At 33.3% G+C, this 57,671-nt stretch carries 46 protein-coding genes and 2 tRNA genes (2 of these 48 only partly in view); 14 read left to right on the forward strand and 34 right to left on the reverse strand.

The window, feature by feature from the left end:
- The 13 genes from FLAK523_RS07440 to FLAK523_RS07500 all read right to left on the reverse strand — a co-directional run.
- Nucleotides 1-450, reverse strand: partial view of a response regulator gene (locus FLAK523_RS07440; RefSeq protein ID WP_248907952.1) — the start only. The gene continues 1,716 nt to the left of window position 1, outside the view; only the first 450 of its 2,166 coding nucleotides appear in the window; it begins with the start codon at nucleotides 448-450; the stop codon falls past the left edge of the window.
- Nucleotides 451-458: 8 nt separating this feature from the next.
- Entirely contained in the window at nucleotides 459-1,451 is a 993-nt protein-coding gene (gene gap, locus FLAK523_RS07445; RefSeq protein ID WP_248907954.1) for a type I glyceraldehyde-3-phosphate dehydrogenase, read from the reverse strand.
- A 78-nt stretch (nucleotides 1,452-1,529) separates the two neighbouring features.
- A complete protein-coding gene (gene lipA, locus FLAK523_RS07450; protein WP_248907956.1) occupies nucleotides 1,530-2,399 on the reverse strand; it encodes a lipoyl synthase in 870 nt (289 codons plus the stop codon).
- A 427-nt stretch (nucleotides 2,400-2,826) separates the two neighbouring features.
- Complete coding sequence (locus FLAK523_RS07455) at nucleotides 2,827-3,645, reverse strand: energy transducer TonB (RefSeq protein ID WP_248907958.1); 819 nt, start codon at nucleotides 3,643-3,645, stop codon at nucleotides 2,827-2,829.
- Nucleotides 3,646-3,880: 235 nt separating this feature from the next.
- Nucleotides 3,881-4,432 carry an RNA polymerase sigma factor gene (locus FLAK523_RS07460; protein ID WP_248907961.1) on the reverse strand — a complete coding sequence of 184 codons (552 nt, stop codon included), beginning with the start codon at nucleotides 4,430-4,432 and terminating at the stop codon, nucleotides 3,881-3,883.
- A complete protein-coding gene (locus tag FLAK523_RS07465; RefSeq protein WP_248907963.1) occupies nucleotides 4,423-5,529 on the reverse strand; it encodes a glycosyltransferase in 1,107 nt (368 codons plus the stop codon). Before FLAK523_RS07465 ends, FLAK523_RS07460 begins: the two co-directional genes overlap by 10 nt.
- An 85-nt stretch (nucleotides 5,530-5,614) precedes the next feature.
- Entirely contained in the window at nucleotides 5,615-6,229 is a 615-nt protein-coding gene (locus tag FLAK523_RS07470) for an FMN-binding negative transcriptional regulator (protein WP_248907965.1), read from the reverse strand.
- 78 nt (nucleotides 6,230-6,307) lie between these two features.
- Complete coding sequence (gene murB, locus FLAK523_RS07475) at nucleotides 6,308-7,321, reverse strand: UDP-N-acetylmuramate dehydrogenase (protein ID WP_248907966.1); 1,014 nt, start codon at nucleotides 7,319-7,321, stop codon at nucleotides 6,308-6,310.
- Nucleotides 7,322-7,368: 47 nt separating this feature from the next.
- Nucleotides 7,369-9,216, reverse strand: coding sequence for an asparagine synthase (glutamine-hydrolyzing) (asnB, locus tag FLAK523_RS07480; protein ID WP_248907969.1), 1,848 nt, complete (start codon nucleotides 9,214-9,216; stop codon nucleotides 7,369-7,371).
- 2 nt (nucleotides 9,217-9,218) lie between these two features.
- Complete coding sequence (locus FLAK523_RS07485) at nucleotides 9,219-10,286, reverse strand: glycosyltransferase (protein WP_248907971.1); 1,068 nt, start codon at nucleotides 10,284-10,286, stop codon at nucleotides 9,219-9,221.
- Between the two features lie 9 nt (nucleotides 10,287-10,295).
- Nucleotides 10,296-10,973, reverse strand: a complete 678-nt coding sequence (locus tag FLAK523_RS07490; RefSeq protein WP_248907973.1) for a DUF2461 domain-containing protein — start codon at nucleotides 10,971-10,973, stop codon at nucleotides 10,296-10,298.
- A 7-nt stretch (nucleotides 10,974-10,980) separates the two neighbouring features.
- Nucleotides 10,981-11,679 carry a thioredoxin domain-containing protein gene (locus FLAK523_RS07495; RefSeq protein WP_248907976.1) on the reverse strand — a complete coding sequence of 233 codons (699 nt, stop codon included), beginning with the start codon at nucleotides 11,677-11,679 and terminating at the stop codon, nucleotides 10,981-10,983.
- 68 nt (nucleotides 11,680-11,747) lie between these two features.
- Nucleotides 11,748-12,827, reverse strand: a complete 1,080-nt coding sequence (locus tag FLAK523_RS07500; protein WP_248907978.1) for a DNA replication/repair protein RecF — start codon at nucleotides 12,825-12,827, stop codon at nucleotides 11,748-11,750.
- A 243-nt stretch (nucleotides 12,828-13,070) separates the two neighbouring features.
- On the opposite strand from FLAK523_RS07500, the gene FLAK523_RS07505 reads away from it, so the two are divergent.
- The 6 genes from FLAK523_RS07505 to FLAK523_RS07530 all read left to right on the forward strand — a co-directional run bounded on the left by FLAK523_RS07505 (nucleotide 13,071) and on the right by FLAK523_RS07530 (nucleotide 19,522).
- Nucleotides 13,071-13,844 (forward strand): tol-pal system YbgF family protein, encoded by a 774-nt coding sequence (locus FLAK523_RS07505; RefSeq protein ID WP_248907980.1) that lies wholly within the window; start codon nucleotides 13,071-13,073, stop codon nucleotides 13,842-13,844.
- A gap of 36 nt (nucleotides 13,845-13,880) precedes the next feature.
- The gene (gene ribH / locus FLAK523_RS07510; RefSeq protein WP_248907981.1) at nucleotides 13,881-14,453 is read left to right on the forward strand and encodes a 6,7-dimethyl-8-ribityllumazine synthase; all 573 of its coding nucleotides are present in this window, start codon (nucleotides 13,881-13,883) and stop codon (nucleotides 14,451-14,453) included.
- Nucleotides 14,454-14,647: 194 nt separating this feature from the next.
- Nucleotides 14,648-16,522: a DNA mismatch repair endonuclease MutL gene (mutL, locus tag FLAK523_RS07515; protein ID WP_248907984.1), complete on the forward strand. Its 1,875-nt coding sequence runs from the start codon at nucleotides 14,648-14,650 to the stop codon at nucleotides 16,520-16,522.
- Nucleotides 16,519-17,265, forward strand: coding sequence for a rhomboid family intramembrane serine protease (locus tag FLAK523_RS07520; RefSeq protein WP_248907986.1), 747 nt, complete (start codon nucleotides 16,519-16,521; stop codon nucleotides 17,263-17,265). Before mutL ends, FLAK523_RS07520 begins: the two co-directional genes overlap by 4 nt.
- 271 nt (nucleotides 17,266-17,536) lie before the next feature.
- Entirely contained in the window at nucleotides 17,537-18,400 is an 864-nt protein-coding gene (locus tag FLAK523_RS07525) for a rhomboid family intramembrane serine protease (protein WP_248907988.1), read from the forward strand.
- A gap of 75 nt (nucleotides 18,401-18,475) precedes the next feature.
- Nucleotides 18,476-19,522 carry an endonuclease/exonuclease/phosphatase family protein gene (locus tag FLAK523_RS07530; protein ID WP_248907990.1) on the forward strand — a complete coding sequence of 349 codons (1,047 nt, stop codon included), beginning with the start codon at nucleotides 18,476-18,478 and terminating at the stop codon, nucleotides 19,520-19,522.
- Nucleotides 19,523-19,528: 6 nt separating this feature from the next.
- Here FLAK523_RS07530 and FLAK523_RS07535 read toward each other — a convergent pair whose 3' ends face one another.
- The 9 genes from FLAK523_RS07535 to FLAK523_RS07575 form a co-directional block, all read right to left on the reverse strand.
- Nucleotides 19,529-20,152: a WbqC family protein gene (locus FLAK523_RS07535; protein WP_248907992.1), complete on the reverse strand. Its 624-nt coding sequence runs from the start codon at nucleotides 20,150-20,152 to the stop codon at nucleotides 19,529-19,531.
- A 71-nt stretch (nucleotides 20,153-20,223) separates the two neighbouring features.
- Complete coding sequence (gene lepB, locus FLAK523_RS07540) at nucleotides 20,224-21,795, reverse strand: signal peptidase I (protein ID WP_248907994.1); 1,572 nt, start codon at nucleotides 21,793-21,795, stop codon at nucleotides 20,224-20,226.
- Between the two features lie 72 nt (nucleotides 21,796-21,867).
- The gene (gene dapB, locus FLAK523_RS07545; protein ID WP_248907996.1) at nucleotides 21,868-22,569 is read right to left on the reverse strand and encodes a 4-hydroxy-tetrahydrodipicolinate reductase; all 702 of its coding nucleotides are present in this window, start codon (nucleotides 22,567-22,569) and stop codon (nucleotides 21,868-21,870) included.
- A gap of 4 nt (nucleotides 22,570-22,573) precedes the next feature.
- On the reverse strand, nucleotides 22,574-22,774 hold the full coding sequence (locus FLAK523_RS07550) for a hypothetical protein (RefSeq protein ID WP_248907998.1): 201 nt from the start codon (nucleotides 22,772-22,774) through the stop codon (nucleotides 22,574-22,576).
- Nucleotides 22,775-22,802: 28 nt separating this feature from the next.
- On the reverse strand, nucleotides 22,803-23,363 hold the full coding sequence (locus FLAK523_RS07555) for a DUF5683 domain-containing protein (protein WP_248908000.1): 561 nt from the start codon (nucleotides 23,361-23,363) through the stop codon (nucleotides 22,803-22,805).
- Entirely contained in the window at nucleotides 23,363-24,262 is a 900-nt protein-coding gene (locus tag FLAK523_RS07560; protein ID WP_248908002.1) for a ParB/RepB/Spo0J family partition protein, read from the reverse strand. The genes FLAK523_RS07555 and FLAK523_RS07560 overlap by 1 nt, the downstream gene beginning before the upstream one ends.
- 4 nt (nucleotides 24,263-24,266) lie before the next feature.
- Nucleotides 24,267-25,034, reverse strand: coding sequence for a ParA family protein (locus FLAK523_RS07565; RefSeq protein WP_248908004.1), 768 nt, complete (start codon nucleotides 25,032-25,034; stop codon nucleotides 24,267-24,269).
- Nucleotides 25,035-25,503: 469 nt separating this feature from the next.
- Nucleotides 25,504-25,746, reverse strand: coding sequence for a GIY-YIG nuclease family protein (locus FLAK523_RS07570; protein WP_248908006.1), 243 nt, complete (start codon nucleotides 25,744-25,746; stop codon nucleotides 25,504-25,506).
- Between the two features lie 205 nt (nucleotides 25,747-25,951).
- A tRNA-Pro gene (locus FLAK523_RS07575) sits at nucleotides 25,952-26,026 on the reverse strand.
- A gap of 262 nt (nucleotides 26,027-26,288) precedes the next feature.
- Between FLAK523_RS07575 and trxB the strand changes: the two genes are divergently transcribed.
- On the forward strand, nucleotides 26,289-27,236 hold the full coding sequence (trxB, locus tag FLAK523_RS07580) for a thioredoxin-disulfide reductase (RefSeq protein ID WP_248908070.1): 948 nt from the start codon (nucleotides 26,289-26,291) through the stop codon (nucleotides 27,234-27,236).
- 78 nt (nucleotides 27,237-27,314) lie between these two features.
- Here the strand turns inward: trxB and FLAK523_RS07585 are convergent, their stop codons facing one another.
- From FLAK523_RS07585 to FLAK523_RS07605, 5 genes are all read right to left on the reverse strand, one after another.
- The gene (locus tag FLAK523_RS07585) at nucleotides 27,315-28,142 is read right to left on the reverse strand and encodes a DUF2807 domain-containing protein (RefSeq protein ID WP_248908008.1); all 828 of its coding nucleotides are present in this window, start codon (nucleotides 28,140-28,142) and stop codon (nucleotides 27,315-27,317) included.
- 80 nt (nucleotides 28,143-28,222) lie between these two features.
- Nucleotides 28,223-28,963, reverse strand: a complete 741-nt coding sequence (locus FLAK523_RS07590; protein WP_248908010.1) for a head GIN domain-containing protein — start codon at nucleotides 28,961-28,963, stop codon at nucleotides 28,223-28,225.
- A 2-nt stretch (nucleotides 28,964-28,965) separates the two neighbouring features.
- Nucleotides 28,966-30,699, reverse strand: coding sequence for a PspC domain-containing protein (locus FLAK523_RS07595; protein ID WP_248908011.1), 1,734 nt, complete (start codon nucleotides 30,697-30,699; stop codon nucleotides 28,966-28,968).
- A 2-nt stretch (nucleotides 30,700-30,701) separates the two neighbouring features.
- Nucleotides 30,702-31,034: a PadR family transcriptional regulator gene (locus FLAK523_RS07600; protein ID WP_091205948.1), complete on the reverse strand. Its 333-nt coding sequence runs from the start codon at nucleotides 31,032-31,034 to the stop codon at nucleotides 30,702-30,704.
- A gap of 55 nt (nucleotides 31,035-31,089) precedes the next feature.
- A complete protein-coding gene (locus tag FLAK523_RS07605) occupies nucleotides 31,090-31,545 on the reverse strand; it encodes a DUF4870 domain-containing protein (RefSeq protein WP_248908012.1) in 456 nt (151 codons plus the stop codon).
- Nucleotides 31,546-31,753: 208 nt separating this feature from the next.
- On the opposite strand from FLAK523_RS07605, the gene FLAK523_RS07610 reads away from it, so the two are divergent.
- Nucleotides 31,754-32,206 carry a DUF4442 domain-containing protein gene (locus FLAK523_RS07610; protein WP_248908013.1) on the forward strand — a complete coding sequence of 151 codons (453 nt, stop codon included), beginning with the start codon at nucleotides 31,754-31,756 and terminating at the stop codon, nucleotides 32,204-32,206.
- 78 nt (nucleotides 32,207-32,284) lie between these two features.
- Here the strand turns inward: FLAK523_RS07610 and FLAK523_RS07615 are convergent, their stop codons facing one another.
- On the reverse strand, nucleotides 32,285-39,934 hold the full coding sequence (locus FLAK523_RS07615; RefSeq protein WP_248908014.1) for a LamG-like jellyroll fold domain-containing protein: 7,650 nt from the start codon (nucleotides 39,932-39,934) through the stop codon (nucleotides 32,285-32,287).
- A 1,442-nt stretch (nucleotides 39,935-41,376) separates the two neighbouring features.
- A complete protein-coding gene (locus FLAK523_RS07620; protein WP_248908015.1) occupies nucleotides 41,377-45,903 on the reverse strand; it encodes a LamG-like jellyroll fold domain-containing protein in 4,527 nt (1,508 codons plus the stop codon).
- A gap of 1,061 nt (nucleotides 45,904-46,964) precedes the next feature.
- Here FLAK523_RS07620 and FLAK523_RS07625 point away from each other — a divergent pair.
- From FLAK523_RS07625 to FLAK523_RS07640, 4 genes are read left to right on the forward strand one after another with little or no spacing between them, the layout of a single operon-like run.
- Entirely contained in the window at nucleotides 46,965-48,194 is a 1,230-nt protein-coding gene (locus FLAK523_RS07625; RefSeq protein ID WP_248908023.1) for an exonuclease SbcCD subunit D, read from the forward strand.
- Nucleotides 48,195-48,207: 13 nt separating this feature from the next.
- Entirely contained in the window at nucleotides 48,208-51,252 is a 3,045-nt protein-coding gene (locus FLAK523_RS07630; RefSeq protein WP_248908024.1) for an AAA family ATPase, read from the forward strand.
- Nucleotides 51,253-51,268: 16 nt separating this feature from the next.
- Nucleotides 51,269-51,934 carry a hypothetical protein gene (locus FLAK523_RS07635; protein ID WP_248908025.1) on the forward strand — a complete coding sequence of 222 codons (666 nt, stop codon included), beginning with the start codon at nucleotides 51,269-51,271 and terminating at the stop codon, nucleotides 51,932-51,934.
- A 38-nt stretch (nucleotides 51,935-51,972) separates the two neighbouring features.
- The gene (locus FLAK523_RS07640; protein WP_248908026.1) at nucleotides 51,973-53,280 is read left to right on the forward strand and encodes a DNA cytosine methyltransferase; all 1,308 of its coding nucleotides are present in this window, start codon (nucleotides 51,973-51,975) and stop codon (nucleotides 53,278-53,280) included.
- Nucleotides 53,281-53,739: 459 nt separating this feature from the next.
- On the opposite strand, the gene FLAK523_RS07645 is transcribed toward FLAK523_RS07640, so the two are convergent.
- A tRNA-Met gene (locus FLAK523_RS07645) sits at nucleotides 53,740-53,813 on the reverse strand.
- A 153-nt stretch (nucleotides 53,814-53,966) separates the two neighbouring features.
- Here FLAK523_RS07645 and FLAK523_RS07650 point away from each other — a divergent pair.
- Both FLAK523_RS07650 and FLAK523_RS07655 read left to right on the forward strand, forming a co-directional pair.
- On the forward strand, nucleotides 53,967-54,359 hold the full coding sequence (locus tag FLAK523_RS07650; RefSeq protein ID WP_248908027.1) for an START-like domain-containing protein: 393 nt from the start codon (nucleotides 53,967-53,969) through the stop codon (nucleotides 54,357-54,359).
- Nucleotides 54,360-54,414: 55 nt separating this feature from the next.
- The gene (locus tag FLAK523_RS07655) at nucleotides 54,415-55,254 is read left to right on the forward strand and encodes an aminotransferase class IV (protein WP_248908028.1); all 840 of its coding nucleotides are present in this window, start codon (nucleotides 54,415-54,417) and stop codon (nucleotides 55,252-55,254) included.
- Here FLAK523_RS07655 and FLAK523_RS07660 read toward each other — a convergent pair.
- The 4 genes from FLAK523_RS07660 to FLAK523_RS07675 form a co-directional block, all read right to left on the reverse strand.
- Nucleotides 55,251-55,811 (reverse strand): YqgE/AlgH family protein, encoded by a 561-nt coding sequence (locus FLAK523_RS07660; protein WP_248908030.1) that lies wholly within the window; start codon nucleotides 55,809-55,811, stop codon nucleotides 55,251-55,253. The two genes, FLAK523_RS07655 and FLAK523_RS07660, sit on opposite strands and share 4 nt — an antisense overlap.
- 126 nt (nucleotides 55,812-55,937) lie before the next feature.
- Nucleotides 55,938-56,210, reverse strand: a complete 273-nt coding sequence (locus tag FLAK523_RS07665) for an HU family DNA-binding protein (protein ID WP_073017033.1) — start codon at nucleotides 56,208-56,210, stop codon at nucleotides 55,938-55,940.
- Between the two features lie 178 nt (nucleotides 56,211-56,388).
- Nucleotides 56,389-57,336: a methionyl-tRNA formyltransferase gene (gene fmt / locus FLAK523_RS07670; RefSeq protein ID WP_248908032.1), complete on the reverse strand. Its 948-nt coding sequence runs from the start codon at nucleotides 57,334-57,336 to the stop codon at nucleotides 56,389-56,391.
- Nucleotides 57,336-57,671, reverse strand: partial view of an ATP-dependent DNA helicase RecQ gene (locus FLAK523_RS07675; protein WP_248908034.1) — the 3' portion only. The gene runs 1,560 nt beyond the window's last position; the window shows 336 of its 1,896 coding nt (coding positions 1,561-1,896); its start codon lies off the right edge, out of view — the gene reads right to left on this strand; its stop codon occupies nucleotides 57,336-57,338. Before FLAK523_RS07675 ends, fmt begins: the two co-directional genes overlap by 1 nt.

Below are 57,671 nucleotides of genomic sequence, written 5' to 3' on the forward strand. Positions count from 1 at the left end.
AAGATTCAGTTGGTCATAAACATCCTCAGTATTCAATGAGTTAGAAATCGATAGGGCTTTGTCTATGCAAATATCAGCTGAGTTGAAATTTTCATTTACAATATAAGCCATACTTAAATAGTAGTAGGCCTGAGCATACGTTGTATTAATCTTTGTTTTTTTAAATAACAAGACGCTCTCCGACAAAGTTTCTATGGCATCATTTGTTTTTTTTAAATCAAAATAAATTTTCCCCAGTTTGAAAGTATTGAATGCTTGTGCTTCAATATTCTTTTTTGCTTCAGCGTAATTGATGGCTTTCTGCGTATAAAAAAGGACATTTCTATAGTTGTTTACCTTAATGTTATAATTTGATAAACTGTTGTAATACACAATACTATCCGTTATCTGTTTCGATTGAGAATACAGAAGCGAATTAAAAAACACGATAAGAATGAAAATATTTTTCATTTTATTGATTATTTTTTTGTCAACAGTATTAAATCGATTATTCTTGAAGAATACCCCGTTTCGTTATCATACCATCCTACAACCTTTACCATTTTATCTATTACCGAGGTAAGTTGAGCGTCAAATACACAGGAATTTTTATTCCCAATTATATCTACAGACACGATTGGATCTTCTGTATAGTCTAAAATTCCTTTTAGATTTGTTTGTGCTGCATTTGCGAAAGCTGCATTTATTTCTTCTATTGTTACAGTACGTTTCACGTTAAAGGTAATATCAGTCAATGAGCCATTAGGCACAGGAACTCGTATTCCACAACCACCAATTTTCCCTTCAAATTCCGGAAAAATTTTTGTCAATGCTTTTGCAGCTCCAGTTGTTGTGGGTACAATAGATTGACTTGCTCCACGTGCTCTGCGTAAATCTTTATGCGGTTGATCATGTAAACTTTGGTCAGTGGTATACGAGTGTATCGTTGTAATGTATGCTTGTTCAATACCACAAAGTTCTTTAATCACTTTAATCATGGGAGCTGCGTTATTTGTGGTGCAGCTTGCATTAGAGATTATTGTTTCGGTTCCATCAAGAATATCTTGGTTTACACCTAAAACAACTGTTTTTATTTCGTCAACATCGGATGGAGCAGAAAGAATTACCTTTTTGGCTCCAGCCAAAATATGAGCATTCAATTCTTCAAAAGTCTTGTGTTTACCTGTGGATTCAATTACATAATCTATGTTTATGCTTTTCCAATCAAGGTTTGAAATATCTTTTTCATGGAAAAATAAATACGATTTACCGTCTATCAGAATTCCCTTTTCATCTGTACTAACAGTGAAAGGTAAAACTCCGTGAATACTATCGTATTTCATTAAATGAGCCATTGTTTTTTTATCAGCAATGTCATTAATAGCAACAACTTCTATACTAGGATGGTTTAAAAGCAAGCGAAATAAATTTCTACCTATTCTTCCAAAGCCATTTATGGCAACTCTTATCATAAATCTTAAAGTCTAAAGTCTAAAGTCTTATAAGTAAAATATTCACGTCTTTCGACTTTCTTACTTTACGACTTTCGACTATAATATGTGTTTCTGTGCTTTATAAGATGAACGAACTAATGGTCCGCTTTCTACATGACGGAAACCTAATTCCAGACCGTATTTCTCATATATTGCAAATTGATCTGGTGTGATGAATTCCTTTACCGGTAAATGTTTTTTACTAGGCTGTAAATATTGGCCTATAGTAACAACATCTACATTAGCATCACGAAGGTCTCTCATCGTTTGAAAAACTTCGTCTTCTTTTTCACCTAGACCTAACATAATTCCTGATTTGGTTCTGTTAATCCCTTTTTCTTTCAGGTATCTCAATACTTCAAGACTTCTGTCGTATTTTGCTTGAATACGTACTTCACGAGTCAATCTGCGTACAGTTTCCACATTATGAGACACCACTTCAGGATTAGCCTCCACAATACGATCTATGTTTCTTTCGATACCCTGAAAATCAGGAATCAAAGTTTCTAAAGTGGTATTGGGATTCATTCTACGAATGGCTTTTACCGTTTCTATCCAAATAATAGAGCCACCATCTTTTAAATCATCTCTGTCCACACTAGTAATCACAGCATGTTTGATATTCATGATTTTAATAGAGCGCGCTACTTTTTCAGGTTCGTCCCAGTCCACCGTTTCAGGTCTACCGGTTTTTACACCACAAAAACCGCATGAACGAGTACAAGTATTTCCTAAAATCATAAAAGTAGCTGTTCCTTCGCCCCAGCATTCACCCATATTAGGGCAACTTCCAGAGGTGCAAATCGTGTTTAAGCTATATTTGTCTACTAAGCCTCGAAGCTCAGTGTATTTTTGTCCTATCGGGAGTTTTACCTTCAGCCATTTTGGCTTTCCAACAGGTAAAGTATTTTCTACAACAGTTTCCATATATTAATTTTCAAAGGACAAAGATAAGGAATGTTGATTTAAAATTGAGTGTTTGCGATACTAAGCTTCGTGATTGCTATTGTTGTAAGTTTTTATTGAATTTTGAGCTATTCCAGCTATCCGTTTCAACCTTTTATATTGAAAATGGTTTTTTCTAAGACATAAAAGGAGCTTCCTTTGGTCGCTCTTTTCCATCTAGAAAAAATACTTTTCAATACACAAGGGTTTTCACTGCTATCTGGGCTAGGGAATTGGCTAAACAATAATGAGTGGTAGCTATTTAATTAAGTTTAAATTTCCTGAAAACATTAAATAGAAAAGCAGAACCGGAACGTTCTGCTTTTCTGTTTATAATTATTTATTCACTTTAGTTTTTTTAAAAAAAATATCTAATCTGTTTATAAAGACATTTTATGCTGAATTTAATTTAATTCATCTGAACTGTAATGGGTAAACTATAAGAAGTCCTTACAGGTTTTGCGTTTAATATCCCTGGAGTCCATTTGGTTTTTAAAGATTTCAATACTCTCATCGCTTCTTTTCCCAGACCGTAACCAGGATCGTTTTTTACTTGAATATCAGTCATACTTCCGTCTTTTTCAATAACAAAAGACACAAAAATCCGAATGCTTCTTTCTCCTTCTATTTCTGGTGTTTCAAAATTTCTGCCTATGTACGTATAGAACTTACCCATGCCACCAGGGAATTCAGGCAGTTTGTCCAGTATTGTACTGGAAATTATTGCATTTCCATTATCAGGGACTATTGCACTACCGTTTCCTGTTCCTTCTGAAGCAGTGGGGTTTATACCAGTTATTCCTGTACCCTCATTAGTAACTGTTTTTGTTGCGGTAATCTCGCTGTTTTTTGCAATATCTGGGGTTGCATCTACAGCTTTTACGATTATTGGATTTACTAGTTGGTCTTTTGGGTTGGCTTCTACAGTTTTTTGTTGGATTGCTTTAGGGAGAACAGTTTTTTCTTTTATTACAGGTAATATGTTACTGACTTGAATGATTTTATCAAGGATTTCAGTTGTTTCAACCTGACTAACATTTTCTGAATTAAAATATTGCAATACCCTTGGTATGCTCAATAATGAAGCACATAAAAACAACCCCATAAAAAGTGCAAACAGGGATGTCTTAGTGTTTTCTTGGCGTAATTGATACGCTCCATATTCTTTGTTTCTGTTCTCGAAAACTAGATTAATCCAGCTGTTTTCGTAAAGGCTTAGTTTAGACATGATTCAGGGATTTAAAGGTTAGGTAGCGTTCAAATCATAAGCATCAGTTGTTTCTAATTACAACGTAAATAACAAGAAATTTAGTATAGGAGATTAGTGTTTTTTTTAATTAAAAATAAAGATAAAAAGTGACAGCTATAATCGTATTATATTAGCTTAGAAAAGGAGATGTAAAATTGTTGTCTATATGCTTAAATATTAATAAGATAGCGTATAAGAAGAAATGAAAATAAAATTACCTTTTGTCTCGAATAATTTCAGCCAATAATTTTTTGGCACGTAGTAGTTTAACTTTAACGTTGCTTAAAGGCTCGTCAATCGCATTAGCGATTTCCTGATAACTCATTTCCTGGAAATAACGCAACTGAATGACTTCTTGGTAATGGGGTTTTAATTCTTTGATGTATTGTAATAACTGGGACAGGTTTTGTTCCGTGATCAATTCATCTTCTGCTGACGGAGTGGTGTCAGCAATATTATATGCTTTCTGGTCTTCTTTATCCGTGATTTCCACAAAAAGACTTGATTTCTTTTTTCGCAATAAATCAATATGCACATTTTTGGCAATACTAATCAACCAGGTGTTAAACTGGAATTCCGGATTGTAAGTGGCGATTTTATCAAAGGCTTTAGAGAATGTTTCTATAGTAATATCCTCTGCATTGGCTTCGTTCTCGGTGCGTTTCAGCATAAAGCCATAAACCTCATTCCAATATAAATTCAATAGAAAGGTAAAAGCAGTTTGATCGCCTCTTTTTGCTTTTTCTATTTGTGTATTTATTTCCAATTTACCGGTTTTGAGAATAGATTAGATATAAAGATATTAATTTGTGTGAATATAAGTACCATTTCTACAATAGGAAACCAGTATTTTATATCTTTTTCTTTCAATTTCCCTGCTGAAAATCCTACGACAGTCCAAGCGAAAATATATCTTGTTGCTATTAAACTCAATACTAATATCCACTGGTATTGAAAAGATAATAAAACAACGGAAAAAATTATAAATAATAACTGTGAACTATAAAATGTCCCTAATTGAAATTGGTCTAATTTTTTGTAGTGGTTTGCAGTTGCGACATGTCTTCTTTTTTGAATTAACCAGTCTTTGTATGAAGTTTTAGGTTTAGAATAGGTAAAGCTTTCTGGAGTAAATGCTATAGTGGTGTTTTTTGCTTTCGCCGCCTCATTGATAAATAAATCATCATCTCCTGAACGAACTTGAATGTGGTTTATAAAACCATTTACATTAAAAAATTCGTCTTTTTTATAAGTCAAATTTCTACCTACACCCATATAAGGATGCCCTATTTTTGCCCATGAAAAGTACTGGATCGCAGTAAGTAATGTTTCGAAACGAATCAGCTTGTTCAAGAATGAATTAGAGATTTTTTCATACCCTCCATATCCTAAAACAATAGTTTTTTGCATCGTAAACTGTGAACTCATTGCTGTAATCCAATCTTTTGAATTTGGGTAACAATCAGCATCCGTAAATAATAAGTAGTCTTTTTTGGCAGCTTTTATTCCAAGGGTTAAAGCGTATTTTTTATTTCCCCAAAAGGCTTCGTTGTTTTCCACTTTTACCAATCGAATATTTGAATATTGTTTTTCAAAATCTTCAAAAATAGCTAATGTATTATCACTTGAAGCATCATCAATTAATACAATTTCAAAATCGGGATAATCTTGTTCAGCAAGTAGCGGAATAAAATTAGCCACGTTTTCTTCTTCGTTTTTTGCACAAACAATGACAGAAATCGGGATCCTTTTTGGATTAATTTTTTGTGCTTTTGCAAAAGCAAATTTCCCAAAAACGCCTAAATAAAAAGCTAGTTGTATGATAACTACCGCTATAAAAAAGTAAAGTATTATAATAAGCATCAGAGTTTGTTGAGTTTTTAAAAGAGTGCAAAGGTATGAATAGAATTATGAATTATATATTACAAATTACGAATTTTAAAAGAATTTATCTTGGACATTTCTTCATCTCATTTGCTACAGCAATCGACTCCTTTTTATTGGTTTTTTCCAATTCCAAAATGATGTTGTTGTAGTTAGAATCATCACGGTTTTGAGACATTTTTTTGGTTGCTTGAATTTCAGTTATTTCTATTTCAAATCCCACAATACCTCGGGTTTGCAACATAGTTTTTTTAGATAAATCTTCAACCCTTATTGGGTTTTCTGAATTTTTCTCGTATTTATCTACTAATTTTTTCAAGGATTCGATTACCGCTTCACCTTCAACAATCTTAATTTTTCCGTAAACATGAACCGCTATATAATTCCAGGTAGGAACGTTTTCATGGTCATACCAAGAGGAGGAAATGTAGCTGTGCGGTCCTGAAAAAACTGCCAATACTGCGTCATTGTCCGTGAAACCTTTCCATTGCGGATTTTCTTTAGAAATATGACCTTGTAAAACGGATAGTCCTTTATTATTTGTGTCTAATTCTAATGGGATATGTGTTGCACAAAGTTTCCCTTCTGTTTGATTGATAAGGATTCCAAAACTATTTTCTTTAAGAAATGTATGTGTTTCTTCTTTGTTTTCGTTTTTGTAAATATCAGGGGTGAACATATTTTTAATTTATTAGATTACGATTTCCGATTCTGAATTAAGTAATAATATGAAAACTAAAAGCATCAAATGGATTGATTAAATCACATTTACTTCGGCTTCAATTTGAATTCCATAAGTGTCAAAAATAGTTTTTTGAATATTTTTTGAAACTTCTAATATTTCTTGCCCTGTAGCATTTCCATAGTTTACTAAAACCAGAGCTTGGTTTTTGTGAATTCCCGCATCTCCATAGCGTTTTCCTTTAAAGCCTGCTTGTTCAATTAACCAACCCGCAGGAACTTTTACCTCGGTTTCTGAAATGTCAAAATATTTCATTTCGGGAAATTGTATGTGAATTTTTTCGAAATCCTTTTTTAACAGGATTGGGTTTTTAAAAAAACTACCGCTGTTGCCTAACTCTTTCGGGTCAGGAAGTTTGCTTTGTCGAATTGCAATAACGGCATTACTTACCTCTTTAAGACTTGGTGTTGTAATGTTGTTTTTGGCTAATTCAGCCTTAATGTCCCCATAAGAGATGTTGATTTTGTGATTGCGTTTTGATAATTTAAAAACAACAGAGCTTATAATATAAAGGTCTTTTGATTTATTTTTAAAAATGCTTTCTCTATACCCAAAATTACAATCACTTTTTGAAAATGTTTTCATTTCCAGATTTGAAATAGTAATGGCATCACAAGAAATAAAACAGTCTTTCATCTCCGTTCCATAAGCACCAATGTTTTGAACAGGTGTGGTCCCTACGTTTCCAGGAATAAGAGACATATTTTCTAGACCTCCAAAGTTTTGGTCTATTGTCCAAAGTACAAATTCATGCCAGTTTTCACCCGCTTGACTTTCGACCCAAACAAAATCATCATCTTCTTTAAGTATCGTTTTTCCTTTTAGGTCGATATGTATTACTAGAGCATCGATATCTTTTGTCAGTAGCATATTGCTTCCTCCGCCCAGAACAAACTTTTTCTGGGGTTTGTTTTCCTCTAAAATCGTTTTTAGCTCGGTTAAATTATGTACACCTACGAATTGTTTTGCTTTGGCTTCAATTCCAAAAGTATTATAGTTTTTTAAAGAAAAATTATTTTGAATCTCCATAAAAGAAAAGCTTATTGAATTATTATATCCTAGGGCAAAAGTAAGGATTAAAATTTATTTGCATAGGATTTCATCCAGATATGCATCATAAATAGAGGCATAATAAATGGTGTTACTTTTAGATTTCCTTTTTGTAAGTTTTGAATAAGTTTTTGGCTGTTTATATTCTCAAAATAGGGCATTTTAAAAATATCACTTTTTGAAAAAGAGTCTAATTCATCCTTAAAAGCAGGGCTTTTTGTTAAATAATCTGCCCAAGGAGCACTTAATCCTACCTTTTTAAATTTTAGAATTTCTTCTGGTAGTCGTTCTTCCATTGCTGTTTTTAAAATAAACTTTCCTTTTTTACCCGTAAATAGCCATTTGTCTTCCAGGGATCCTAGTCCTACAATAAGTCTTTGGTCTAAAAAAGGTTCACGGCATTCTATTGATGCCCCCATAGTACTACGGTCATTTCTGTCTAAAAGAGAACACAAGTAAGTATGTTGGTCAAAATAAAGGGCCTGTCTCCTTAAATTGTCGGGATAAAGCGCTTTAGCTTCTTTGTATATTTTCTTTCGATATTTGTTTTTTGGACTGTTTTCTATTCCATATGTTTTTGAAATGTCATTTGGAAATATGTTGGATCCATTGTACATCACTAACTCCGATTTTTTGTTAATCTGAGAATAACGTACTAGTTTTTCATATCGAGGTGTTTTTTCAAAAAGATCCAAATTACCAATCGCAGCAATCGAATACAGTATCGAAGGATATTGTAAGGCTTTGTATCTTACATAACCACCCATCAATTCATCAGCACCTTCACCTGAAAGTAAAACTTTTACTTTTGGATTTGCTAATTGTGAAATTGCCAAAAGATGTGGTTCATTTAAATGCATTATTGGTTCATCCTGAAAATAAGTGGAACTTATAAGATTTTTATATAGATTATCGTCTTCAAGTTGCATACTGTTAAATTCATATCCGTATTTATCGGAAATCATTTTTGCTAAATGAGATTCGTTGTGTTCTTCTTCTTTGAAACCGATATTAAACGTTTGAATGTTTTTGTAATTGTTATGATTTAGTGATGATAGTATTGATGAGGAATCGAGTCCGCCACTCAACAAAACACCAACAGGGACATCGCTTACCATTCTTAATTTTACTGAATCATCAAATGTTTCCCTAAACCATTCTATAGGATCATTAATTTTAGATTGGTTTTGAATTTCTTTTTTTAGATTCCACCACTTTTCTGTAGTTACTTTTCCACCTTCATTGATTGTCATAACATGTCCAGGAAGCAGTTTTTTTACATTTTGATATAAAGTGTCTTCGCCGGCAACAAACCTATTAAAGATGTATTCTTCTAATCCGTCTTGGGCTATTTTAAGAGGGATTCCTGCTGTGAATAGTGCTTTTTGCTCTGATGCAAAATAGAAAGATTCGTTATGAAATGAATAATATAGCGGTTTAACACCCATTCGATCACGAACAACCGTAAGTTTTTTTTCTACTTTATCCCAAATGGCAAAAGCAAACATTCCGTTGAGACGGTTGAGCATTTTTAAACCGTACAATTGAAACAGTTTTAATAAAACCTCGGTGTCTGAGTTTGTTTTAATATCAAATCCATTACTTTTTAATTCAGGATAGAAATCTTTGAAGTTGTAGATTTCGCCATTAAATACCATAACAAATCTTTCGTCATCCGAAAGAAAGGGTTGGTGTCCTGCTGAAGTAACGTCTATAACAGATAGTCTTCGATGACCTAAACCTATGTTTTTTTCAACAAATAAACCTTTGTCATCAGGACCACGATGTTCTAAAGAGTCACGCATTTTTGTCAAAATACGACTGTCTACTTTTTTTTGGGATTGCAAATGCAAGATGCCATTAATTCCACACATAGCTATTTAGTTGTAGAAGTGTTAATTAATTCGTGGTATTTGTTGGCTATGATTTTCATATTGGTGTGATAGTCTGCATTTTCTTCAATAAATTTTCTGTTTGCTAAAACAGCTTTAGCTCTGGAATCACTGTTTTTAAAGGACCATATCAATTCTTCGGCCAGCATATTGTAATCATCCAGTTTTATTAACTGCCCGTTTTCTCTATGTTTAATCCAGCTTCTATTTCCTGGAATATCAGTAACAATAGGATAACAATTAGAAGCCATTGCCTCAAATAATGAGGCCGAAACCCCTTCGGTTATTGGCATGCTGATATAAAAATTAGATTTTTGTAATAACTCTGGTAATTCGGTGTTAGGAATTCGACCTGTGAAAACAACTTTCTTGTCGATGCCTAATTTTTTTGCTAAATTTTTTAGAGTAGGAAGTTGTGATCCATCGCCTATAATTGTAAGTTCAAAATCCATTCCCTTTTTATTTAAAACAGAAAATGATTTCAAAATAATATCGTGACGGTATTCCGGTAATAAAGAACGACTTACAATAGCGGATATTTTATCTGGGTTTGCGGTATTTTTATTTTCGAATTTTGTCAGATCTATTCCTTTAGGCAAAACCAAAACTTTAGTCATGTCAACTTGAGCTTCTGTCATAGAAAGAGTCATTACAGGTCCCCAAGCGTGTATAAGGGTTGCTTTTTTGAAAGCGTAAGCTTGTATGATTCTTTTGAGTGGTATAGTAATTGATTTTTCAGGCCATAAATCGGTTCGTCCTTGTTGTGCGATAACTAAAGGTTTTACACCAGATAATGCCGCTAGAAAACCATAACTCGTGGTTCTTTCAGCAATAACTATGTCAGGTTGCTGTTGTTTAATTAACTTTTTAATTTTAAAAATAGCCAGTTTGAATTCAACAACCCTCAGTAGACGATTGTAAAATGTGTCATTCGGAGTTTTAAGTTCCCAAGGAATTATTTCAAAGTCTCCAAATTCTTTCAGCCCATTCATCCAGGTTATGGCGTCGGCTCTATAGGATTCTCCAAGAAAAAGTATCTTTCTTTTTTTCATTGGTCTATATTAAACGTCTTCGGCAGTTAAAGCACGATTGATGAATTCATTCAGAGGTTTTAAAAGGATTAGCTTTTTGCTCATTTTCGAAACAAAATCTTTCTTTGTGATTTCTGAAATGTCAAATTTTTGAGTGGTTTCAAAACTTTTTAATTTTAATAATTCAATAGCAGGATGGTCTTTTTCGTATCCTCTTGGTGGGTTTTTAAGTGAGTTTTTTTCATTTCGATCAAAATCCCCAAATTCTTTTTTGAAGTTTTTTTCATTAAGAATTTCTTCTAAATCTTCATAAAAAAACGCGATTTCTTTGCGTACTTTCTTTAAGTCATTAGCTTCAGGCGCATAAAAACCACCAGCGATGAAACTAGCTCCTTTTTCTATATGAACATAATAACCTGATCGATTCATTCCTTTAGATCCTGAAGACATCCAAACGCCTATATGCGATTTATAAGGAGATTTATCCTTAGAAAACCGAATGTCTCTGTTGATTCTAAATGTGCAATTTTTTACTTCAAGCATTTCAAGTGACGCGTCCAGTGGCTTCATGGCATCAAGAAAATCCGCTACCAGTTGATGGTAGTCTTTCTTGAAAATTTCATATCGCTTTTTATTGTCCAAAAACCAATCCCGGTTGTTGTTGGCTTTTAAATCTTCGAGAAACTGTAAGCTGTCTTTTGAAAGCATCTTGAAATTATTGCAGTTGTTTTTTTAAATCCTCTTCACTGATGTAGCCTGAATTTCTCCATTTTACTTCTTTGTTTTCATAAAGCAGTAAAGTAGGTAATTCGTCAATTTTCATTGATAACATCAGAGTTTTATGTTCGTCAGCATTCAATCGGATAATAACAACTTTGTCAGCTAATTCTGTTTGCATTTTAGCCATATAAGGCGCCATTTTTTTGCATGGCGCGCACCATTCTGCATAAAAGCTAATCAGTACTTTTTTATCAGTATTAAGTAATTGATTGTATTCCTGGCTGCTCATTCCTATTATTTTGTCAGTAGGCTTAGATAACCCCGCTGAATTCCATTTAGTGATTCCTCCATCTAAGTTGTAAACGGTTTTAAATCCAAGTTCCTTTAGTTTCTCGGAAGCTTTTAAACTTCTTCCTCCGCTTTTGCAATACACGAAAACAGGTTTCGATTTATCGAGTTTTTCAGTATTTAATACAAAATCATCTGCATACCAATTAACGTTTGTAGCATTATTGATATGTTCTGATGTGAATTCCTCTGGAGTACGTACATCTAGAATTTGAGGGTTTTGAGTAGTGCTGATTTTCTCTGAAAAAGAGACTGGATCTATTGTGTTGATTTCTTTAGACGTTTGTCCCTTACAAGAAAAAAAGATAAAGGCAGTGATTACGAAAAAAACGGAACGAAATTTCATTATAGTTTGGTTTTATTAATTGAATTAGGCTAAATTAAGTAAATAATAAGAATCCAGAAGTTATTATATTATAAATTAAAAACTTTATAGGATTGATGTGTCGATTTTACAATGGCTTCGGTACGCTCAGGATGTGTGTCTGATATAAATAATTGCCCAAAAGTATCACTGTTTACCATCTCAATTATTTTGGCTACTCGACTTTCATCCAGTTTGTCAAAGATATCGTCAAAAAGTAAAATTGGCTTTACGCCACTTTGCTTTTTTAGGAATTCAAATTGCGCTAGTTTCAATGCTATCAAAAAAGATTTCTGTTGGCCCTGAGAACCAAATTTTTTAATAGGATGATTGTCGATTTCAAAGGATAAATCATCTTTATGTGTTCCTACACTTGTATAATGTAGTGCTCTGTCTTTATTGATGTTTTCTTGTAATAAGCTAAGTAAATCTTTTTCGAATAAATGACTTTCGTATACTAATTGTACCGTTTCCTCTGAACCTGTTATAGCGTGATGATGTTCATTGAAAATAGGAATGAACGTATCAACGAATTCTTTTCTTTTTTCGAAAATATACTTCCCGAAATTCTCTAGTTGTTCATTATATATAGAAAGGGTATCGTTGTCAAAAACGTGATTTAATGCAAAATATTTCAATAATGCATTACGTTGACTCATTACTTTTTGGTATTGAATAAGCTGTTGTAAATAATGGGAGTCCAATTGTGAAATCACACTATCCATAAATTTTCTACGGGTTTCGCTTCCTTCAACTATTAAATCTCGGTCGGCCGGGGATATGATAACTAAAGGTATGAACCCAATATGATCAGAAAATTTATCGTAAGCCTTACCATTTCGTTTTAATACTTTTTTCTGCCCCTTTTTTAAACTACATACTACCTGTTCGCTTCTTTCGTTTTTTATAAACTCAGCATCAATCACAAAAAACTCTTCTCCGTGTTTTATGTTTTGGACTGCTAATGGGTTGAAATAGCTTTTGCCATAGGATAAATGGTAGATTGCGTCAAGTACATTAGTTTTACCGATACCGTTTTTACCAACAAAGCAAATTATTTTTCCGTCAAACTCGAAATTAGCTTCCGAAAAATTTTTGTAATTGAATAATGAAATCTTTTTTAAATACATTTGTAAGGCTTGCTGGTATTGAGAACTTTGCGGTTTTTGATTCGTTTTTTCTAAGAGGGTGCAAATTATTGAAAAATATCGATATAATGAACTTTTGGTTTTTTTCTATGGTAAATATTGTGATACAGGCGTGAAAGATTCTTACAGTAGCGGTTTTTTTTATTTAATTGAATATAAAATCAATTTTTTTACGTCTGTTTGAATAAAAATTTTATTTTTGCGGTTCACTAAATTAATTTATAAATGGCTACTTACAGTAAAAGAGGATATAAAGCACCAAAAGAAAAAGAAGGAAAAGATTCAGTTTCAGATGTAATCATCGATGAGAAAGACAGTACAACAGCTGAAGTTTTTTCGAAATTAGACGAAACAGCTTCTAGAACTGAAGACTGGGTAGCTAAAAACCAAAAAATTATTATAGGAGTAGTAGGGGCAGTAGCTTTATTTACTGTTGGTTATTTAGTTTATCAAAAATTTGTTGCCACACCTAAGCAAGAAGAAGCGGCGAGCGAAATGTTTCAAGCTCAAAAGTATTTTCAACAAGCAACAGATGGTGTAGCAAGTGATTCTTTATATAAATTATCATTAAAAGGAGCCGAAGGTAAATTTGGTTTCATTGATATCGCTGATAAATATTCAGGAACAGATGCGGGAAATTTAGCTAATTACTATGCAGGTGTTGCTTATTTAAATACAGGTAAATATGCTGAAGCTATTGACTATTTAAGTAAATTTAGCTCAGAAGACATGATATTAGGTGCTATGGCGAAAGGAGCGATAGGTGATGCTTATTCTCAACAAAACAAACCAAAAGAAGCATTAGAGAATTACTTGAAAGCTGCAAATGCTAACAAAAATGATTTTACTACGCCACGTTTCTTATTGAAAGCTGGAAAAGTTGCATTATCTTTAGGAAATAAAGAAGAGGCATTAAAATATTTCACAGATATAAAAGATAATTATGAAGCTGCTCCAGAAGCTGCTTCAATTGACGCTTTAATTGGATTAGCTCAGTAATTTTACTGAACACTAAGAAACTGTAAACTAAAAAAGATGGCAACTGTAAATAAAAACTTATCTGTTTATGACAAAAGCTCACTTCCAAAAGCGAAAGATTTTCGTTTTGGGGTAGTAGTTGCTGAATGGAATGAAACTATAACTGAAGGATTGTACACAGGAGCCCTAGAAGCTTTTTTAGACAACGAGGTACCAGTAGATCATATCATTCGTTGGAATGTTCCTGGAAGTTTCGAACTTATTTACGGATGTAAAAAAATGTTGCAAACGCAAAATGTAGATGCAGTTATCGCAATTGGATGTGTTATTCAAGGTGAAACTAAACATTTTGATTTTGTTTGTGAAGGTGTAGCTCAAGGTATAAAGGATTTAAATGTTCAAACAGATATTCCTGTTATCTTTTGTGTACTGACTGATAATACGATGCAACAATCTTTAGATAGAAGCGGTGGTATTCACGGTAATAAAGGTACAGAAGCGGCTATAGCGGCTATAAAAATGGCTTTTATCCGTCAACAGGCATCTTTAACTCATCAATATAAAAAACCTGCTTTGCTTTCTTCAGGCCAACTTCAAATTGAAGATTTGCCTCTGAAATTAGAAGAGTAAAAAAGTTTATATAAATACTTTTAAAACCTATACTGTTTTCTAAATAGTATAGGTTTTTTTTTGTTTTATTTATGATGAACTAAACTATAAAACCCCATAGAATTTCATTAAATTTGTGCACTTTGGTTTCTAAATTCAAACCTTATCCTAGTGCCAGCGAACTGGTGAATCAAATTTTAATTAATTTTTTTTTAATGTCGAGTATCATTCAATTACTTCCTGATCATGTTGCCAACCAAATTGCTGCTGGAGAAGTCGTGCAAAGGCCCGCTTCTGTAGTCAAAGAACTTATGGAAAACGCTGTTGATGCAAGGGCAACCGATATAAAATTAATTATAAAGGATGCTGGAAAATCATTAGTTCAGGTTATTGACAACGGTTTAGGAATGAGCGTAACCGATGCGCGTTTGTGTTTTGAGCGTCATGCCACTTCCAAAATACGTTTAGCCGAGGATTTGTTCTCTTTGCATACCAAAGGATTTCGTGGTGAAGCCTTGGCCTCTATTGCCGCAATTGCGCATGTGGAAATGAAAACCAAACAAGATCAGGAAGAGTTAGGAACGCATCTTATTATTGAAGGAAGTAAGTTTGTTTCTCAAGAGGTTGCTGTTCTGCCTAAAGGAACTTCTTTTGCAGTAAAAAATTTATTTTTCAATATTCCCGCCAGACGTAATTTTTTGAAGTCGGATACAGTTGAGTACCGCCATATCGTAGATGAATTTCAACGTATCGCATTGGCACACCCTAACATACATTTTACTTTTTATCATAATGGGAGCGATATGTTCAATTTGCCTCCATCAACACTGAGACAGCGAATTGTCAATGTTTTTTCGGGTAAAACCAATGAAAAATTAGTTCCTGTTCAAGAAGATACTGAGATAGTTACCGTTCAAGGTTTTGTAAGTAAACCGGAGTTTGCCAAGAAAAACCGTGGAGAACAATTTTTCTTTGTGAATGATCGCTTTATTAAAAGTGGTTATTTGCACCATGCCGTTATGGCTGCCTATGACGGTATTTTAAAAGATGGTACTCAGCCCAGTTATTTTTTATATTTATCGGTTCCCCCGAATACTATAGATATCAATATTCATCCTACTAAAACTGAAATTAAGTTTGATGATGAACATGCATTGTATGCTATATTAAGAGCTTCTATCAAGCATAGTTTGGGTCAGTTTAATGTAGCTCCGGTTTTGGATTTCGATAGGGATTCTAATTTGGATACTCCATATAGTTATAAAGATATCGAAGGGGAAACACCTACAATACAAGTAGACGGTAGTTTCAATCCTTTTTCTGACGATAAAATTAACAAACATTATTCTGGATCAACTGGTTCTTCCGGTTCTGGTTATAGAAAGCCAGAGCCAGCTGCTAGTTGGGAAAGTCTTTATACAGGATTAAAACAGGATACTGGATTTGTTTCTGGTAGTTCTGATTTTTCATTCGAAAGTGAAGAAGTAACAGGTTCTTTATTTAATGATGAAGAAGTAGAGCAAACTGTAAATAATGCCTATCAGATTCATAAAAAATACATCGTTTCTCCTATAAAATCAGGAATGGTAATTGTGGATCAACAGCGCGCTCATCAGCGTGTTTTATATGAGCAGTTTTTGTCTAATATGACTGTTCATCAGGCTTCAAGCCAACAATTATTGTTTCCATTGGATTTGTTTTATTCTACTGTAGAATTAGAATTGATTGAAGAATTAAAGCTTTCCTTAATTAATACTGGATTTGTATTCGAAGATACCAGTAACGATCACGTTGTGATTTCAGGAATTCCTGTAAACGTAACCGAAAGTGAAGTGTCTATGGTTCTGGAACAACTACTGAGTGATTTACAAGACGGAATTCCAGACAGTAGTTTTAGTCAAAATGACTCTATTGCTAAATCAATGGCTAAAAGTTTAGCTGTAAAAACAGGAACTAGTTTAACTATTAAAGAACAAGAAAATTTGGTAAACGGTCTTTTCGCCTGTAAAGATCCCAATGTTTCCCCTTTTCAAAAACCCACTTTCATCACTATGCGTGTGGAAGATATAGATAAAAAATTTGCATTATGAGAAACGTAACCGAAACGGTAAAACAATTAATAATTGTTAATATATTATTTTTTATTGGAACCTTAGCTGTTGGAGATGTTGCTTACAAAATGCTAGCCATGTATTTTCCTGAGAACAATTCTTTTCAATATTGGCAGCCTATTAGTCATATGTTTATGCATGGAGGGTTTATGCATATATTTTTCAATATGTTTGCTTTGTATTCTTTTGGTTCTGCATTAGAACAAGTTTGGGGAAGTAAAAAGTTCTTGTTTTTTTACATTTCTTGTGGTTTAGGTGCTGCTTTAGTACATACGGGTATTAATTACTATTCATTTAATGAGGCTGTTAATACGCTTATGGCAAATGGATTTACAAAAGCTGAAATACTGCAAACATTAAACGATGGCAAGGTCAATACTATATGGGAAACTCTGATGCCAGCTTCTGAATATCAGGAATTCATAAGTACTTTTTTAGGTACGGTCGTAGGTGCTTCAGGCGCTATATATGGAGTTATTGTTGCTTTTGCGTTTATGTTTCCTGACGCTGAATTAGCTTTGATGTTTATTCCTGTGCCTATAAAAGCAAAGTATTTTGTTCCTGGTTTAGTTTTAGTAGATTTGTATTTAGGAATCTCCGGACAATCAATTTTTGGAGGAGGAGGGATAGCTCATTTTGCTCACGTAGGTGGTGCTTTGTTTGGTTTTCTTATTATGTGGTATTGGAAGAAAAATCAGTTTAATAAAAATCGTTGGGATTAAATATAATCGACTTATTTACTTAATACAACTAAAGGTTAAATGTTAACGGGGGCGAATTCCCCTCTTGAGAGGGGTTAGGGGTGTGTTATTGTTTAAAATCTAAATATTTCATTTTGTTAAGCTACTCTAAAGTATTCACTGTCATTAAAAACCATAAAAAAGGGTTAAGTTTATTAGATTTAATATTGGTTTTTAAGTAAGTTATTCGAAAATTTAAATACCAGATATAATCCGAAATATTAATTTATTGGCCAATAAAAAAAATAAAACAATGGGAATTATAGAAGACTTGAAAATGCAGTATAAAATAGGTGGAATAACTCAGCGGTTAATCTATTGGAATGTTGCCTGCTTCTTGGTTTCATTGGTTTTTTTCTATCAATTTAGTTTAGGGTCATTTAATTTCCCTGGATGGTTAGCCCTTTCTACGGAACCTTCTAATTTCATTATAAAGCCTTGGACTTTTTTAACCTATGCTTTTTTTCATAACGGTTTTTTTCATCTTCTATTCAATATGGTGATTTTGAATTTCGCCAGTTCGTTGTTTTTGACATTTTTTACTCAGAAGCAATATTTGGGATTGTATATTCTTAGTGCTGTTTTTGCAGGATTTGCTTTTGTTTTGAGTTACTTTCTTCTCAATATTAACGCTTCGATTGTGGGGGCTTCTGCAGCTATTATGGCTATCTTAGTGGCTGTGACAACCTATCAGCCCCTTATGCAAATACGCATGATGCTTATAGGTACTATTAAGTTGTGGCATATTACTGCAGTGATTTTAATATTAGACTTAATGCAGTTTAAATTAGATAATACAGGTGGTCATATCTCACATCTTTCGGGAGCCTTTTTTGGTTTTCTTTTTGTAAAATTACTTCAAAATGGAATCGATTTAAGTAAAGTAGTATCTAGTGTTATTTCTTTTTTTACGGGCTTATTCAAAAAATCGGCTTCGACTCCTTTCAAAAAAGTGCATAAAAATTATAGTGGTCCGGTTGAAAAAACAAATTCTAAAATTGTAACTAAAAGTAGATCTCAGCAACAAATAGATGAGATATTAGATAAAATAAGTCAGTCAGGTTATGATAGTTTGACAAAAGAAGAGAAAGAGTTTTTGTTTAAGGCTGGAAAATAATTCCCTTTTTCTACAATTTAAAGTTTTAGTAAGCGTTATCTTATACCCATAGTAATTAACCGAATAAACAATAATATGAAAAACCTTTCGTGGTTCAATAAAGGAATGTTTATTTTGAACATACTTCTTACCGTTATCACATTTGTTGCTTATACGTTACCTTTTTTGGCTCCTAAATCATTTCCTTTTTTATCAGTGCTTACCCTTTTTATGCCTTTGTTCTTTATTTTGAATGGGTTGTTTTTTGTGTATTGGGCTTTTCAATTTAAGAAAAGAATGATATTATCAGGCTTAGTGCTATTAATGGGGATTACTTTTATAAACAAGTTCTACAAATTTTCTGCTAAAGTATATCCGGAAGACCCTAAAGACTTCATTGTAATGAGTTATAATGTACGCCTGTTTAATTTATTCAAGTGGATTGACAATGATGAAGTGCCTCAAGAAATTTTGTCTTTTATTAATGATAAAAACCCTGATATATTGTGTATTCAGGAATACTCTACATCCGCTAATATAGATTTAAAAATATACCGTCATAAGTATATTTCTATGGAGGGAGATAAGATTAAAACAGGCCAAGCTATTTTTTCTAAATTCCCTATAATAGACCAGGGAAATATTGTTTTTCCAAACTCTAATAACAACGTTGTTTTTGCTGATATTAAAAAAGGAAAAGATATTATACGAGTGTATAATATGCACCTACAGTCTATAAAAATATCACCGGATGTAAATGAAATTTCCGAAAATATTGATGTAATCGATAAAGGGAAATCCCAAATGATGCTATATAGAATAAGCAAGGCTTTTAAGCAACAACAGCAACAAGCCGAAATTTTCAAGGCTCATAAAAAAGAATGTGTATACCCTATAATAATATGTGGTGATATGAATAACAGTGCTTTTTCCTATGTCTATCGAAATATTAAAGGGAAGCTAAAAGATTGTTTTGAAGAAGCCGGTGAAGGTTTTGGGCAAACGTATAAATTCAGGTATTATCCTGCCAGAATTGATTATATTTTTGCAGACGAAAAGATGAAAGTCAAATCGTTTGAGAGTTTTCCCGAATTCGAAAATTCAGATCATTACCCAATAATGACTAAACTGGCTTTTGATTAAATAAAGTTATATAGGAAGTACTTGATTTTTTAAATAATCTATTGCAAATCTTCCTTCATTGAATATCAAATCAAGAACACTAAGATTGCTGATAAAACCGTGTTTGTCATCAAAAACTTGGGTGTAGTTTTCGAATACCGACTGGTCTTTTTTGCCATTTACTAAATGTCTCAAATCAGTAATTGAACCTGAATTTATCTCGTGAAAATATTCTGATGTTTTTTCATATTCGAATTTCATTCTTAAAAATTTAGACACGATTTCAAAAGCATCAAAATTTAAATCCATCAGAAATTTGTGTTTCTTATCATAGACCTTTTGAATGTCATCTTCAAAGAATTCAAAAAATGGTGAGTTTCTATACGCTGCTTCAAGTGATTTGAAATGTTGTTTCTGCCAGTCCATATCAGTTTCGATTTGGATATCTTTCGTTTTTTGATGCCCGTCTTTAGTATGCTTAACTGGAATGTTCAATAACTGTATCCCATTAGGACTGTATATATAAGTACGGTTGCGATTCGTTTGTTTCTGGAAGTTGTCTTCCATCTCAAAAGTTATCTTTTCTGCCTGCGCTATAGCAACAAAATGGCTTATTGATGGGAAGTAGGTGGGGTGTAATAAAATATTCATCCTTTAATTTGTTTAAAGTTTAAAGTTTAAGGTTGTTGTAACTTTAAACCTTAAACTTTAAACATTTTAATTTAAACTTTATTCTCTTTTCTTTTTTTCCAGAAAAATTCACCTATAAAAAAGGCTGCTAATGCAATTAAGAAATATTTGAAATAGGATACAGGTTGGCCTTCACCGCTTACCGTTGTGAAAACTCTGTTCCATCTAATTTTTGTTAACCATTTACCATTAGTATCCCAACTCATCCATATAAAGACAGGCTTTCCTACGATGTGATTTTCCGGTACATAACCCCAATAACGACTATCTTCTGAATTGTGACGGTTGTCTCCCATCATCCAATAATAATTTTGTTTGAATGTGTAATCCTTAACGACTTTGCCATTTAATCTTATTTCGCTTCCAGTTACTTTAAGGTCGTTCTTTTCACCGTCATCATTCATTTCATATTCAGTGATGATTCTTTTGTAGAAAGGCAATGTTTCAATTGTAAGAGCTACAGTTTTTCCTGCTTGAGGAATATAAACAGGGCCAAAGTTATCAGCATTCCATTTATTGATATGAGGGAATATTCTATTGTCATCCCCTTTCTCAATTTCTCTGGTTACTGATAGGATTCCAGGTACATTTTTTAGTCTTTCAGCTCCTGCAGCGGTTAATGCTCTAAAAAACAAAGTGTCTCTTACTTCATTATCTTTAAAACCAGCTCCATCTGTTATGTCCATATCTTTTAAAAGATATTCAAAGTCTATTGGAGTTTTTCCGTCTAATGCAACTGCATAAGAAAACTGAGGTTTAGCTCTTTCAGGCAACTCTAATATTTTCCCGTCGATATAGACTATTCCGTTTTTGATGGATAAGCTGTCTCCAGGAACTCCAACACATCTTTTTACGTAATTAGATTTTTTATCGATTGGTTTGTAAGCGTGTCTTTTTGAAGTGTCAAAAAACATATAAACGGTATCTACCGGCCAGTTAAAAACAACAATATCAGTTCTCTTTATAGCTTCTATTGCAGGTAATCTAAGATAAGGTAATTGCGGAAGGTTAAAATATGATTTTCTTTTCGTCAATGGGATTGAATCGTGTACCATTGGTAAAGCAACCGTAGTCATAGGGACTCTTGCCCCGTAATTTACTTTACTTACAAACAAGAAATCACCTATTAGTAAAGACTTCTCTAAAGAGGATGTTGGTATTGTGTAGGGTTGAACAAAATAAGTATGTACTAGTGTAGCAACAATTACAGCAAAAAGTAATGAGCTTACAGTATCAGCAGCTTTATTTGTAGCGTTTAAATTTCTGTTTGATTCGTAATTTAATCCCTTTGAATAATTTACATAATAGATGTAAAGTCCAAAAGTTGCTATTCCTAAAAAGGTATCTAAATTAGATTTTTTACCAAAACTTCTCAGTGTTTCAACCCAAATAACTGGAAACATTATTAAGTTAATGATAGGTATGAAAAGTAATAAGGTCCACCAAGTAGGGCGGCCTATGATTTTCATCAATACAATGGCGTTATAAACAGGAATAGCTGCTTGCCAACGTTTTCTTCCGGCAGTTTCATATAACTTCCAAGTTCCTAAGTAATGAACTATTTGAATAAATAGAAAAAATATAAACCATTGATATACTGTCATAATTTTTTGTTTAAAATTTAAAGTTTAAGGTTGTTCGTTTTGGAACTTTAAACCTTAAACTTGAAAAAGAGTTTATTTTAAATTTAACACATCTTTCATTGTGAAAATTCCTTGTTTGCCATTAATCCATTCGGCTGCAATTACGGCACCAAGTGCAAATCCTTCTCGATTATGAGCAGTGTGTTTTATTTCTATGGAGTCTACTATTGAGTTGTAATTCACAGTATGTGTTCCTGGAATATTTTCTATTCTTTTGGCTTCAATGTGAATTTGATTCTCTTCGGCAGTTTCTAATGTCCAGTTTGTGTAAGTACTGTTTTCGATAATACCTTTAGCCAGAGAAATAGCAGTTCCACTAGGAGCATCCAGTTTTTGTGTATGATGAATTTCTTCCATATCAACGCTGTAGCTGTCTAGTTTAGACATCATTTTGGCCAAATATTCATTTAGTTCAAAGAAAATGTTTACACCTAGACTAAAGTTTGAACTTGAAATTAATGCTCCTTTTTTTTCATTACAAAGGGTTTCAATTTCATTATAATGTTCGAGCCAGCCTGTAGTGCCGGAAATCACGGGAACATTTGCCTCAAAACAATTGGATATATTGCTTACGGCAGCTGTTGGTATGCTGAAATCGATAGCGACATCTGCATTTGAAAGACCTTCAAAGCTGTTATGAGAGCCTTTTTTCAAGACGATATCATGACCTCTTTCAAGGGCGATACGTTCAATTACTTGCCCCATTCTTCCGTAACCTAAAAGCGCAATTTTCATTCTTTTATTTTTTATTTCTTGAATAGTGTAAGATTCCTGCGAATAATAATCCCATTAAAATTCCAGCGATGAATCCAGAAAAGAAATCATTCATTCTGATGCTATCAAGCCCTTTAATGTCTGAATAGTTTATTAAAGTAATTAATAATAATACTGTAGTAATAATAAAAAAATATTTTTTCCCTATTTTATTGATTAATGACATAATGAGCGTTCTAATTGTTTATTAAAATCTAAAAATTATAATTAAAAGTTAGTCCTACATTTGTCTTTAATGTTACATCATTAGGGTAAATAAAGGGATTTACTGATAATTTTTCATTTACATTAAACTGGATTAATGCTGCGTCAACATTAGCATCAATTATATTCAATGCGTAAAAGCCCAATGTTATTAAGGCTGATAAATCTCGATTTCGTTGGTAGAATTTTTGACCAGCTATCAAACGACTGTTATCTAGATAAGCAAAATCATCATCAGTAAATCCTTCTAGCCTACGTTTATAAGCATCTCTGTACTGATTGTATTTTTTATTGTTGTCAATATAAAAGTATAGACTGGTTCCCATTGCAGCGTATACAATAGGGATTTTCCAATATTTCTTGTTGTATGCCTGCCCTAAACCTGGCAATATAGCCGAATAAAAAGCTGCCTTTGCAGGAGTTAATGGATCTATGTCGATTGACTTTAGCGTGTCTTTAGCTACTAGCGTAGCTTCGGTTTTTCTCTGGGCAAAAACCGTTACATTTCCTATGATGAAAAGAAATAGAACTATGGAAACAATTTTGTTCACTATCCCTTTATTAATTCAATTATTCTATTAAAATCCTCTTCTGATTGAAAAGGAATGGTAATTTTTCCTTTACCATTAGCGGCTACTTTAACATCAACTTTACTTCCAAAATAAGTATTGAAAACCTTTTTTTGAGTTTCTTCTATTTCAAATGAAGAAGTTTTTGGTTGAGTTGCAGGTTTTGGTTTTAAGCTTTCATGGTAATTTTTAACTAAAGCCTCAGTATCACGAACAGAAAGATTCTGGCTAACGATTTTTTGGTAGATGTCCGTTTGAATATCTTGGTCTTCTATATTGATTATAGCACGACCATGACCCATACTGATAAAGCCATCACGAATACCCGTTTGAATAATCGGGTCTAGTTTTAAAAGCCTTAAATAATTAGCAATGGTAGAACGTTTTTTTCCAACTCTATCACTTACTTGTTCTTGTGTCAGTTGGATTTCGTCCATCAATCTTTGATAAGAAAGAGCAATCTCTATCGGATCTAAATCATGACGTTGAATGTTTTCAACTAAAGCCATTACTAATGACTCATTGTCATTTGCAATACGGATATAAGCTGGAACAGTTGTTAGTCCAACTAATGTCGAAGCACGTAAACGACGCTCCCCTGAAATCAGTTGATATTTATTGTAATCTAGTTTACGAACTGTAATGGGTTGAATTACGCCTAATTCTTTAATGGAAATGGCTAATTCTTTTAATGACTCTTCGTTGAAATTACTTCTGGGCTGAAATGGATTGATTTCAATAGCATCAATTTCAAGCTCAATTATGTTTCCAACAACTTTGTCGGCATTTTTATCGCTTACAGATTTTATATCGTTTTCAGGATCTTTCAGTAAAGCAGATAATCCTCTTCCTAATGCTTGTTTTTTTATTGCTTTTGCCATAAAATTATTTGCTGTTTTTCTTTATAACTTCCTGGGCTAAATTCAGGTAATTTATAGCTCCTTTGCTAGTAGCGTCATAGTTGATAATGCTTTCTCCAAAACTAGGCGCTTCGCTTAATTTTACATTTCTTTGAATGATGGTGTCAAAAACCATATCGTTGAAGTGTTTTTGAACCTCTTCAACCACTTGATTCGACAAACGCAATCTAGAATCGTACATCGTTAAAAGCAAACCTTCTATATCTAGGTCGGCATTGTGAATTTTTTGGATGCTTTTGATGGTGTTCAATAATTTTCCTAATCCTTCTAATGCAAAATACTCACACTGAATTGGGATAATTACTGAATCTGCTGCTGTCAATGCGTTTAGCGTTAACAATCCAAGAGAAGGCGCACAGTCAATGATAATAAAATCATAATCGTCTTTTACGCTTTCTAATGCTTTTTTAAGCATGTATTCCCTGTTTTCTTTATCAACTAATTCGATTTCGATTGCAACAAGGTCAATATGTGCCGGAATGACATCCACATTTGGAGCTGAACATGTGATAATAGCCTCTTTTGGGGTATTACTGTGTTCTAGAATTTGGTAAGTTCCAATTTCTACACTATCTACATCTATACCTAGCCCTGAACTGGCGTTAGCCTGAGGGTCAGCATCTATAAGTAATACTTTCTTTTCTAAAACTCCTAAGGCGGCAGCAAGATTTACTGATGTTGTAGTCTTTCCAACTCCTCCTTTTTGATTAGCAATCGCAATGATTTTGCCCATTTATTTTTCTAAATTTTGAACCGTAAAAATACAATTAAATATGGTTTCTAAAAATCTATTTTGTTAACATTTGTTAAAGCTTGATTAGTTGATAATTGAAACCGGGAAGTTTTTGCCTGATAATTGAAATGAGAGTAGCTATTCCAGCTGTTCGCTTCAAGTTCTTGTGCTTTAAACTTTTTTCTAAAGTCATAAAAGGAGCTTCCTCTGGTCGCTCTTTTGTGCCATAAAAAAATCATTTAAAGCCACAAGAAGCTTTTCACTGCCATCCGGGCTAGAGGAGTTATGGTAAATGAAAAAGATTAGAAGGGGATGTCGAATATTTGAAGTAATTCCGTGCCATTTTATAAAGCAAAAAAAAAGTCTTTTCAAATAATTGAAAAGACTTTTGTCGGGGTGGCAGGATTCGAACCTGCGGTCTTCACGCCATGCGTGACGTGAAAACCTAGCTACGTTCTGTTATAATGTTTTAAAATAAATTGATATCTTGAAGGTATCTTTTTGCTCCTCGTTTTTTTATTTTAAGTTCTAAAAGCATTGCTTCAGAACGAGTTGGAAGTTGTGTTTTATAAACTACTTCCCATGGTTTTCCTGATTTGGTTGAAATGCTCTGTCCTGAATTATGTCTAAGCAATCTGTCTTCAAGATTATCAGTTTGTCCTGTGTAGTACTTTAAAGAAGATTTACTAAATAAAATGTATACGATGTACATAATTAGAGTTTGGATATAGCAAAAAAAAGCCGAACATTGCTGGTCGTCTTCTTGGTCGGGGTGGCAGTCCCGAGTATTCGGGAGAACCTGCGGCCTTCACGCTATGCGTGACGTGATAACCCAGCTACGTTATGTTTAATAGTTGTACATAATTGGAGTTTGAATTTAGCAAAAAAAAAAGCCTCGTATTACTACAAGGCTTTTGTCGGGGTGGCAGGATTCGAACCTGCGGCCTCCTGCTCCCAAAGCAGGCGCGATAACCGAGCTACGCTACACCCCGAATATATTTTATTTTAAATAATTCGTATAAACAAATAGTAAGAACTTTTCACTTCCGGTCTTCACGCATGGCGTGACACGATAACTGAGCTACGCTACGCCCCGAATGCGGGTGCAAATATATAACTAATTCTGAGTTTGGCAAAGAAAAAACGGAAATAGCTTGTGATTATTTTTAAATAGCTAAAATTGATGTTTTTATAGCTTTGTATTTTTATTAAAAAACTACATTTGCAACTTCAAAAATGAAATTTATAAGAACTATGTCAAATACAATTGAAAAAATAAAATGCCTTATCATAGGTTCTGGACCTGCGGGATATACCGCTGCTATTTATGCTGCCAGAGCAAATATGAATCCAGTTCTATACCAAGGAATGCAACCAGGTGGTCAGTTGACTACTACTAACGAAGTGGAAAATTTCCCTGGTTATGTTGATGGTGTTACAGGACCGGAAATGATGGTTCAGTTAGAAAATCAAGCTAAACGTTTTGGTTCGGATATTCGTGACGGTTGGGCAACAAAAGTTGATTTTTCTGGGGATGTTCATAAAGTTTGGATCAATGATACTATTGAACTTCATTGTGAAACTGTTATTATATCTACAGGCGCTACAGCTAAATATTTGGGATTACCATCTGAACAACATTACCTTAAAATGGGTGGTGGAGTTTCGGCTTGTGCTATCTGTGATGGTTTCTTTTATAGAAATCAAGAAGTTGTAATTGTTGGAGCAGGTGATTCAGCTTGTGAAGAGGCACATTATTTGTCTAAAATGTGTTCTAAAGTTACGATGCTTGTAAGAAGTGAAAGCTTTAGAGCTTCAAAAATTATGGAAGAGCGTGTACGTAAAACGGAGAATATTACAATCTTAATGAATCACGATACTGTAGAAGTGTTAGGTGACGAACAAGTGGTTACTGGTGTAAAAGCTAAAAACAAAACGACAAACGAGATTTTTGATATTCCAGCAACTGGTTTCTTTGTGGCTATTGGTCATAAACCAAATACTGATATCTTTAAATATTATATTACTCTAGATGAAACAGGTTACATCGTTAATGTACCAGGATCTTCTAAAACTAATGTAGCAGGTGTGTTTGTATCAGGAGATGCTGCTGATCATGTATATCGTCAAGCGATTACTGCTGCAGGTACAGGTTGTATGGCTGCTCTTGATGCTGAAAGATATTTAGCTTCTAAAGAGTAAATGCCTTTAGGAATTATATTAAAATTAAATATCCCCATCAACTAATGTTGATGGGGATATTTTTTTATAAAACAGTCTTTATTTTTTCAGCAATTTTACCTCATCAGTAAATTTTCTCATATCTATTTTTGGAGAGCCATAAAGTTCAATTTCAGATTTACCGGAAGCTGCTATAGAAATGTTGTTCTCAGCATTAACGCTACATTCAGCTTTTATTTCAGTAATTAAATCTAAATTCTTGATAGTTAATTTTTTCCCTGTAAACTTTGAGTCATTATCTAATCTAATAGTTGCTTTAGTAGCATTACCTTCAATATTAGCAGATGCATCTTGATATAAATCAGATGTTAGATCCACTGTAGAAATTAAAGATTTTAATGCAGCGTCGTTGCTTAATATGATTTTTGCACTTTCTGATTTTAGATTCAGTTCTATTTTAGATTTGTCTTCAGATTGTAATTCGAAATCTTTTACATTCACATTCAAAAATAATTTAGAAGACCCAAAAGATCTTATAGTCACCCCATTTGACTGTATCTCTTGTATAGCATTAACAATGGATTGGTCTTTAGCTATAATAGTAGTAAGATCGTTTGTGTAAGTAACTTTTAGAGTTAGTTTTTTATATTTAATTATTTCTTTAGAAGTAAACAAACGAAGCACTCCGTCTCTCAAATCCAAAGATATAACATCATGTAAATTATCATCTGCTTCAATTTTTATACTGGGAGTTTCCCCTTTTTCCAGAGAAATTTCCAGGTTGTCATTTATCTCAATAGAACTGAATGTACCTATTGTTTTTAATTCAGTTATTACTTTTTTAGAACCTTTGATTTTGTCTTTTTTCTGGGCAAATCCAAAAGTAGTTAATAGAACAAGCAATAAAAGGGGAGTGTATTTCTTCATTTTAAATAAGGTTTTTCACAAATATAAAAAAATCATCCGCTTTTGACGGATGATTTTGATTTTATAATTTTTGGAAGATATTAAATCTTGTCAATACTCGCTCCTGAACTAGATTTTTTTTCGATTGATTTGGGAGTGTTTTTATAATTTATAGTGCTACCACTAGATGCTCTTGCATTTAAACTTACAATTGGATTCACTTTTATAGAGCTACCACTTGAAGATTTTGCAATTACATCATTGACTTGAAAGTCAGATGCATCTATCTCACTACCACTTGAGGCAGTAGCTTCAAAGTTTAAAGCCAGTCCTTCTATAGCGATATCACTACCACTACTAGATTTGCATATGGTGTTATCAGCATTTACCTGTACGTTAATGGTTGCGGCACTTGAAGCTCTTAGGCTAATGTTTTCCCCTTTTAATGTGTTTTCTGATCGAATGGTGGAAGAACTTGACGCTTTTAATTCTTCTATAACGGGCATTTTTACGGTTACTTTTTTTGATTTAACATTGTAGAATGAACTATGATCAGATGAAATAATCAGTATTCCATTTTCTACTTTGGTGGTAATGCTATTTTGTAAATTATCATCAGCTTCAACAATAACTTCTGTATGATTAGCTTGTTCAACTACTAAATCAATTGCATTACTTACTTCGATGCTTTGAAAGTCTGAGTTTACTGTTCTTTTCTCGGTTGTAACATTTCCACTTCCTTTTATCTTTTTTAAATTAAACGATTGGTTGCAGGATGCAAATAATAATGCTGTAATTGCAACTACTATAAATTTGGTTATTACTGTGATAATTTTTAACATGATTATTTAGTTTTTATAATTATACCATCTTTGTTTATATGTAATTCTCCTTTTTTGTTTTTTGTATTTATTCTTAGGCTATCTTTTGTGATACTCACCCCGTTATTTTTAATAATAACCGAAATATTTTCACTTTCTGAGTCATCCTCAGTATTGTATTCATTTGAATATTCCTCATCTTCAGGACAGTTCAAGCATTTTACTTTCGAATTTAATACTTGATATAAATTGTTATCTGAACTAGAATCCAGATTGAAAAAATCATCATTCGATCTATTGTAATCTTGCATACTTGAATCTGCTTTGAAAAAAGTTCCTTCGGGCAAGAATACAGTAATTTCTATTTCTTGGTCTCTGAATTTATTTTTCAAGTCGGTTATCAAATAATTGTCAAATATCAATTGATTACCTACTATTGAATATTTGTATTTTATTTCTTTAGCTCTTTCTCTAGCTTCAGATAATGTTTCTCCTTTAGCTTCTTTTTCGATTTTTAAATACGCTACTTTTTCATCCGTGTATTCAATTTTTATATGAACATCATTAGAATATATTACATCTGCATTAGTGGAATCTTTTGCAATTTTAAAATCTTCTCTATCGTTTATACTTTTCGAATAGTAATCATTGTGCCTAAATTTAATTACCAATGTGTCAGTAGGTAATAACTTTAGGTATTCTTTTTTTACAATTCTTCCATCGTTAGAAAATGCTGAAGCTTGTTTTATTCCAATTGAAATAGCCATGGCAACAGATATTAACCAGATAGCAAGTAAAGTTGATTTAGCAACATTTCCAATAGATTTCATTTTTGGAGATAGTAATTTAAATCCTAACAGTGATAAGAAAAAGAACGGAATCCCAACAGCAAAGAACATTAGTAGTCCAAAAGACCAGATTGGGTAATCAGTGAAGTTACCTGCCTCTATAAAATCTTGCCAAGGCACGCTAATTAATGAGGATGAACCAAGAGTAAATACTCCTATAAATAACCCCATTAATGTAGCCAGTCCTGTTATGATTAAAAAGATCCCAAGAATTTTTGCGAAGATTTTAAAAACCGTCATTATAAAATCACCAAAAGAGCTTCCTATTTTTTCGGCACCCGTTTTTACTTGGTTTCCAAATTTATCATAATCAGCATTTTTAAATTTCTCTGAAACATTTTCAAATTCTTCCCTTACTTTTTTTTCGATATTAGAAATATTCACAGGTTCTCCCGTCATTTCTAGTTTTTCAGATGTTGTTACAGCTTCGGGCATTACAATCCAAAGAATGATATAAGCAAGGATTCCTGTTCCAGCACCCCAAACTAATAGTATTAGAATAACTCTTACCCAAACTGCGTCAATTCCAAAATAATGTCCAAGACCAGCGGCAACACCACCTATCATTCCTTTTTCTTTATCTCTGTACAGTTTTTTTGTTCTTCTTGAATCATTACTATAGCTTGTTGAAGTCTTATGATCGTCTTCTATGATATAATCTTCCGGTTGTCCCATTACTGCAATCACCTCGTCTACATCTTTCAAACCTATAACATGCTTGTCACTTTTTTGTTTTTCATTCAATAATTCAGAAACACGCATTTCAATGTCTTTTATGATTTCATCTTGTCCAGATGAATTGCTTAAAGAACGTTTTATTGCGTCAAAATAGCGATTCATTTTTTGGAATGCATCTTCATCTATGTGAAAGAACATTCCGCCTAAGTTAATATTTACTGTTTTGTTCATGACTATTGTTTTTGGTTTGTGATTAGATTAACGGCATCTGAAAGTTCAGTCCAAGTGCCATTTAGTTCGTTTAAAAAAGTTTGCCCTATTTCGGTTAGACCATAATATTTTCTTGGTGGTCCAGATGTAGATTCTTCCCAACGGTAATTGAGTAGTCCATCATTTTTTAATCGGGTTAAAAGAGGATAGATTGTACCCTCTACTACAAGTAATTTGGCGTTTTTTAAAGTGTCTAGTATTTCTGATGTATATGCATCTTTTTCTTTTAATACAGATAAGATACAAAACTCGAGAACACCTTTACGCATCTGGGCTTTTGTGTTTTCAATGTTCATAATTTCATTTTTGTTTTTTGATTAAACTGTTCATTTTTTGATTGATTGTGATGATTTATTTTATGAAGGGAATTGTTATTGGATACTTATACAATTCTCCATTTGATGTTTTGATTGAAGCATATATGATTAAAAAGAATTCGGCGACTTTTAGACAACCAAAAATGAACAAGGCCATAATTCCAATGGTTAGCATCCCTATATTGTCCGCAATATTAAAATTATTTATAATTACATTGTTGTCATTTATTATTGCTTCTAATGAAACGTTGTTAAAGACCGTAATTAAGAAAATTGGAATTGCAATCATACCTAATACCAAAGTGTACAATAATAAGCTCAATTGAAAATTTAACACTTGTTTACCATGATGATCTACAAATTCAGACTTGTCTTTTTTTGTTGTCCATAATAATATTGGAAAAATATAATTCCCAAATGGAATGAAATACTGAGTTAAAGTACTCAGGTGAATAAATGTTGCCGTGTTTTTCTCAGTGATTGTTTCCATTTTTTGATTGCTTTATAGGTTTCCCTTTTAATTGATTTGATGATTGAAATTCTTTACGATTTGAACGCCTAGTAATTTCTTATACAAATATATATCTAAAAGACAGTATCTTGTATCGCATAGTAGTGTAATTTAACACAAAATTAACATATATAAATATTATGTACGCATAGTATTTTTTTGTAATTTAGCAAAAAACAGATTGATTATGAAGATTACAGTTAGCAAACTAAATAAATTTTTATTATTCAAATTGCCATCAGCATTTATATGTGGGGTTCGAGTAAAAGAATTAGATGAAACACGTTGTGTTGTTTCAGTAAAGCACAGATGGATTAATCAAAATCCATTCAATTCTATGTATTTTGCAGTGCAGGCTATGGCCGCCGAACTATCAACAGGTGCATTAGTAATGTATCAGATTGAAAAAAGCGGAAAAAAGATTTCTATGTTGGTGGCTAATAATAAAAGTAGTTTTACAAAGAAAGCAACAGGAAGAATCACTTTCGCTTGTAATGATGGACATTTGATTGAAAAAGCTATTCAAGAAACAATTGCAACTGGAGAAGGGCAGACGTTTTGGATGAAATCCATTGGAACAGACGAAAAAGGAGTTCAGGTTTCTGAAATGGATTTTGAATGGAGTGTTAGAGCCAAATAAGTTTAAATAGAGTTTTCAATATATATAAAACGCCTCATTGAATGAGGCGTTTTCGTTTATGAAATGTTTGGGAAGTGTTTAACGAATTATTATTTTCTTTCCAAATTCCCCTTTGGAAGTTTTTATTTTTACAATATAGATCCCTGAGGCTTTATTATTAATTGGAATCTGAATGTTGTTTTGTTTTATATCCTCTATTTCCCAATCCTCCAAAGATTGGCCTAATATATTGAAAAGAGATGCTGCGTTTACCGTGGCATCAATGAAATTATTCTTGATGTTTAGTACTTTATTGTTATTGGTGTAATACACTATAATTCCATCATCCAAATTGGTTTTGTCAACATCATATAGTTTGTTTACAAATTGCAATGAAAATCGATTGTTATACTCGCCTATTGGGAGTGATATAGTATAATCATTGTTTTTGATGTCATGATAAATTCCAGTTACATTATCATATATATAAATTTCGAGAGTATTGGGTATGTTTTCTAAGGCGTCTATTTTGATAGTCGATTTACCTTCATTAGCCACAATAATACCCATAGGGATTATTTGATCATCATTAAAGTTTGGAACCGCTTGAATCACAAACTGACTATTACTAATATCCCAGAACATATCATTATCATTCGTGTCAAACATTGGAGCGTCATAACCAATATCAAATTGATTGGTTGTGTTGCTATCTACAGTAACTAAAAGTTGACGATGCGCACCCACAGCAGAGTCAAAACCCAATCTGATTTTTAGCCGAGTGTCCGTTATCTCTTGCGTTATAGTTTTTTTAGTTCCACTTGATTTCATAAATAATGAACTTGCCGTAGTTTCTCTGACAAATACACGTTGACTATTTTTGAATACTACATCACCTCCAACAACAGTACCTAGCATTTCTCCTATAGCGGAGTCTAAATAACCATCAATAAAAAATCCTTGAGCTACGGGGATGTAACGTTCTGGCGCTTTTGACCCGAGTGCTCCATCATTTACAGTCAAAGGACTGTCATTAATAGCTTTTACACCACCAGCTAAACTATAAGTAGCATAACCTCCTTGATATTCAGCTAGATTGTGATTATTTGAAACCCCAAAATGATCCCAGAAGTAAATTGCCCCACTGAATCTATTTTCGGTGTTTCTTCCAACTTTATTATTGATTGTTTCTTTAATATTATCTTTTATAAATTCATCGGCATCAAGAGCTGATGGATAAGGATTTCCGATTAAATAACTATTGTCTTTGATCATATTTAATGTTATTGTCCCAGAATTTGGTTTTCCAATAAAAACATAATTTTGAGTTTCATAAATCAGAGCTTCCCCTCCGCTACCTTTCATAGTAAATCCTTCCCCAACTTTTAGTAGACCAAAGCTTTGTATAAAATTCCATTGGAAATAATTTCCCCAATCATCTCCATCTACTATTGCAGCGTTGTAAGACCATATCCAACGGTTGCTGATTTTTATTGGGTCTGTAGGAATGACAGCTGCTGTATCAGCATAATAAGCACCACCACCAAAATTGATAGCTATCGGAGTGGCAGAAGTTTTTCCGTCCCTTAAAATACCAGCAATGGAGTGGGACGTATTATTGATGACCCCTTGAATAGTACTTACGGGCGATGACCAATAATTGTAATTGAAACTGTTCTTTTTACCTTGTTGGTCACGCTCAATATATCCTATACTGCTTTCAGCCAAAATACTTTCGCTGAACTGGGTTGGTGTGTATCTCTTTTCCACTAATTGTGATTCTCCCACCAGATCAATAGAACCATCCAGTTTTAAATAATGGGTAATCCATAAGCCTTGGCCGTCATTTTTTTCAATAGGAGTGGTGACTGTAGGATCAGCAATTGTTAACCTGCCAGCAGTTGAAAGTAAACCTAAAACTGTAATATCTTTATCCCCGGAACTTATATTATGTGATGATTGAACTATATTCCAATCAATTTGAGTTCCATAAACTGTGCTATTTGGTGTGTACCAAACTACTGGTTGCGCCCATGTGTTATTATTACTCCATACACCATCATTTGCTGATTTGTAGGGTAAAGGTGCTGTTTCTTGTTGAGGTGAATAAATATTTCTTAATCTACCATTAAGGCTACCTTTAGATGGAGATAAGTAACCACAATTTACAGTCATACGATAATAGCCATCTAAATCTGACCATAATAAAGGGTCATTATCGGTGCCGTTTTGTGTTAAATCAGGGCCGTAAATTTTTATAGGTATTATTTCCCCCATCACATTATCACCCCCGTCAAGTTTTATCTCTTGATTCATCATTTGACGTATATGTTCTATATTAAGTGCCTTGTTCCAAATTCTCAATTCATCGATCCAACCATGGTAATAGTTAATAGGTTTTTTAGTAGGTTTACCATTCACATCCAGATTGCCTATTTGGTCCATTGCTCCCAATATACATTGCATACTATTATCAGTAGGGGCAATGCCATTTGCACTTGCTTTTTCAACACCATCCATATATAATTTATAGGTGCTACCATTAAAAGTTACTGCAATATGATGCCATGTTGTTGCATCTATAGCATTACTTGATATATAATTAGTAGAACCCCAACGAAATTCGACTAAGCCTCCATTCAATCTTAAATCATATCCAGAAGCTAAATTATTAGCATCGCGTTTAGATAAGAGACTCTGTGTCCCTGTTAGGTCACCAGATTTTATCCACATCTCTATGCTAAATGGGCCTGTTCTGTCATAATTATCTTTAAAAGTGATGTAGTCATTTACACCGTCAAAATCAATTTGATCGCAACTGTTAATAGTTACGTCTACAGTACTCACACATCCGTTGACAGTCCATGCTAGTTTATATGTTCCAGGTTTTCCCGTAAATGTTGCATTAGGATCATTTATATTAGAAAATGTAGTGGTGCCAGTACATGCAATAGGTGCAATAGCTACACTCCAAGTTCCAATTTTACCCGTTGGAGGGTAATCTGGAGATATAGGTACTATGTTAGGAACTTTATAATTGTTTTTGTAAACGCCTTTGTTATAATTTTGTTGAGCACTAATGGTATTGTCGTAAGCTGATAAAGTTACTGTGTCTTCACCACATTCACCAACAATAGGGACTAAATTATCCCCTGCATAAGATAACGTGGCATCTATTTTGATAAATTCAGTACCTGCTATATCGTCACTTCTACATCCATTAATTAACGATGTTGCACCATAATTTTGTATCCCTGGAGTCACGGGTTTTATGGATACCGTTGAACCTGTAGCGACTACTACACCATAATCATCAGTCCATTCAATCACTTCGTCAATAGGATTGTCTGGAATCTCTACATTATCTATAGCCCAAACGCTATTTGTGGTTCCAGAGTATGTAAATTTAATTCTTAGACCGGTTAATCCTATATATTCTTGTAAATCAATAGATACATGTTTGTCAAGTTTGGTTCCTAAACTGGTTTTACAAGGTCCTGTAAAACCAGGGGTATTTGTAGCAAAACCAGTATTGCTTGGTCCAGTATAGTTATAGGCGGCTCCTGGATTTAGAATTACACCATAACTTGCGCCACCATCAACAGATATTTCTATTTTGACCCAAGCTCCAGCTTCTAAAAAATAGGCTTGGTCAAATTCTAAATGCGCAGTGGTTAAGCCAAGTGTATTAAAAATAGGCGTTTCCAATGTTGATAAAGGAGTAATAGTATGTACATTGTTTGGTTGGTTTACATATTGTGGAATTCCGGCTACGACGGCAAATTTTGTATTATCGGTAGTGTCATAGCAACGCCCATTATAATTTTTAGGCCCGTTGGTTTCTTTCCAATAAGTACTTTGACCATTATCTCCTCCAGCGGACATTTCAGCTTCACCATCTACTTGCCATCCTAAATTATTCAGATTAGCAGTATTAAACAAGCCACCTTCGTTAAATGCTAAATTAACACCATATTCACTTTCTACCACTACTGATACAGAAGCTCCTAAGCAAATAACATTATATTCTGTACCATTTATAATGGTTGGGGGGATATCTGGCGGTATAACTGTTATTATTGCAATTGGTGAAAACCCTAAACAATCACCTACATTTATTACAGCTCTTACCAAAGTAGTAACTAGAACATTCATAACGGTGTATGTGGTAGTTGTGTTAGTTGTGCCAATAATTGTTGACCAAGTAATCCCGCCATTAGTGGAAAACTCCCAACGGTTTATGCTGCTAGCCAATGCAGGATTTATATTCAATTTTAGAGTTACATCTTGTTGTATAGTATTGCCATTAATATCGACAGGACAAGCTGTTATTTCTATTATATTAGAAGCATTAGCAACTGTTTGTGTTTGAACATTATAACCAGTAAGTGTTCCACTATTAATAGTAGGAGCATCTATTCTGATTTTAGTAGAGCATAAAGCTGTATTGCCTTGACTATCTGTTACTGTTAATGCTACATTTTGAACACCAATGTCATTACAACCAAACGTGTACTTATCAAGGCTAAGTGTTATAGATCCACAATTATCAGTAGAACCATTATTTATTTGACTAGCTAAAATTGTTGCTTTTCCTGTAATGCCATCTAAAGTGACAACAAGTGTATTATCACCAATACATTTTGCTATAGGTTTTATAGCATCGTTAACTGTTATAGTTTGTGCGACATTTATGCTATTTCCTGCATTATCAGTTACCTTATAAATTCTAGTTATTATTACAGGACAAGAGCCAGATGGTGTATCGCTAACAAAAGCTACCACTGGATTTGCAGTACAATTATCTGCTTCATTAATAACTACTGTGATATCTGGTGCTGGTGCAGATCCTGATGCTACAATTGGAGCAGGGTTAGAGGCTGTTGGAATTTCATTATCTGTTACTGTAACAGTTTGATTGCAGGGTGTGGAAATATTTCCATTTTGGTCAGTAGCAGTCCATACCACGGTTGTGTTTCCCGTGCCAAATAAATATGTAGATGGGTTTATGATAACACCGCCAACTTTTGCTGTAATAATTAAGTTTCCGACTGTGGTACAATTGTCTAATGCAGTAGGAGTGTCAAGGTTTACTGTTGTAGAACAGTCTCCTGTTCCGTTCGCACTGGTATTGGCAGTTTTATTTATAGGACAAGTAATAGATGGTACTGTATTGTCATTGATATTAAATATATGGTTGACATCAGTAAAGTTTCCGCAAGCATCGGTTATGGTATATGTCCTTGTTATTGTACCATTATAGCTTTGTCCCGCCAAACTACCAGTAGATGATGTTACGGTAAGGCTAGCTGTGGCGGTACAATTATCTGAAGCATTAGCTCCCAATAAACTATTAAATGCGCTAATGGTTGCTACTGCTGTAGGTAAATTGCTAGAGCATTGTAAGGAGGTTGGGGTAGGTGCTGTTACTGTTGGTTTTGTATTGTCATCAACGGTAATGGTTTGAGAAGCACTGGAGTTGTTGCCACAAACATCTGTTGCTGTATAAGTACGTGTAATGGTATATCTATTTGCGCATGTTTGGCTAGAAATAACATCTGAAGCAACTGTAATTGTAATTGTTCCTCCACAAGTATCATTTGCTACAACCGCTCCAATATTAGTTGCTGGAACATTAGCAGCACAACTTACAGTAGTGTTGGCTGGTATGCTAGTGATTACAGGAGCCGTTTGGTCATAAACGGTAATGGTTTGAGAAGCACTGGAGTTGTTGCCACAAACATCTGTTGCTGTATAAGTACGTGTGATGGTATATCTATTTGCGCATGTTTGGCTAGAAATAACATCTGAAGCAACTGTAATTGTAATTGTTCCTCCACAAGTATCATTTGCTACAACCGCTCCAATATTAGTTGCTGGAACATTAGCAGCACAACTTACAGTAGTGTTGGCTGGTATGCTAGAGATTACAGGAGCCGTTTGGTCATCAACGGTAATGGTTTGAGAAGCACTGGAGTTGTTGCCACAAACATCTGTTGCTGTATAAGTACGTGTGATGGTATATCTATTTGCGCATGTTTGGCTAGAAATAACATCTGAAGCAACTGTAATTGTAATTGTTCCTCCACAAGTATCATTTGCTACAACCGCTCCAATATTAGTTGCTGGAACATTAGCAGCACAACTTACAGTAGTGTTGGCTGGTATGCTAGAGATTACAGGAGCCGTTTGGTCATCAACGGTAATGGTTTGAGAAGCACTGGAGTTGTTGCCACAAACATCTGTTGCTGTATAAGTACGTGTGATGGTATATCTATTTGCGCATGTTTGGCTAGAAATAACATCTGAAGCAACTGTAATTGTAATTGTTCCTCCACAAGTATCATTTGCTACAACCGCTCCAATATTAGTTGCTGGAACATTAGCAGCACAACTTACAGTAGTGTTGGCTGGTATGCTAGAGATTACAGGAGCCGTTTGGTCATCAACGGTAATGGTTTGAGAAGCACTGGAGTTGTTGCCACAAACATCTGTTGCTGTATAAGTACGTGTAATGGTATATCTATTTGCGCATGTTTGGCTAGAAATAACATCTGAAGCAACTGTAATTGTAATTGTTCCTCCACAAGTATCATTTGCTACAACCGCTCCAATATTAGTTGCTGGAACATTAGCAGCACAACTTACAGTAGTGTTGGCTGGTATGCTAGAGATTACAGGAGCCGTTTGGTCATCAACGGTAATGGTTTGAGAAGCACTGGAGTTGTTGCCACAAACATCTGTTGCTGTATAAGTACGTGTGATGGTATATCTATTTGCGCATATTTGGCTAGAAATAACATCTGAAGCAACTGTAATTGTAATTGTTCCTCCACAAGTATCATTTGCTACAACCGCTCCAATATTAGTTGCTGGAACATTAGCAGCACAACTTACAGTAGTGTTGGCTGGTATGCTAGAGATTACAGGAGCCGTTTGGTCATCAACGGTAATGGTTTGAGAAGCACTGGAGTTGTTGCCACAAACATCTGTTGCTGTATAAGTACGTGTGATAGTATATCTATTTGCGCATGTTTGGCTAGAAATAACATCTGAAGCAACTGTAATTGTAATTGTTCCTCCACAAGTATCATTTGCTACAACCGCTCCAATATTAGTTGCTGGAACATTAGCAGCACAACTTACAGTAGTGTTGGCTGGTATGCTAGAGATTACAGGAGCCGTTTGGTCATCAACGGTAATGGTTTGAGAAGCACTGGAGTTGTTGCCACAAACATCTGTTGCTGTATAAGTACGTGTGATGGTATATCTATTTGCGCATGTTTGGCTAGAAATAACATCTGAAGCAACTGTAATTGTAATTGTTCCTCCACAAGTATCATTTGCTACAACCGCTCCAATATTAGTTGCTGGAACATTAGCAGCACAACTTACAGTAGTATTGGCTGGTATGCTAGTGATTACAGGAGCCGTTTGGTCATCAACGGTAATTATTTGAGAAGCACTAGTTATATTAGATTCTGAATCTGTAGCTGTCCATGTGCGTGTTATAGTATAAGTATTAGGACAGACTCCTGTATCAATTATTTCTGAAAAATTGACAACAGGACTTGATGCATCACATACATCAGTTGCTGTAACAGTTGCTACAGTTGGTATATTTGGACATTCTACTGTGGTACTAACTGGAACACCTGATAATACTGGACCTATTCCATCACCACACTGCCCAAAACCGTAAAATGATGTTAGTAACAATAAAATTATAAAGAAGTAGTTTTTTTTCATAATATTCACTCTTTAATGGCATGCATTTAATATTTTAAAAATTGTACACAGCATAAACTATGGCAATTTTAGAAGTTAAATAATGTTTGTTGTAGTGGTATTATTGGTAATTAAAAATAAATCAACCTTATAATAAAGTAAGGATGATTTTTGAAATTTTTAATCAAAAAATATAACATAGGTTATTGTCAAAACAATATTTTTTCGACAATTTAATTTTAATTTGGGGTTATATCTGTCTTAAAGTTAGTTATTTATATGGTTTTATCATAAAAACAACACACTTTTTCGATGAACTTGTTTTATCTATCGATGAACTACTTTTTTTTTATTAAAATAGGCTTCTCCTTTTCTGAGTCTCTCTCTTTTTTGCCAGTTTTTGTTTTAAATTCACTTCTGTTAAGGATGACTGTTTCTTTATTTGATGTTTAGAGGTTTGTAATATAGATGTAGAGTTCTTTTCCTTTCTACAAAAATATATTTCCTAATTGCACATATTGCCTAAATAGTTTAGTAGAAAAAGTTAATCCAATTATATAATCAACCTCTAGGTTGTATATAACTTCAGAAGGAATTGCAGTAGCGGATCTTTGAATATAAGGGGCTCTTTTTTGCGCAATATTTATGAATGGAAAGTATAAAAAGCTTATTAATGAATAGCCGTAATTTTTTTCGAACAAAGTAGTTTTCTTCATAGTTATTTGGGGTAATTATGATATATTAAAAATAGTTAATAATCTATTAATAATAAACTGCTATCGTGTAGGTGGTATTAAACAGTTTTATTTTTTTGTGGCATTTATTTTTCTGTTTTAGTTTGTAATGTATTTACTATCAAATATATACATAAAATTTATTTACGTGTTATATTTTTAGGTTAAAGGCTTTAATTAATCGATAAAGTGCTTAAAATAACTAATAACATAAGATATTACATCATAAAACACGACTCAAAAATGTAGTTAATGTATATAAATCTTAAGTTTGAATTCGGGAAGTTGTGTAAGGATGTGATATAGAAGGTGTTATAATTTGTTTGTGGCTTCTAAGTATAATCAATTAATGACGATTTTTTTTAGAAGAATCCTTTTAAAGTTTGAATTTGGGTTTTGGATATTCCAGTGCTTAAATTAGAAACAGTTAACTGAAGATTTCTTAGTGCATTAAATTCCCAACGTGAAATGTTTTTTAACGCTTATGTTAAATAAGGACACTTTTTGAAAAATTGCCTTTTCTAAATCATTTTGTATTTCAAGTAGATTTAATTTTGAAACACCTAAAAATAGGGTTAAACAATAAGTTATTGGGAACTTGAATCCTGCAAGTTTAATTATGCTTATTGTTTTATTGATTATATTTTAAAAAAAAAAACAGTCTTCAAATAGATTTACTTTTTGAAGACTGTTTTAGATTTTAAAGGAATTGTTTAAAATTATTTGATTCTATTGAATTATAATTTTTTTACTGTAATCCCTTTTTGAAGTTTTTACTTTTATAATATACAAACCTGGGTTTACTCTTTTAATTGGTAATTGTATGTATTCCTGTTCTTGATTATCCATTTCCCATGTCATAATAAATTGGGCATTATTATTATATAAGTTAACAGTTTGGATTATTTCATCTTTTATATTGTTCTTTATAATTATTAAGTTTTTATCTTGCAGATATGTGATTTTAATAAAGGCGGTTGTGTTTTTTTCAACAAAGTCGTATGTCTTGTCAATGAACCTTAGAGAAAAACGACTATTGTTTTTTCCTGATTTCAATACAACCTCATATTTTTCGGTTCTAATGTCGTGATAACTATTGTTTTCATTGTCATGAATATATATATGTTGTTTTGAATCAAAATTTTCAAGTGCGTCTATCATAAATGTTACTTTCCCTTCTTTATCCGCTTTAACCCCTATAGGGTATATTGCATTTTTGTCGAAAAATCCTTCTCCAGAAATCACTAATTCATTTTCACCGTTTAATAAATACATGTCGGAAGGGAAATCATCAAAGTTAGCGCCATCATATCCATAATCCATTTCAGAAGTTGCCTTTTCATTCATAAATGCCAAGAGGACTTGTCTATGATAGCCATTTTCTGAATTATACCCTAGTCGAATTCTTTTATAATTATCTTTAACTATTTTATCACTTTGATTATTTGTCCAATATTTATCCTTTTTCGGGTCTTTAATTATTTTACTCATCATATTCGATGAAGTATGATCTTCTTTTACAAATGCTCTTTGACTGTTTTTATAAATGATAGGTCCGCCAGAACCAACTTTTCCTTCCACGAAAAAGCTTTGCCCAATGGGTATGAATTGGCCAGGTGTTTTTGTTGAAGATCCCAATCCGCTTATAAAATCTACTCCTATTGCTGATGGCGGTGTACCACCAGATAAATTGCGCACAGCATAACCCCCTTGGTAATCTCTCAAAATATGGGTGTTATTAGTGGTGTAATGTTCCCAGAAATACAATGTTCCGTCTTCAATAGAATTTATATTGTCGTTTATAAATGCAGTTGCGTCTAGAGCAGAAGGATACGGGTTTCCAGTCAACAATAAATCTTCTGAACCAACACTATTTGTGTTTATAGTTCCATTATTAGGTTTTCCCACAAAAGTATAATTTTGAGTAGTTCCTGCCGCTCCACTTCCTTTGAGCGTGAATCCTTGCCCCACGCGTAAGGAACCTGTTTCGCCTATTTGATTCCAATTTGCGTAAGCATTTCCATAATCATCAAATTTATATATCCAATACCTTGCTAAACTTATAGGATTTGTAGGTGCACCATCGTAACCTCCTACCCAGTTTATAATCTTTGGATTAATTGGATCTGTACCGTCTCTGAGAATATTTCCAACAGTATAATCTGTATTGTTTGCAGTTGTGTTTATTGGACTTACAGGAGACGACCAATAATTGTAGTTGTATTTGTTTGACTGTCCCTGTTGATCTCTTTCTATTGAACCGCCACTTGTTACGTCTAATTCACTTCCTTCAGTTTGAATTAATTGTGACATTCCCACAAGGTCTATTTTTCCATCCAGTTTTAAATAATGGGAAACTTCAATCTTAGAATTATTATTAGCAGTTAACGTGTTGCTGTTTACTAATAATCCTAACACTGTTTTATTTCCCACTGAATTAACATTGTGAGTAGTTCTTACGATGTTCCAATCAATTCGTGTAGATCCATCAATTGCGACACTATTAGGAGCATCCCAAACTGGAAAGTTTGTCCAAGTGTCATCTGTTGACCAATCTTGGTCACTTATTCTAGTAGTATAAGGTAAAGGTGCTGTTTCAGGTTGTTGCGTACCAATGTTTCTTAACTTACCGTTAATCGTTGTTATAGTTTTGCCTAATACATATCCGTTAACGATATCTGTTGATTCTTTCATTTGGTAATACCCATCTAGATTGGTCCAAGCTAGTCCAGGAACATCTAATGGTACAATTGATCCTTTGACATTTCCTCCATTGTTTTGGATTTCTTGGTTCATCATTTGACGAATTTGATTAATCGTCAATTCGACTTTCCAAATTCGCAGCTCATCCATCCATCCATTAAAATAGTTAAAAGGGATACCATTTGATTGATCCATTGCTCCTAAAATGCAATTAGCACTATTGCTTGATATAGGATTAACTCCGGTAACGGCTGTTTTTACTGCTATTCCATCAATATATAATTTATAACTTGTACCGTTAAATGTAACAGCAATATGATACCATCTGTCGGAATTTATAGGGTAAGTAGATGCAATAGAATTTCCATTCCAGTTAAAAGAGATGATGTTATTCACTAATTTTAAATCATATCCATCAGCTGTACTTGTACCATTACGTTTAGAAAAAATAGTTTGGATGTTGTTATTTATTGCATTTGATTTTATCCATGTTTCTACACTGAACGAACCTGAACTCAAACTATAATTATTTTTAAAAGTAACATTGTCATCAATACCATCAAAATTCAATATGTTACAATTGACAAAAGTCACTAAAACGTCATCTATAGTGCCGGCACAACTTGTTGTCCATCTTAATAGATAAGGACCTACATTAGGACTATAAAAAGTAGAGCTAGTGCTAGTGTTATTTGAAAATACTTCTCCTCCTCCTGAAGGACCACTAACAATTGTCCAAATACCACTAGTCCCTGATGTTGCGGATAAATAAACAATTTCCCCTCCACAAGACACAACTTGATCAGGGCCTGCCAGTGCAGTAAAACATGGACTGCCGGAATTGTCTAAAGTAACAGTTGTGGGAGATGTAATGGGAATTTGACATCCTGTGGAGTTGTCAAAACCCTTGAATATTGCCTTAGTAGTTGAAACACCAGAAATAGCGCCAACACCACTAAGCGTTCCGCTTACTGAAATTACTGAGGTGCAACTATTATTAATGATAATAGCACAATCGTCTGTTGCTCTTACTTTAAAGGTAATTGTTGCCAATAAATCTTCGGGATTTACAGGAAGTGGTAATGTTCCCATGTTCCATATTATAGATTGTGTACCTGAATCATAGTACGGAACATTTGTTGTTGTTACCGTTGCACTTTTTGTAAATGAAATACTTGATACTACAAAATTTATAATATTTGAAATTGGAATGGTAACTATATTATTATTAATAGCTTCGGTCCCTTTATTTTTAATGTTAAGTGTGTATGATATTTCCTTACCAGGCAACACTGAATAGGGCTGTGGAGGATTTGTAACATTATCTATAGAGTTTACAATTAATACGCCTTCAGGTTCTGGAACATAAGCATCTACTGACATTGCGAAACCGAAAATAGTATATACTTCATAAGTAGATCCAAATCTAAAAGTGGTAGAGGTTTGATTGTTTCCAATTACTGAATTTCCTGGATTCGGAATAGTAAACATACTGAAATCTACTCCAGTATTGTTTTTTAAAATGGGGTTGCTTTTGCCTATCGCTGGCACTGGAAATATAGAAGAATTGAAGAAGTTATCTGTTGAATTCCCTGCATGATTTAATGTCAAATAATTAGTATTGTTATATTCAGCAGGATTAGCATTAAGTTTTTGAACTGCTAAATAATCACTTCCAGAATTTGTTGCTACATCTCCTTCAGCTGCAATTACGCCTAGTTTCATATTTACTTGACCAGCAGCAACAGTTGTAAATCCTGAAATAGGAATTGTTCCAAATTCACCTCCTCCAGAGCGTTGACCGTTTACATAAGCATAACCATCAAAAAGAGTTATTGCACGACTTTTCATTATTTGGTTTTCATATATAACTATCATAACCCAGCCACCAGAAAAACCTGGATTAGCATTAGTTCCTTCGGTTAAAGCAATATCCGCAACGGTGTAAGCCCCTGGCCCATGTGTTTTTACATAATCAGTAATTTCCTGATAACCAATAAAAATTCCGCTTTGAGCAGCTCCTGGAAAACGGATTTCATAATTTGGTCCTATAGGTTTTGCTGTGATTGATGTATAAGTAGTTGCACCTGGTCCCTTTAAAGAAACTACTTTTTTGTCATAATTTTTAGTAACGGAACCTTTGGTGACAGAAAATGTCTCACTAGCATCATTTGATTTTCCAGTCCAATATAGTCCAGCAAAAATAATTGTTGAACAATTTTGGATAGAGCCATTTTCTCCTGAGTTAGAAAGTTCAAGAGTTGCCATTGAAGAGTTTAAAGTAGAAGAATTACCATCAATATCGACGTATTTCATCGAATTACCTTCATTATTAACTGTATTGCTGTAATTAACAAGAGTTAAGTTGGTATTACCAATTAGCGTAAAATCACCCTTGACGTTATAAACCGTTTTGGTAGGAGTGGCAGACGAAGTCCTTTGCGTAAAAGAAACCTGAGGAGTAGTCAATGTTTGCGCATTAATTTGACTAGTTACAACTAAAATTAACATAGTTAAGCCGTAATATTTTTCGAATAGAGTAGTTTTATGCATAGTTATGGGGCTAAATAGGATAAATAATTCTACGTTATATTATAAATAAACACAATCATAAATAGTAGGTTAACCTTTATTTGTTATTTATTAAAAATTATATTTTTAACGATAAAGTAAAATAGAGAGGAATAAATTTATTTTAATAAGACACAATAAACTTGTTCTTTTAGAAAAAATATTTTAATAATCTCTATCGTACAGATGTGATTGTACTGATATTTATAGATATCAAAATTAGTTGATTTAAGATATCAGTTCGTTAAAAAGCATATAAAATCGATGAAATGCACAAGTGTTTGTACTAACGTAAGATAAGTGGTATAATGTTGGATTTTTTAATACTAGAAATAATAAGTAACAACCATTATATAATGTCGTCTTTTAAAATTAGACAAAATGACGCAGCAGATTGATTTTAAACTACTGTTTACAATATTGCTCCTTTTGACTTTATGACGTTTAAACTTTCGACTTACTTACATAATAATTTGTCTTGTTTTTTAGAAGTGAACTTCTTGAAAAAGAGGTTTTAAAAAGGGTTATGAAAACAAAAAAAGCTTTCTCAAACTTAATAAATGGAATTACAGAATTGTTCTATTTCCATTATTCGACATAAAGGACATTAAGACTTTTTAGGTGCTAATAATTCCAATTAGCTGGATTTTCAATTGAAAACTAAATAGTAGATTACTATTTAAATGAATTTTAAAAAAAGTTTTCCTTTTTTACGGAAAGACATAAAGTAGGTCTCCTTTTATAGTTTATGTTTACTCCTGTTTTAAAGTTGGACATTAAAATGGTTTCGAAATAGAGTTATTTTGAAATGAAATAGGTTTCGTTACGTTTAATATCATTAAAAGTGGGTATTGTATAGGCAGATTTTAAATCACATATTTGACAGACAATTTATTGAATGAAGTAATTAATAATACTTTATGTAATTGTTGTTTTCGAACAAATACAACTATTGATTAATTGAACAAAAACCAATATTCCAGTTTAAACATTTTATCTTCGAATAAATAGTAGATATTAAAATTTTATAAAATAATACAAGTATGAGTGTTAGGATTTTACACACTGCCGATTGGCATTTGGGAAAGAGATTAGACCATTTTTCACGTTTGGAAGAACAGAAAGAAGTTTTAAATGAAATTTGTCAAATTGCTGATGAGCAAAATGTAGACGTAGTAGTTGTGGCGGGTGATTTATTTGACACTTTCAATCCACCAGTTGAGGCTATTGATTTGTTGTATAAAACATTGAAGAGACTAACTAATAATGGGAAACGACCCGTAATTGCAATTGCTGGAAATCACGACAGTCCTGATCGGATTGATGCCCCAAATCCTTTGGCTAGAGAATGTGGAATTCTATTTGTGGGTAATCCTGATAGTATGATTTCTAAGATGGTAATTGAAAATGGCTTCGAAATAACGAAATCAGAAACTGGTTTTTTCGAAATTAAGTTGCCTCATTTTGATTTTCCAATACGAATTATTGCAACTCCTTATGCAAACGAACTGCGGTTAAAAACATATCTGGGTGCTGAAAACAAAGAAGAGCAATTAAATCAACTTCTAGAAAATTCATGGAAAACATTGGCCGATACCTATTGTGATGATAAAGGAGTTAATGTTTTGACGACTCATTTATATATGTTAAAACGAGGCGGTGAAATATTAGAAGAACCTGATGGTGAAAAACCATTGCGTATAGGAAATGCTGATATCGTTTACACGGATTGTATCCCGAAACAAATACAATACACAGCCTTGGGACATTTGCACCGTTTTCAAAACATTGGGGGACATCCCAGCCCTGTTGTTTATTCAAGTAGTCCGTTATCGTATAGTTTTTCGGAAGCTGGTCAACTAAAAAAAGTAGTGATCCTTGATTTAGACCCAAATGAAGCGGTTCGTTTTACGGATATTCAGTTGCATTCAGGACGTGTTCTTCATAGGAAACGGTTTGATTCTATTGACGATACTGTTGCTTGGTTATTAGAAAACCCGTATTGTTTAGTCGAAATCACCTTATTAAGCGACACTTTTATAGCAAATCAGGATTTAAAAAGAATTCACGAAAGTCACGATGGAATTATACATATCATTCCAGTTATTTCCAATGATAATTTGGATACCAATCAAGGAGTAAAAGTAAATTTAGACCAAGACATTAAAGGGCTTTTTAATGATTTTTTTGTTTCGAAATACAAGCAAGAACCTAATGAAGAACTCATCGATTTATTTCAGGAAATTATTGGCACTCAAGTTGAAAACGAATAAAAAACGATAACATATGTTACCATTAAAATTAAGTGTTACGGGATTATATTCGTATCAAAAGAAACAAACGATTGATTTTACCGAATTGACAAGTGCTGGATTATTCGGAATTTTCGGCGCTGTTGGATCTGGTAAATCTTCTGTTTTAGAAGCTATAGGATTTGTGTTATATGGAGAAACGGAGCGTTTAAACAGTAGGGACAGGCGTTCTTATAATATGTTGAACCTTAAATCAGATAGGGCAAATATCGAATTTGAATTTTTAAATTTTGAAGAACGGAAATTCAAGTTTGTAGCCGATTGGAAAAGAAATAAAAAACGTTTTGAAGAAACCACAACGGTGGAGAGGATGGCATATGAATGGATAGAAGGGGAGTGGATTCCTATGGCTTCTGCTATAGCTACGACAATAATAGGACTGACTTATGATAATTTTCGCCGTACCATTATTATTCCGCAAGGGAAGTTCAAGGAATTTCTGGACTTGAAAGGCAAAGAGCGATCTGAAATGATGAAAGAAATTTTTCATTTAGAGCATTTTGATTTGGGTGGAAAAGTAAGTTCATTGCTTAAAGACACAAAGTCAAAACTAGATATTCTTAAAGGAGCATTGTCCGGTTTTGAAGGAGTTACTACTGAAACAATTGTTAATTTACAAGCTGAGGTAACTTTGGCGGAAGCCGAATTAAATACCTTTTCAGCTGAATTTGTTTTGATTGAATCAGAAGTAAAAAAACTAACTTTATTGCAAACTAATGTTGAAGAATTAGCAAAAAGAAAAGAACAGCTTTCGGGATTCCTATCTGTAAAACCCGCAATGGATTCCATACAAGTAGAAATTGATGTATTTGAAAAGGCCGAGAAAGTGTTTAAAGGCGTTTTAAATAATTTAGAAACTGAAAAAACGAACCTAAAAGCAGTTAAAGAACGATGTGTCCTTCTTGAAACAAACAAGAAAATAGCTAAAGAAACTATCGATAGAAGCGAGTTGGTTTTAAAAGAATTACTGCCTCAATATACTGCTTTAGAAAAAACTAAAAATAAAGTTTCCGAATTGGATTCCATCATTCAAATTCTGGATTTACAGTCGAAAGTAGCCATAATTGAAGATATAATTAAAAGCGAGGATAAATTATTCATAGTAACTGACAATAAAGATAAAGAGTTAAAACAAGCCCTTGCCATCCTTCAATCCGAATTGAATACTTTGAAGCCAAAACGAATGGAATCAAAGGTTTTGTTAGAGGTTGGGAACTGGTATAATATGCAAGTTTCAATACAAACGCAAACAAGGGAGAAAGAGAATAAAATAAAAGCGATACAAGGAGACGTAGCTTCACACAAAGCAACTTTTATTGAAATGAACTTGCCCATTCAATCTTGGAAAAACGAACTGGATTCCAAACTAAATGTTTTAAAACTTGAGAAAGCGGAAGCAAAAGACGTTGAAAAAAAACTTTTGGTATCTAAGGAATTGGCCCGTTTTTCTAACACTATTCATGACGGAGAGAACTGCCCTTTGTGTGGTTCGCTGGAACACCCTAACGTAATGCATGTGGAAGATGTTACGGAGCAGTTAGCTAGTGTAGTAGCAGCGATTTTAATAGCCGAAGAAAAGGAAAGTGAAATTGTTGGTATTGTTTCCAAAGCTGAAAAAGCGGCATTTTCTTTAGGTCATTCAGAGAAAGAGTTGGCAGCAGTACTTGCTGAAAAAGAGTCAATAGATAATGACGTTAAAAGTCATTTATCAAAATTTGTTTGGACTGATTTTGGAAGTAAAGATGATTCCCTTTTTGTCGCCAAAAAAGAGGAGCAAACTAACATAGAAAAAATGATTAGTGATACTGAGCTAAAGGAAAAAGAAATCAGGTTAGCACTGGAAGAAGTAGTTGGGGAATTAAATAGGCAAAGGAATAATAAAGTGGTTAATGCTACTGAAAAAGCAACAAAATCTGGAATCATTTCTAATTTAATATCACAATTAAAAGTTATTACATTTTCTGATTATGAACAAATTGCCATTGCAAGTATTTCTGCTGAAAAAGCAGCTTTGAATCAGGAAAATATTCGAATAGAAAAATTGTATCAATCCACTGCTGATATGATTGGATTGCAAAAACAAGAATTGGCTACTTTAAATGGAAGTTTAGAATCTCTAAATCTACAAGCTGTTGCAAGTGAAAAACTGGTAAGAGATTCCCAAACCAATATTATTGAATTGCTTAAAACGCATCAATTTGATTCCGTTGAAACAGTGCAAGTAATTCTTAATAAAGTATGGGATGTAGAATTAGAAAAAAACAAAACAAGGCAATTTTCGATTGATTTGCAAACTGCTATAAATGGTGTGACTGAATCCCAAAATTTAGTTGGGAATCAAATTTTTGATAAAGAAGAATTCGATAAAAAAACACTAGCATTTCAAGAGAGTAAACTAAAGAGGGAAACTCAATTAGGGAAATGTTCTAGCCTGCAAGGAGATTTACATAGAATGAAAGCTGAGTTTACTGCAAAAGCAGTTTTTTTATCTGAATTTAAAATGTATGAAACCAGAAATGCTAATTTAGGGACTTTAGCAAATATGTTCAGTGGGAATGGTTTTGTGAATTATGTTTCGAGTATTTATTTACAGAATTTATCCGATGCTGCCAATGTTCGTTTTCATCGAATGACTAAAAATCAATTGAGCTTAACCATCAATAGTGCAAACGAATTTGAAGTTGTTGATTATCTTAATAATGGAGCTTCAAGAAGCGCTAAAACACTATCTGGAGGACAAGGATTTCAGGCCTCTTTATGTTTGGCTTTGGCTTTGGCCGAAAGCGTTCAATCATTAAATAAAAATGACAAAAATTTCTTTTTTATTGATGAAGGTTTTGGTACCCAAGATCCCGAAAGTGTCGCTGTAGTATTCGAAACGCTGCAATCACTTAACAAAGAAAACAGAATAGTGGGGATTATTTCCCATGTGGGTGAGCTACAAGAACGAATTCCTCGCAGCATTAATGTGGTAAAAGACGAAGAGCACGGAAGTGTTGTTACAGAGAGTTGGAATTAATTTTTACTGATATTATATGACAGAAAACGAATATGAGCAACTTTCTAATGATTTAAAGGTACTAGCTAAGATAGTGCCTTTAAATTGGGGGTTTGTTCAAAATAATGGAACCGATAATAAAATTAATATGTTCCAGATTAATTCGTTTTCCGACTTGGAAATCCAAATTTCCAGTTTTAAAGAAGAGGATAAAAATTATTTTCGAAGAAGATGGTTTTTATGGAAATGCGCTCAATGTGATGAGTATATTTTTAATTTGAATCATAACGTGGTTCAAAACCCAAATTCTAGGGACCAAGCTTATGATATTGAATTTAATGGTAATTCACAATTACGATTTGATGTGAAAGGAACTGTAATTCCTCTAAAGTTCAGAAACGACATTAATGAAATAGTGCAAGATCCGACAAGAATGATTAACTTTTTCTATGAAGAGCAAAGTCGTGGAGTTAGAAACAATATTCAAAACAGATTATTTATAATTCATCATTCATACCGGGCACAGGAAAGAGAAATGTATCTAAGGTGCCATTGGGAATTTAAACTGGATTTATATAGAGAATATTCTTCAAGAATAGCATCCGCTTCTAGTTTTATAAATTATAGAAACACTAAATCTGATGTGATTTTTATTTTCGAAAACTTAGATAAAACTATTACTTATAATTTTTTTGCTGTTTAAAAATTTTGGTATAAATTCGCCATGTAAACTAGACAAATATGGACACTGTAGAAAAAAAGCATGCATTTTATTCAATTTCAGATATTTCTGAAAAATTAAGTGTTTCACAAAAAACAATAAGAAGGCACATCGCTAGCGGAAAATTAGAATCTACAAAAATAGGAACCACTTATCGCATCGCGGTAGATGCATTAGAAAGTTTCATCAATAGTAATTCGCTGGAAGAAGGGAATTCTAATAAATACGATATTTTTGGGAAAGAGATAATTGAAGAGGAAAACACCAAAATAGAAAAGAGAAAAAGTGTTAATTATAAAAACAATCCCAACGATGACGTTAATTGGGTCGATATTATCCAAGATTGGGAAAGCCCTAAAAAATCAGAATTAACATTTGTCGATTTATTTTCAGGAGCAGGAGGGATAACAAAAGGGTTCGAATTAGCGGGCTTAAATGGTGTTTGTGGATTAGACTGGTTTGAAGCTGCAGGAAAGACATATAGAAGAAATTTTGACCACCCTTTTGTGGAAGGAGATATAAAATTAGAAAGCAAGAAGAAAGAATTCTATGACACAGTAAAAAAACAATTAAACGGAAGAAAACTGAATGTAGTGGCAGGCGGTTTTCCTTGTCAAGGGTTTAGCATGGCTGGAAATAGAATAGTTGAAGATCCCAGAAATTCTTTGTACAAAGATTTGTTGGAGATTGTCATAAAATTAAATCCGGAATTTGTTGTTTGTGAAAATGTAGTTGGATTGAGATCGATGCTTAAAGGCAGGGTTGAAGAAATGATTATTAATGATTTTAAAGAAGCGGGTTACGAAATGAATGTAACCGTTTTAAGAGCGGCAGATTATAGTGTCCCGCAAAAAAGAGACAGGGTGATATTTATTGGAAATAGAATAAATAAAAAAAATTACCATCCAAAGCCCTTTTTGTCTCCAAGTGAATATGTAACTACTGGGGAAGCCATAAAAGATTTAATGGAATTAAATGATGATATAGAATTTAATCATGTTCAAACAAAACACAGGCCTGATATGGCTCAAAGAATGTTAGAACTTGAAGAAGGTAAAAGTCTTTATAAAGGCTATTCTGATGCATGGAAAAAATGTGCCTGGGATGAAGCTTCTTGTACCATAAAAGAAAATCATGGTGGGGTTAATGTTCATCCTAAATTACCTAGAGTTCTTACGGCAAGGGAAATGGCAAGAATACAATCATTTCCTGATGATTTCATTTTTGAAGGTCCAAAAAGCAAACAATTAGTTCAATTAGGTAATGCTGTGCCTCCATTATTATCTAAAGCAATTGGGTTGGCGCTAAGAAAATCTTATAATTTATAAAAAAATGGCTGTCCTGATGAATTAACCAAAAAGGTCAGCCTCTTTTTTAATTAATAAATTTTGATTTATGATTAGTTTCTTGAATATTATAAATTACCGTATAAAGTTATCCTCATTGTCTTTTGTGTTTACCTTCATACCCATAAAAGAGGCATGGATATCGGTTTAGCATAACTATTTATTTCTCGAAGAATTTCAAGATGTTAGTCGTATACTTTGATTTTTTGTAAATTTTTTTTTCTGGTTTTTGAACAGGCTTTTTTGCAGCTTGATTAAAAAACACTTCTTTTTTATCCGGTTTTTTATCCGGTTGTATGATTAGGTAATGGATATTTAAATTGGAGTAAGGGTTTTTCGTTACTCCTTAGGATCGCTAGTTAGTCACTCCTTGAAGTTCAGGACGGAACATAACTTCAATAAAAAACCCTTAAACAATTGATGTTTAAGGGTTTGTTTTTGTAGCGAGAACGAGATTTGAACTCGTGACCTCAGGGTTATGAATCCTGCGCTCTAACCGACTGAGCTACCTCGCCAAATTAAGGTGTATTGTGTACTCCTTGATTGCGGGTGCAAAGATATGAATTAATTTAAATCGCACAAGTAAAAATGTAAGAAAAAAAAATATTTTTATTAATGCTGTTTTTTGGATATATATTATTATATTTCAGAAAAATTAAATGTAGCATATGGATCAAAAAGTACGTTATGAAATAGAGTTTCCTATAAATTCATCTCCGCAGTTATTATATCAATATATTTCAACTCCATCAGGCTTGTCTGAATGGTTTGCTGATAATGTGAATTCTCGTGGTGAATTTTATACATTCATGTGGGATAATTCAGTTGAAAAAGCTAGGCTTGCTTCGAAGAAATCTGGTGAGAAAGTTAAATTCAAATGGGTAGATGATAAAGGGATTGATACGGAGTACTTTTTTGAATTACATATCTTGGTGGATGAGTTAACCAAAGATGTTTCCTTAATGGTTGTGGATTTTGCTGAAAAAGACGAGTTGGATGAAGCGGCACTACTTTGGGAAAATCAAATATCCGACCTTAAACATCTAATTGGTTCTGTATAGTAATATTCTATTTTAAAACTTATATTTGCCCTAAACTAAATTTAGGGCTTTTTTTATGATTAATTTTAATGGAAATCTAGTGTCTCAGGACACTAATATATTGACAAATAACCGTGCTTTTTTATATGGTGACGCTGTTTTTGAAACAGTTAAAATATTGAATTCTAAAATTCTTTTTTTGGAGGATCATTATTTTAGATTAATGGCGTCTATGAGAGTGGTTAGAATGGAGATTCCCATGAATTTCACTATGGAATACATGGAAGAACAAATTCTTTCTTTAGTTAATAATAAGTCTTTGAGTACATCTTCACGTGCTAGAATTACTGTTTTTAGAAACGATGGAGGTTATTATTTACCAACAGACAATACAGTTACTTTTTTAATTGATGCAATAGCGCTTGAAAACTCTTTGTATTCAATAGAAAAAGAGATTTATGAAGTAGATTTATACAAAGATTTCTATGTGACTAAACAATTGTTGTCCTCTATAAAAACTACAAATAAAATTTTAAACGTTACCGCAAGTATTTATGCGCACGAAAACGGTTTGGACAATTGTTTGTTGCTAAATGACAGTAAAAACGTTGTTGAAGCTTTGCAAGGGAATGTTTTTATGCTAAAAGGAAATAAACTTGTTACGCCTCCTGTTTCTGAGGGTTGTTTAAATGGTGTAATGAGAAAGCAAATACTAGAACTGGCAAAAAAAATGGATAGCTTAGAAGTTGTTGAAGAGGTCATTTCTCCTTTTGATCTTCAAAAAGCTGACGAAATGTTTATTACCAATGTGATAAAAGGGATCCAGCCTATCAGTAAGTATCGAAAAAAAGATTTTAACAACAAGGTAGGGTTAGAGTTGTTAGCGAAGCTTAACGAGGCTATAAATACGTTTTAATTTAAATAGGGGTTTTCTGGAGCGTTAGACCAAATAAGGTATTCTCCTCCTAGCTCTATAATTTGTTCTTTCCAAAAATGAGTGGGTGATTTGCCTATTATTTTGTTTTTATAACTGTTTGGGGCTATGATCCAGGAATTAGAATTCATTTCTAGTTCCAGTTGATTGGAGTCCCATCCAGTATATCCTAAAAAGAAGCGGATATTATCTTTCTCTATCTGACCATTGTTTATAAGCTCTTTTGTTGATTCAAAATCACCTCCCCAGTAGATTCCGTTAGATATTTCAATACTATTAGGTATTAAATCTGGGACGTTGTGTATGAAATAGAGGTTGTCTTGTTCAACTGGACCTCCGTTGTAGATTTTAAATTTAGCGTTGATTTCAGGAATTAAGTCATTGATCGAATATTTCAATGGCTTGTTGATGATAAAACCCACGGATCCTTCATCGTTATGGTCGGCCAATAAAATTACAGATCTGTTAAATGATAGATCTCCAATTATAGATGGCTCAGCAATAAGTAGTTGTCCCTTATTTAGTTTTTCTGAAATCATTATGCTGTTTTATTTTAATTAAATTTAGTGAAAAAAAGTGATTATAGCCAAATAAAATCGTTCAAATGCATAAAAAAACCCTCCATCAGGAAGGTTTTATTTATATGATGTTCTTTAAACTATGAATTAGTTTACTGCACCTTCTAATTCTGCACCAGCTTTGAATTTTACAACATTTTTAGCTGCGATTTGAATAGTTTTTCCTGTTTGAGGGTTTCTTCCGTCTCTAGCTGCTCTAGCAGATACTGACCAAGATCCAAAACCTACTAGTGATACTCTTCCGCCTTTTTTCAAAGTTCCACCTACGTTACCTAAAAAAGATTCTAAAGCTAATTTTGCAGCTGCTTTTGTAATTCCTGCATCAGCAGCAATAGCGTCGATTAATTCTGATTTGTTCATAATAATAGTTATTAATTGTTGGTTAAAAAATAATTGTTAATACACAAATTTAGCAGGAAATCCCTTCCTTGCAAGCGTTTTGGTTGATTTTAACAGCTTTTGTTGATAACTTATATTTTTTGTTCATAAAACAAGGAATATTTCTTGTTATTTATCAAAAAACCTTGTTTTTATTGAGTTAATAGGCTCTAGCTTGCTCTGAAAAAGTGATTCCATTTAGTAATTCTGGCGTGCTCATCTTCTTTTTTCCGGGAAATTGTAAGCTTAAAACCTGAATAAATCCGTTTTCAACAGCGATTTTCATCTCTTTTTTAGCGCACAAAATACTTCCGGTAGAATGTTCATGATCTTCATGTATGATTTTCGCTTCGTGAATCTTTACATTCCATTCTGTATTCGCGTCACTAAAATAACACCAAGCTGAAGGGTAGGGGCTTAGACCCCTAATTAAGTTATTGATTTCTAAAGCCGATTTTGTCCAATCAATTTTGCAATTGTCTTTATTTAGTTTGTAAGCAGTTTTTATATCTACGGGTTCATTTTGAATTATAGTAGACACATTTCCTTTTTCAATAATGTCTAAAGTCTTTACAACTGTATCGCTACCTAAATGCATTAATCGATCATGTAAATGTCCTGCATTCTCATTGTCATCAATCTCGGTTTCTGAACTTAAAATCATAGCGCCAGTGTCAATTTTATCATCGATAAAAAAAGTAGTAACCCCGGTTTTAGTTTCGCCATTTATAATAGCCCAGTTTATTGGTGCAGCACCACGATAATTTGGTAGGAGTGATGCGTGTAGATTAAATGTTCCTAGTTTTGGCATTTCCCAAACCACTTTTGGTAACATTCTAAAGGCAACAACTATTTGCAAATTGGCATTTAGCGCTTTCAATTCTTCTAGAAAAGATTCTTCTTTCAGGTTTACAGGTTGTAATAGTCTCAGGTTGTTTGCTAAAGCATATTCTTTTACAGCCGAATATTTTATTTTTTGTCCACGACCGGCGGGTTTGTCTGCTGCTGTAATAACACCAACTACTTCATAGTCGTTTTTGATTATGGTTTCCAGAATCCCGACTGCAAATTCAGGTGTTCCCATAAATACAATTCGTAATTTTTCCATTATAGTATTAAGGTATATTTATTGTTTGATTTCACTTTGATGCATCCGCTCTCCAGTAATTCTTGAATTACAAAGATAATAGCGTCGGCATTACTATTTGTTTTATTTTGAATTTCTCTCGAATTTAATTCCTCCGTTTTTAATAGAGTGATAATATCTTTTGAGAGTTTACTGATATCTGTTTTCTTGTCTTTTTTAGTGATGCAATGAGAACATATGCCGCAATCATCTGAAGTTTTCTCCCCAAAGTAGCTCAAAATCAATTTGCTTTTGCAAGTAGTATTTTCGTTGACATAATTTAACACCGACTTGAATTGCTCTTTTTTTAGATTGTT

Source organism: Flavobacterium sp. K5-23 (genome assembly GCF_023278045.1).
In the GTDB taxonomy this organism is placed as follows: Bacteria; Bacteroidota; Bacteroidia; order Flavobacteriales; family Flavobacteriaceae; genus Flavobacterium.

Bases quoted from the DNA above. Each gene is read 5' to 3' on its own strand.
- FLAK523_RS07470 (WP_248907965.1), bottom strand. From the start codon at position 6,229: ATGTTCACCCCTGATATTTACAAAAACGAAAACAAAGAAGAAACACAT.
- FLAK523_RS07490 (WP_248907973.1), bottom strand. From the start codon at position 10,973: ATGCTTTCAAAAGACAGCTTACAGTTTCTCGAAGATTTAAAAGCCAAC.
- FLAK523_RS07630 (WP_248908024.1), top strand. From the start codon at position 48,208: ATGTTACCATTAAAATTAAGTGTTACGGGATTATATTCGTATCAAAAG.
- FLAK523_RS07605 (WP_248908012.1), bottom strand. From the start codon at position 31,545: ATGGAAACAATCACTGAGAAAAACACGGCAACATTTATTCACCTGAGT.
- FLAK523_RS07635 (WP_248908025.1), top strand. From the start codon at position 51,269: ATGACAGAAAACGAATATGAGCAACTTTCTAATGATTTAAAGGTACTA.
- FLAK523_RS07495 (WP_248907976.1), bottom strand. From the start codon at position 11,679: ATGAAATTTCGTTCCGTTTTTTTCGTAATCACTGCCTTTATCTTTTTT.
- FLAK523_RS07590 (WP_248908010.1), bottom strand. From the start codon at position 28,963: ATGTTAAAAATTATCACAGTAATAACCAAATTTATAGTAGTTGCAATT.
- FLAK523_RS07505 (WP_248907980.1), top strand. From the start codon at position 13,071: ATGGCTACTTACAGTAAAAGAGGATATAAAGCACCAAAAGAAAAAGAA.
- FLAK523_RS07655 (WP_248908028.1), top strand. From the start codon at position 54,415: ATGATTAATTTTAATGGAAATCTAGTGTCTCAGGACACTAATATATTG.
- asnB (WP_248907969.1), bottom strand. From the start codon at position 9,216: ATGTGTGGAATTAATGGCATCTTGCATTTGCAATCCCAAAAAAAAGTA.
- FLAK523_RS07620 (WP_248908015.1), bottom strand. From the start codon at position 45,903: ATGCATAAAACTACTCTATTCGAAAAATATTACGGCTTAACTATGTTA.
- FLAK523_RS07560 (WP_248908002.1), bottom strand. From the start codon at position 24,262: ATGGCAAAAGCAATAAAAAAACAAGCATTAGGAAGAGGATTATCTGCT.
- ribH (WP_248907981.1), top strand. From the start codon at position 13,881: ATGGCAACTGTAAATAAAAACTTATCTGTTTATGACAAAAGCTCACTT.
- murB (WP_248907966.1), bottom strand. From the start codon at position 7,321: ATGGAGATTCAAAATAATTTTTCTTTAAAAAACTATAATACTTTTGGA.
- mutL (WP_248907984.1), top strand. From the start codon at position 14,648: ATGTCGAGTATCATTCAATTACTTCCTGATCATGTTGCCAACCAAATT.
- FLAK523_RS07565 (WP_248908004.1), bottom strand. From the start codon at position 25,034: ATGGGCAAAATCATTGCGATTGCTAATCAAAAAGGAGGAGTTGGAAAG.
- fmt (WP_248908032.1), bottom strand. From the start codon at position 57,336: ATGGAAAAATTACGAATTGTATTTATGGGAACACCTGAATTTGCAGTC.
- FLAK523_RS07640 (WP_248908026.1), top strand. From the start codon at position 51,973: ATGGACACTGTAGAAAAAAAGCATGCATTTTATTCAATTTCAGATATT.
- FLAK523_RS07530 (WP_248907990.1), top strand. From the start codon at position 18,476: ATGAAAAACCTTTCGTGGTTCAATAAAGGAATGTTTATTTTGAACATA.
- FLAK523_RS07500 (WP_248907978.1), bottom strand. From the start codon at position 12,827: ATGTATTTAAAAAAGATTTCATTATTCAATTACAAAAATTTTTCGGAA.
- FLAK523_RS07610 (WP_248908013.1), top strand. From the start codon at position 31,754: ATGAAGATTACAGTTAGCAAACTAAATAAATTTTTATTATTCAAATTG.
- FLAK523_RS07465 (WP_248907963.1), bottom strand. From the start codon at position 5,529: ATGCTTATTATAATACTTTACTTTTTTATAGCGGTAGTTATCATACAA.
- FLAK523_RS07455 (WP_248907958.1), bottom strand. From the start codon at position 3,645: ATGTCTAAACTAAGCCTTTACGAAAACAGCTGGATTAATCTAGTTTTC.
- FLAK523_RS07625 (WP_248908023.1), top strand. From the start codon at position 46,965: ATGAGTGTTAGGATTTTACACACTGCCGATTGGCATTTGGGAAAGAGA.
- trxB (WP_248908070.1), top strand. From the start codon at position 26,289: ATGTCAAATACAATTGAAAAAATAAAATGCCTTATCATAGGTTCTGGA.
- FLAK523_RS07600 (WP_091205948.1), bottom strand. From the start codon at position 31,034: ATGAACATTGAAAACACAAAAGCCCAGATGCGTAAAGGTGTTCTCGAG.
- FLAK523_RS07570 (WP_248908006.1), bottom strand. From the start codon at position 25,746: ATGTACATCGTATACATTTTATTTAGTAAATCTTCTTTAAAGTACTAC.
- FLAK523_RS07525 (WP_248907988.1), top strand. From the start codon at position 17,537: ATGGGAATTATAGAAGACTTGAAAATGCAGTATAAAATAGGTGGAATA.
- FLAK523_RS07585 (WP_248908008.1), bottom strand. From the start codon at position 28,142: ATGAAGAAATACACTCCCCTTTTATTGCTTGTTCTATTAACTACTTTT.
- FLAK523_RS07485 (WP_248907971.1), bottom strand. From the start codon at position 10,286: ATGAAAAAAAGAAAGATACTTTTTCTTGGAGAATCCTATAGAGCCGAC.
- FLAK523_RS07650 (WP_248908027.1), top strand. From the start codon at position 53,967: ATGGATCAAAAAGTACGTTATGAAATAGAGTTTCCTATAAATTCATCT.
- gap (WP_248907954.1), bottom strand. From the start codon at position 1,451: ATGATAAGAGTTGCCATAAATGGCTTTGGAAGAATAGGTAGAAATTTA.
- FLAK523_RS07520 (WP_248907986.1), top strand. From the start codon at position 16,519: ATGAGAAACGTAACCGAAACGGTAAAACAATTAATAATTGTTAATATA.
- FLAK523_RS07535 (WP_248907992.1), bottom strand. From the start codon at position 20,152: ATGAATATTTTATTACACCCCACCTACTTCCCATCAATAAGCCATTTT.
- FLAK523_RS07665 (WP_073017033.1), bottom strand. From the start codon at position 56,210: ATGAACAAATCAGAATTAATCGACGCTATTGCTGCTGATGCAGGAATT.
- FLAK523_RS07615 (WP_248908014.1), bottom strand. From the start codon at position 39,934: ATGAAAAAAAACTACTTCTTTATAATTTTATTGTTACTAACATCATTT.
- dapB (WP_248907996.1), bottom strand. From the start codon at position 22,569: ATGAAAATTGCGCTTTTAGGTTACGGAAGAATGGGGCAAGTAATTGAA.
- lepB (WP_248907994.1), bottom strand. From the start codon at position 21,795: ATGACAGTATATCAATGGTTTATATTTTTTCTATTTATTCAAATAGTT.
- FLAK523_RS07550 (WP_248907998.1), bottom strand. From the start codon at position 22,774: ATGTCATTAATCAATAAAATAGGGAAAAAATATTTTTTTATTATTACT.
- FLAK523_RS07660 (WP_248908030.1), bottom strand. From the start codon at position 55,811: ATGATTTCAGAAAAACTAAATAAGGGACAACTACTTATTGCTGAGCCA.
- lipA (WP_248907956.1), bottom strand. From the start codon at position 2,399: ATGGAAACTGTTGTAGAAAATACTTTACCTGTTGGAAAGCCAAAATGG.
- FLAK523_RS07595 (WP_248908011.1), bottom strand. From the start codon at position 30,699: ATGAACAAAACAGTAAATATTAACTTAGGCGGAATGTTCTTTCACATA.